General features: G+C 63.5%; 53 protein-coding genes (1 of these 53 only partly in view). 31 read left to right on the top strand and 22 right to left on the bottom strand.

Annotated features, from left to right (window positions below):
• The 3 genes in view from hemW to rph are tightly spaced (at most 11 nt apart) and all read right to left on the bottom strand, a layout consistent with a single transcriptional unit that may run on beyond the window.
• Positions 1–77, bottom strand: partial view of a radical SAM family heme chaperone HemW gene (hemW, locus tag WNZ15_RS12215; RefSeq protein ID WP_342893259.1) — the beginning only. The gene continues 1,087 nt to the left of window position 1, outside the view; the window shows 77 of its 1,164 coding nt (coding positions 1–77); the start codon lies at positions 75–77; its stop codon lies off the left edge, out of view.
• A 2-nt stretch (positions 78–79) separates the two neighbouring features.
• Positions 80–721, bottom strand: coding sequence for an RdgB/HAM1 family non-canonical purine NTP pyrophosphatase (rdgB, locus tag WNZ15_RS12210; RefSeq protein ID WP_342893258.1), 642 nt, complete (start codon positions 719–721; stop codon positions 80–82).
• A gap of 11 nt (positions 722–732) precedes the next feature.
• Entirely contained in the window at positions 733–1,446 is a 714-nt protein-coding gene (gene rph, locus WNZ15_RS12205) for a ribonuclease PH (protein WP_342893257.1), read from the bottom strand.
• 179 nt (positions 1,447–1,625) lie between these two features.
• Between rph and hrcA the strand changes: the two genes are divergently transcribed.
• From hrcA to gshB, 3 genes are all read left to right on the top strand, one after another.
• On the top strand, positions 1,626–2,708 hold the full coding sequence (gene hrcA / locus WNZ15_RS12200; protein ID WP_342893809.1) for a heat-inducible transcriptional repressor HrcA: 1,083 nt from the start codon (positions 1,626–1,628) through the stop codon (positions 2,706–2,708).
• Between the two features lie 43 nt (positions 2,709–2,751).
• Entirely contained in the window at positions 2,752–3,555 is an 804-nt protein-coding gene (moeB, locus tag WNZ15_RS12195) for a molybdopterin-synthase adenylyltransferase MoeB (protein WP_342893256.1), read from the top strand.
• A gap of 162 nt (positions 3,556–3,717) precedes the next feature.
• The gene (gene gshB, locus WNZ15_RS12190) at positions 3,718–4,662 is read left to right on the top strand and encodes a glutathione synthase (RefSeq protein WP_342893255.1); all 945 of its coding nucleotides are present in this window, start codon (positions 3,718–3,720) and stop codon (positions 4,660–4,662) included.
• Between the two features lie 359 nt (positions 4,663–5,021).
• On the opposite strand, the gene hppD is transcribed toward gshB, so the two are convergent.
• Complete coding sequence (gene hppD, locus WNZ15_RS12185; RefSeq protein WP_342893254.1) at positions 5,022–6,134, bottom strand: 4-hydroxyphenylpyruvate dioxygenase; 1,113 nt, start codon at positions 6,132–6,134, stop codon at positions 5,022–5,024.
• Between the two features lie 127 nt (positions 6,135–6,261).
• Here hppD and WNZ15_RS12180 point away from each other — a divergent pair, with 127 nt between their 5' ends.
• Positions 6,262–6,729: an Lrp/AsnC family transcriptional regulator gene (locus WNZ15_RS12180; RefSeq protein ID WP_342893253.1), complete on the top strand. Its 468-nt coding sequence runs from the start codon at positions 6,262–6,264 to the stop codon at positions 6,727–6,729.
• 136 nt (positions 6,730–6,865) lie between these two features.
• Positions 6,866–7,618, top strand: a complete 753-nt coding sequence (locus WNZ15_RS12175; protein WP_342893252.1) for a tellurite resistance TerB family protein — start codon at positions 6,866–6,868, stop codon at positions 7,616–7,618.
• Between the two features lie 58 nt (positions 7,619–7,676).
• Here the strand turns inward: WNZ15_RS12175 and WNZ15_RS12170 are convergent, their stop codons facing one another.
• Positions 7,677–8,729: a TRAP transporter substrate-binding protein gene (locus tag WNZ15_RS12170; RefSeq protein WP_342893251.1), complete on the bottom strand. Its 1,053-nt coding sequence runs from the start codon at positions 8,727–8,729 to the stop codon at positions 7,677–7,679.
• A gap of 66 nt (positions 8,730–8,795) precedes the next feature.
• Positions 8,796–9,971: a cytochrome P450 gene (locus tag WNZ15_RS12165; RefSeq protein WP_342893250.1), complete on the bottom strand. Its 1,176-nt coding sequence runs from the start codon at positions 9,969–9,971 to the stop codon at positions 8,796–8,798.
• A 145-nt stretch (positions 9,972–10,116) separates the two neighbouring features.
• Between WNZ15_RS12165 and WNZ15_RS12160 the strand changes: the two genes are divergently transcribed.
• Positions 10,117–11,052 (top strand): LysR family transcriptional regulator, encoded by a 936-nt coding sequence (locus WNZ15_RS12160; RefSeq protein WP_342893249.1) that lies wholly within the window; start codon positions 10,117–10,119, stop codon positions 11,050–11,052.
• 24 nt (positions 11,053–11,076) lie between these two features.
• Here the strand turns inward: WNZ15_RS12160 and WNZ15_RS12155 are convergent, their stop codons facing one another.
• Positions 11,077–12,180, bottom strand: a complete 1,104-nt coding sequence (locus WNZ15_RS12155) for a citrate synthase/methylcitrate synthase (protein ID WP_342893248.1) — start codon at positions 12,178–12,180, stop codon at positions 11,077–11,079.
• 76 nt (positions 12,181–12,256) lie between these two features.
• On the opposite strand from WNZ15_RS12155, the gene WNZ15_RS12150 reads away from it, so the two are divergent.
• The gene (locus WNZ15_RS12150; protein ID WP_342893247.1) at positions 12,257–13,426 is read left to right on the top strand and encodes a citrate synthase family protein; all 1,170 of its coding nucleotides are present in this window, start codon (positions 12,257–12,259) and stop codon (positions 13,424–13,426) included.
• A gap of 231 nt (positions 13,427–13,657) precedes the next feature.
• Positions 13,658–14,752: a ribosome small subunit-dependent GTPase A gene (gene rsgA / locus WNZ15_RS12145; RefSeq protein WP_342893246.1), complete on the top strand. Its 1,095-nt coding sequence runs from the start codon at positions 13,658–13,660 to the stop codon at positions 14,750–14,752.
• A gap of 170 nt (positions 14,753–14,922) precedes the next feature.
• On the opposite strand, the gene WNZ15_RS12140 is transcribed toward rsgA, so the two are convergent.
• Together WNZ15_RS12140 and WNZ15_RS12135 are read right to left on the bottom strand one after the other, a co-directional pair.
• Positions 14,923–15,756 (bottom strand): isocitrate lyase/phosphoenolpyruvate mutase family protein, encoded by an 834-nt coding sequence (locus WNZ15_RS12140; RefSeq protein WP_342893245.1) that lies wholly within the window; start codon positions 15,754–15,756, stop codon positions 14,923–14,925.
• A 161-nt stretch (positions 15,757–15,917) separates the two neighbouring features.
• Entirely contained in the window at positions 15,918–16,373 is a 456-nt protein-coding gene (locus WNZ15_RS12135) for a DUF1203 domain-containing protein (protein WP_342893244.1), read from the bottom strand.
• Positions 16,374–16,528: 155 nt separating this feature from the next.
• Between WNZ15_RS12135 and WNZ15_RS12130 the strand changes: the two genes are divergently transcribed.
• The 12 genes from WNZ15_RS12130 to WNZ15_RS12075 all read left to right on the top strand — a co-directional run bounded on the left by WNZ15_RS12130 (position 16,529) and on the right by WNZ15_RS12075 (position 30,119).
• Entirely contained in the window at positions 16,529–18,127 is a 1,599-nt protein-coding gene (locus tag WNZ15_RS12130; protein WP_342893808.1) for a GMC family oxidoreductase N-terminal domain-containing protein, read from the top strand.
• A 7-nt stretch (positions 18,128–18,134) separates the two neighbouring features.
• Positions 18,135–18,953 carry a carbon-nitrogen hydrolase family protein gene (locus tag WNZ15_RS12125; protein ID WP_342893243.1) on the top strand — a complete coding sequence of 273 codons (819 nt, stop codon included), beginning with the start codon at positions 18,135–18,137 and terminating at the stop codon, positions 18,951–18,953.
• A gap of 49 nt (positions 18,954–19,002) precedes the next feature.
• A complete protein-coding gene (modA, locus tag WNZ15_RS12120) occupies positions 19,003–19,818 on the top strand; it encodes a molybdate ABC transporter substrate-binding protein (protein WP_342893242.1) in 816 nt (271 codons plus the stop codon).
• Positions 19,819–19,824: 6 nt separating this feature from the next.
• Complete coding sequence (modB, locus tag WNZ15_RS12115; protein ID WP_342893241.1) at positions 19,825–20,532, top strand: molybdate ABC transporter permease subunit; 708 nt, start codon at positions 19,825–19,827, stop codon at positions 20,530–20,532.
• Positions 20,519–21,631 carry a molybdenum ABC transporter ATP-binding protein gene (modC, locus tag WNZ15_RS12110; RefSeq protein WP_342893240.1) on the top strand — a complete coding sequence of 371 codons (1,113 nt, stop codon included), beginning with the start codon at positions 20,519–20,521 and terminating at the stop codon, positions 21,629–21,631. The genes modB and modC overlap by 14 nt, the downstream gene beginning before the upstream one ends.
• A 199-nt stretch (positions 21,632–21,830) precedes the next feature.
• Positions 21,831–23,615 carry an ATP-binding protein gene (locus WNZ15_RS12105; RefSeq protein WP_342893239.1) on the top strand — a complete coding sequence of 595 codons (1,785 nt, stop codon included), beginning with the start codon at positions 21,831–21,833 and terminating at the stop codon, positions 23,613–23,615.
• A 14-nt stretch (positions 23,616–23,629) separates the two neighbouring features.
• Positions 23,630–24,964, top strand: a complete 1,335-nt coding sequence (locus tag WNZ15_RS12100; protein ID WP_342893238.1) for a sigma-54 dependent transcriptional regulator — start codon at positions 23,630–23,632, stop codon at positions 24,962–24,964.
• 124 nt (positions 24,965–25,088) lie between these two features.
• Positions 25,089–25,520 (top strand): carboxymuconolactone decarboxylase family protein, encoded by a 432-nt coding sequence (locus tag WNZ15_RS12095; protein ID WP_342893237.1) that lies wholly within the window; start codon positions 25,089–25,091, stop codon positions 25,518–25,520.
• A gap of 14 nt (positions 25,521–25,534) precedes the next feature.
• Positions 25,535–26,446 carry an RNA polymerase sigma factor SigJ gene (gene sigJ / locus WNZ15_RS12090; RefSeq protein WP_342893236.1) on the top strand — a complete coding sequence of 304 codons (912 nt, stop codon included), beginning with the start codon at positions 25,535–25,537 and terminating at the stop codon, positions 26,444–26,446.
• A gap of 243 nt (positions 26,447–26,689) precedes the next feature.
• Positions 26,690–27,694 carry a DctP family TRAP transporter solute-binding subunit gene (locus tag WNZ15_RS12085; RefSeq protein WP_342893235.1) on the top strand — a complete coding sequence of 335 codons (1,005 nt, stop codon included), beginning with the start codon at positions 26,690–26,692 and terminating at the stop codon, positions 27,692–27,694.
• A 110-nt stretch (positions 27,695–27,804) separates the two neighbouring features.
• Entirely contained in the window at positions 27,805–28,512 is a 708-nt protein-coding gene (locus WNZ15_RS12080; RefSeq protein ID WP_342893234.1) for a TRAP transporter small permease, read from the top strand.
• Positions 28,513–28,517: 5 nt separating this feature from the next.
• Positions 28,518–30,119 carry a TRAP transporter large permease subunit gene (locus tag WNZ15_RS12075; RefSeq protein WP_342893233.1) on the top strand — a complete coding sequence of 534 codons (1,602 nt, stop codon included), beginning with the start codon at positions 28,518–28,520 and terminating at the stop codon, positions 30,117–30,119.
• 212 nt (positions 30,120–30,331) lie between these two features.
• Here the strand turns inward: WNZ15_RS12075 and WNZ15_RS12070 are convergent, their stop codons facing one another.
• The 9 genes from WNZ15_RS12070 to WNZ15_RS12030 form a co-directional block, all read right to left on the bottom strand.
• Positions 30,332–30,613 carry an SCP2 sterol-binding domain-containing protein gene (locus WNZ15_RS12070; protein WP_342893232.1) on the bottom strand — a complete coding sequence of 94 codons (282 nt, stop codon included), beginning with the start codon at positions 30,611–30,613 and terminating at the stop codon, positions 30,332–30,334.
• A gap of 123 nt (positions 30,614–30,736) precedes the next feature.
• A complete protein-coding gene (locus WNZ15_RS12065) occupies positions 30,737–32,536 on the bottom strand; it encodes an IlvD/Edd family dehydratase (RefSeq protein ID WP_342893231.1) in 1,800 nt (599 codons plus the stop codon).
• A gap of 279 nt (positions 32,537–32,815) precedes the next feature.
• Complete coding sequence (locus WNZ15_RS12060; RefSeq protein ID WP_342893230.1) at positions 32,816–34,399, bottom strand: HAD family hydrolase; 1,584 nt, start codon at positions 34,397–34,399, stop codon at positions 32,816–32,818.
• 637 nt (positions 34,400–35,036) lie between these two features.
• The gene (locus WNZ15_RS12055; RefSeq protein WP_342893229.1) at positions 35,037–36,758 is read right to left on the bottom strand and encodes an ABC transporter ATP-binding protein; all 1,722 of its coding nucleotides are present in this window, start codon (positions 36,756–36,758) and stop codon (positions 35,037–35,039) included.
• Positions 36,759–36,765: 7 nt separating this feature from the next.
• Positions 36,766–37,743 carry an ABC transporter permease gene (locus WNZ15_RS12050; RefSeq protein ID WP_342893228.1) on the bottom strand — a complete coding sequence of 326 codons (978 nt, stop codon included), beginning with the start codon at positions 37,741–37,743 and terminating at the stop codon, positions 36,766–36,768.
• A 14-nt stretch (positions 37,744–37,757) separates the two neighbouring features.
• On the bottom strand, positions 37,758–38,732 hold the full coding sequence (locus WNZ15_RS12045; protein WP_342893227.1) for an ABC transporter permease: 975 nt from the start codon (positions 38,730–38,732) through the stop codon (positions 37,758–37,760).
• 77 nt (positions 38,733–38,809) lie between these two features.
• Positions 38,810–40,393 carry an ABC transporter substrate-binding protein gene (locus WNZ15_RS12040; protein ID WP_342893226.1) on the bottom strand — a complete coding sequence of 528 codons (1,584 nt, stop codon included), beginning with the start codon at positions 40,391–40,393 and terminating at the stop codon, positions 38,810–38,812.
• A gap of 119 nt (positions 40,394–40,512) precedes the next feature.
• Positions 40,513–41,682, bottom strand: a complete 1,170-nt coding sequence (gene argE, locus WNZ15_RS12035) for an acetylornithine deacetylase (protein ID WP_342893225.1) — start codon at positions 41,680–41,682, stop codon at positions 40,513–40,515.
• Between the two features lie 66 nt (positions 41,683–41,748).
• Positions 41,749–43,539, bottom strand: a complete 1,791-nt coding sequence (locus WNZ15_RS12030; protein ID WP_342893224.1) for an adenylate/guanylate cyclase domain-containing protein — start codon at positions 43,537–43,539, stop codon at positions 41,749–41,751.
• On the opposite strand from WNZ15_RS12030, the gene WNZ15_RS12025 reads away from it, so the two are divergent.
• On the top strand, positions 43,538–44,098 hold the full coding sequence (locus tag WNZ15_RS12025) for an ArsC family reductase (RefSeq protein ID WP_342893223.1): 561 nt from the start codon (positions 43,538–43,540) through the stop codon (positions 44,096–44,098). The two genes, WNZ15_RS12030 and WNZ15_RS12025, sit on opposite strands and share 2 nt — an antisense overlap.
• 4 nt (positions 44,099–44,102) lie before the next feature.
• Here WNZ15_RS12025 and WNZ15_RS12020 read toward each other — a convergent pair whose 3' ends face one another.
• Positions 44,103–44,519 carry a D-Ala-D-Ala carboxypeptidase family metallohydrolase gene (locus WNZ15_RS12020; RefSeq protein ID WP_342893222.1) on the bottom strand — a complete coding sequence of 139 codons (417 nt, stop codon included), beginning with the start codon at positions 44,517–44,519 and terminating at the stop codon, positions 44,103–44,105.
• A gap of 194 nt (positions 44,520–44,713) precedes the next feature.
• Between WNZ15_RS12020 and WNZ15_RS12015 the strand changes: the two genes are divergently transcribed.
• The 3 genes from WNZ15_RS12015 (at position 44,714) to purU (ending at position 47,778) form a co-directional block, all read left to right on the top strand.
• Positions 44,714–46,030, top strand: coding sequence for an aspartate aminotransferase family protein (locus tag WNZ15_RS12015; protein WP_342893807.1), 1,317 nt, complete (start codon positions 44,714–44,716; stop codon positions 46,028–46,030).
• A gap of 3 nt (positions 46,031–46,033) precedes the next feature.
• Positions 46,034–46,843, top strand: a complete 810-nt coding sequence (locus WNZ15_RS12010) for a 3-keto-5-aminohexanoate cleavage protein (RefSeq protein ID WP_342893221.1) — start codon at positions 46,034–46,036, stop codon at positions 46,841–46,843.
• A 77-nt stretch (positions 46,844–46,920) separates the two neighbouring features.
• Positions 46,921–47,778 carry a formyltetrahydrofolate deformylase gene (gene purU / locus WNZ15_RS12005; RefSeq protein ID WP_342893220.1) on the top strand — a complete coding sequence of 286 codons (858 nt, stop codon included), beginning with the start codon at positions 46,921–46,923 and terminating at the stop codon, positions 47,776–47,778.
• A gap of 3 nt (positions 47,779–47,781) precedes the next feature.
• Here purU and WNZ15_RS12000 read toward each other — a convergent pair whose 3' ends face one another.
• Positions 47,782–48,717: a LysR family transcriptional regulator gene (locus WNZ15_RS12000; protein ID WP_342893219.1), complete on the bottom strand. Its 936-nt coding sequence runs from the start codon at positions 48,715–48,717 to the stop codon at positions 47,782–47,784.
• A 96-nt stretch (positions 48,718–48,813) separates the two neighbouring features.
• On the opposite strand from WNZ15_RS12000, the gene WNZ15_RS11995 reads away from it, so the two are divergent.
• Positions 48,814–49,059, top strand: a complete 246-nt coding sequence (locus WNZ15_RS11995) for a hypothetical protein (RefSeq protein WP_342893218.1) — start codon at positions 48,814–48,816, stop codon at positions 49,057–49,059.
• 3 nt (positions 49,060–49,062) lie between these two features.
• On the opposite strand, the gene WNZ15_RS11990 is transcribed toward WNZ15_RS11995, so the two are convergent.
• Positions 49,063–49,659, bottom strand: a complete 597-nt coding sequence (locus WNZ15_RS11990; RefSeq protein WP_342893217.1) for a LysE family translocator — start codon at positions 49,657–49,659, stop codon at positions 49,063–49,065.
• 104 nt (positions 49,660–49,763) lie between these two features.
• Here WNZ15_RS11990 and WNZ15_RS11985 point away from each other — a divergent pair, with 104 nt between their 5' ends.
• The 6 genes from WNZ15_RS11985 (at position 49,764) to WNZ15_RS11960 (ending at position 56,017) form a co-directional block, all read left to right on the top strand.
• Positions 49,764–51,173, top strand: coding sequence for a PLP-dependent aminotransferase family protein (locus WNZ15_RS11985; RefSeq protein ID WP_342893216.1), 1,410 nt, complete (start codon positions 49,764–49,766; stop codon positions 51,171–51,173).
• Positions 51,174–51,247: 74 nt separating this feature from the next.
• Positions 51,248–52,048, top strand: coding sequence for an ABC transporter ATP-binding protein (locus WNZ15_RS11980; protein ID WP_342893215.1), 801 nt, complete (start codon positions 51,248–51,250; stop codon positions 52,046–52,048).
• Complete coding sequence (locus tag WNZ15_RS11975) at positions 52,045–52,680, top strand: energy-coupling factor transporter transmembrane protein EcfT (protein WP_342893214.1); 636 nt, start codon at positions 52,045–52,047, stop codon at positions 52,678–52,680. The genes WNZ15_RS11980 and WNZ15_RS11975 overlap by 4 nt, the downstream gene beginning before the upstream one ends.
• Positions 52,681–52,823: 143 nt before the next feature.
• Positions 52,824–53,378: a biotin transporter BioY gene (locus WNZ15_RS11970; protein ID WP_342893213.1), complete on the top strand. Its 555-nt coding sequence runs from the start codon at positions 52,824–52,826 to the stop codon at positions 53,376–53,378.
• Positions 53,379–53,405: 27 nt separating this feature from the next.
• Positions 53,406–54,845 carry an AMP-binding protein gene (locus WNZ15_RS11965; protein ID WP_342893212.1) on the top strand — a complete coding sequence of 480 codons (1,440 nt, stop codon included), beginning with the start codon at positions 53,406–53,408 and terminating at the stop codon, positions 54,843–54,845.
• Positions 54,842–56,017, top strand: a complete 1,176-nt coding sequence (locus WNZ15_RS11960; RefSeq protein WP_342893211.1) for a thiolase family protein — start codon at positions 54,842–54,844, stop codon at positions 56,015–56,017. Before WNZ15_RS11965 ends, WNZ15_RS11960 begins: the two co-directional genes overlap by 4 nt.
• Before the next feature lie 69 nt (positions 56,018–56,086).
• On the opposite strand, the gene WNZ15_RS11955 is transcribed toward WNZ15_RS11960, so the two are convergent.
• Positions 56,087–56,352: hypothetical protein (locus WNZ15_RS11955; RefSeq protein WP_342893210.1), on the bottom strand; the 266-nt coding region annotated here is incomplete at its 5' end.

Genomic DNA, 56,352 nt, shown 5'->3' with positions numbered 1-56,352 from the left:
TAAGGACATTTGGCCGCGCAGAAGGGCCAGTGCACATAGATGCCGAAGCCGCCTTCCACTGTCTCCCGCGTGATCACGCCTATCGTCCCTTCAGGCAGCCGGCCGCGAACAGTTCGAACGCGCGGGCGCGATGGGACAGGGCCGGCGTGTCCTTCGACCAGCCATGCTTGTCGGCAGAATCCATTTCGCCGAAGGTGCGCTCATGGCCGTCCGGCCGGAACATCGGATCGTAGCCGAACCCTTGCGTGCCGCGCGGCGGCCAGACCACGGTGCCTTCGATCTCGCCGCGGAAATATTCTTCGTGCCCGTCCGGCCAGGCCAGGCACAGAACGGCGACGAACGAACCGCGCCGGCGGTCCTCCGCCGTTTCGCCGGCGGATTGCAGCTTTTCCTCGATGGTGCGCATCGCCATGGCGAAATCCTTGTCCGGACCCGCCCAGCGTGCGGAATAGATGCCGGGATCGCCGTTCAGCGCCTCGACACAGAAGCCGCTGTCGTCTGCCAGGGCCGGAAATCCGGACGCCTGCGCGGACGCCCGCGCCTTCAGCGCGGCGTTGGCCTCGAAGGTCAGCCCGGTTTCTTCCGGCTCGGGCAGACCCAGATCGCCCGCCGAGACCACATCGAACCCGAAAGGTTGCAGCAGTTCGTTGATCTCGCGGATCTTGCCCTTGTTGTGACTGGCAACAACGAGTTTTCCGGGTTCCAGGATGCGATGGCTCATGGATGCACTCCTCAGAGAATGGCCATCTTCTGCAGATCGACCAGCCGGCCGATGCCGGACTTGGCGAGGCCCAGAAGCTGGCCGAATTCCTCTTCGGAGAACGGCGCGCCTTCGGCCGTGCCCTGGATTTCGACAATGCCGCCGGTGCCGGTCAGGACGAAATTGGCGTCTGTTTCGGCATTGCTGTCCTCAGCGTAGTCGAGGTCCAGAACCGGAGTGCCTTCGTAGATGCCACAGGAGATCGCCGCGATATGGTCCTTCAGGACGGGCCTGGACACCATTTCGCGGGCCTTCATCCACTCGACGCAATCGCGCAGAGCGACCCAGGCGCCGGTGATCGCGGCCGTGCGGGTGCCGCCGTCGGCCTGGATGACATCGCAGTCGACGGAGATCTGGGCTTCGCCCAAAGCTTCGAGATCGACCACGGCGCGCAGGGACCGGCCGATCAGCCGCTGGATTTCCTGGGTCCGGCCCGATTGCTTGCCGGCGCTGGCCTCCCGGCGCATGCGGTCGCCGGTCGCGCGTGGCAACATGCCGTATTCCGCCGTTACCCAGCCCCGGTTCTGGCCGCGCAGCCAGGGCGGAACCCGCTCTTCGAGGCTGGCGGTGCACAGAACGTGCGTGTCGCCGAACTTGACCAGGCAGGAGCCTTCCGCATGTTTGGAGACGCTGCGTTCCAGCGTGACGGCACGCAGTTCGTCGGCGGCGCGTTTGGACGGACGCATGAATTTCCCTTTCAACCTTGGAGCCGGTGGAAACCGCTGGTTCCCGGCGTATTCGTTGAGGCCTTGTAGACCCCAATTTTGTCCGCCGTAAAGGGCCTGCTTCACGCGAAGACCATTTTGCGCCTATATCTTTGACAGGAAGGCTTCCGGCGGCCGCGAAAAGCACGCCCGGAACAGCGATCCCGAACCCTGGTGCTACCGGAGAACACACCTTGAGCCTGAGCGACCTCGACAAGAGATCCCGAGAAATCTTCCGCGCGATCGTCGAGACCTATCTGGAAACCGGTGAGCCGGTCGGGTCCCGCAACGTGTCCAGGAACCTGAGCGTGTCCCTGTCGCCGGCTTCCGTCCGCAACGTGATGTCGGACCTGGAACATCTGGGTCTGCTGCATGCCCCGCACACCAGTGCCGGGCGCCTGCCGACCGAAATCGGTCTGCGCTTTTTCGTCGACGCGCTTCTGGAGGTCGGCGACCTGACCCAGGAGGAGCGGCGCCAGATCGACGTGCAGGTTCGGGCCTCCCAGCAGGCCAATTCGGCGGAGCAGGTTCTGACCGAGGCCAGCCAGATGCTCTCGGGCCTGTCCATGGGGGCCGGTGTCGTGCTGACCCACAAGACCGACATGCGCCTGAAGCATATCGAATTCGTGCGCATCGAGCCCGGCAAGGCTCTGGCGGTGCTGGTCAGTGACGACGGCTCGGTGGAAAACCGGGTGGTCGAACTGCCGCCCAACCTGCCGTCCTCGGCGCTTGTGGAAGCGACCAACTATCTGAATGCCCAGATCCAGGGCAGGACCCTGTCGGAGATCCGCGCCGGACTTGAAAAGGTCCGCGATGCGGATCAGGCGGAACTCGACCAGCTCAGCCAGAAGGTGATCGACGCCGGGCTGGCGGTGTGGGGCGGGGAAAGCGCCAACGATCCCGGCACGCTGATCGTCAGGGGCCGGTCCAATCTGCTCACCGATCTGGACGCGGTCGAGGACCTGGAACGCATTCGCCTGCTGTTCGACGACCTGGAAAGCAAGAAAGACCTGATCCATTTGCTCGGCCTTGCGGAAAAGGGCGATGGCGTGCGCATCTTCATCGGTTCGGAAAACAATCTGTTCTCGCTGTCGGGCTCTTCCCTGGTGCTCTCGCCCTACCGGGACACCAGCCAGCGCATTGTCGGCGTCCTGGGCATCATCGGACCGACCCGGCTGAACTACGCCAGGGTGATCCCGATGGTGGACTACACCGCCCGGCTGGTCAGCCGGATCCTGAAATGACCGGGCCGAACCCGGCACGCGACTGATGACACGGAAAATCTGAATGCTCTCTCCCGCCGAACTGGAACGCTATGCACGCCACATCGTCATGCAGGAGATCGGCGGCGCCGGGCAGCAGAAGCTGAAGGCAGCCCGCGTGCTGGTGATCGGGGCGGGCGGTCTGGGCGCGCCCGTGCTGCAGTATCTTGCGGCTGCCGGCGTCGGCACGCTGGGTGTTGTCGATGACGACACCGTCACGCTGTCCAACCTGCAACGGCAGGTGATCCACGACACCGATCAGCTCGGCGAACCCAAGGTCGCCAGCGCGGCGGAGGCAATCGCGCGGCTCAATCCGAACGTGAAAGTGAATCCGTATCCGGTCCGCATCACCGGCCAGAATGCCATGGCGCTGGTTTCGGATTATGATCTTGTGATCGATGGAACGGACAATTTCGACACGCGGTACCTGATGTCGGATGTCTGCTTTTTTGCCGGGAAACCGCTGGTGACGGCCGCCGTCGGCCAGTTCGACGGCTCGATCACCACCCTGAAGCCGTATGAGAGCGATGCGGACGGCAATCCGAACCCCACCTACCGCTGCCTGTTCCCGCAAAAGCCGCGCGACGGCCTGTTGCCGACCTGCGCCCAGGCCGGCGTTCTGGGGGCGCTCACGGGCATCATCGGTGCCATGCAGGCCATGGAGGTGATCAAGGAACTGACCGGAACGGGCGAGGGACTGGTCGGCCGCATGATCCTGTTCGACGCGCGCGCCTTTCGCATGGAAACCATCCGGTACAGGCATTCGCCGAAGAACCCGCTCAGCGGCGATCATCCGAAGACCTGGGCGGAGATGCTGGAAGAGGGATAGAGGTCGGGACCTCACGCGCCCTGGGCCTGCCTGCACGGGTCGGGGCGTGGGCGCCCCTGGGTCGCCCCTCTGGACAATCGGCCACGCGCACCGCATATCTGCACCAATCGTTCCGAAAATCCCAATGGCGCCTGACAGGCGCCGCCCGCCGGGAGTTGCCTCATGGCTTTGAAAGTTGCGGTCCAGATGGACCATATCGCGTCCATCAACATTGCCGGAGACAGTGCCTTCGCGCTGATGCTGGAAGCGCAGGCGCGCGGCCATGAGCTCCATCACTACACGCCCGACCGGCTGGCCATGCGCGGCGACGACATCTTCTGTGCGCTCGAGCCGGTGGAGGTGCGCGACGAAAAGGGCAATCACTTCACTCTTGGCGATCCGCACCGGACGAACATGCGCGAGATGGACGTGGTGCTGATGCGCCAGGATCCGCCCTTCGATCTGGCCTATATCGCCGCGACCCATCTGCTTCAGAAAATTCATCCGGACACGCTGGTGGTCAACAACCCGGTGGAAGTCCGCAACGCACCGGAAAAACTGTTCGTCACCGAATTCGCCGACCTGATGCCGCCGACCCTGATCACCCGGGACAAGGCGGAGATCGACCTGTTCCGCAAGGAATTCGGCGACATCGTGATGAAGCCGCTGTTCGGCCATGGCGGCGCGGCCGTCTTCCGGATCACGCAGGACGATCTCAACTACGGCTCCCTGTATGATTTCTTCGCTGCCACCTTCCGCGAACCCTGGGTGATCCAGCAGTTCCTGCCCAACGTCAAACACGGCGACAAGCGCATCCTGCTGGTCGACGGCGCATTCGCCGGTGCCGTCAATCGCGTGCCGGCCGCGGGCGATCTCAGATCCAATATGGTGCGCGGCGGAGCCCCGACGGACAGCGACCTGACCGAACGCGAACGCGAGATCTGCGCCCGTCTCGGCCCTTCCTTGCGCGAAAAAGGCCTCATCCTGGTGGGCATCGACGTGATCGACGGCTACCTGACCGAAATCAACGTCACCGCCCCCACCGGCATCCGCGCCGTCCGCAACCTCGGCGGCCCGGATGTGGCGGCGCAGGTCTGGGGTGTGCTGGAGGCGAAGGTGAAGGGCTGAGCGATTTCCATGGTTCGACCGGTTTGCCGCTGATTTTCGGTCCGGTTTGGTTTGGTTCGCAGTCGCCCCGGACAAGCGCAGCGCAGCTCCGGGGCCTGTTCGCACCCGAGCTTGTAGAAGAGAAACCCCTTCGCTCGCCCGGAGTCCGGTTGTGAGATGAGCGAGCCATGCCGCTTGCGCCTGTCTCCCCCCTTGCGGGGGAGATGTCCGCGTCGCGGACAGAGGGGGGCGAAGCGCTTCCTCAAATTGCAGAAACCCTGAGTGCTCCGAGAGGGTGGTACCCCCCTCTGTCTCCTTGCGGAGACATCTCCCTCGCAAGGGGGGAGAGGGCAACAAGCGGCCTGGCCGCTACTCCGCCTTTATTCGGCGGCCTCCGGCTTGATCACTCCGCGGCGGACCTGGTCTTCCTCGATGGATTCGAACAACGCGCGGAAATTGCCTTCGCCGAAACCCTCGTCGCCCTTGCGCTGGATGAATTCGAAGAAGATCGGCCCGATCACGGTTCTGGAGAAGATCTGCAACAGGATCTTGGTCATGCCGCCATCGATCACGCCTTCGCCGTCGATCAGGATGCCGTGGCGCTTCATGCGCTCGATCGGTTCGCTGTGGCCTTTGACGCGCTCACCGGACATCTCGTAATAGGTGTCCGGCGGGCCCGGCATGAATTTCAGCTCGTTCGCTGCCAGCCGGTCGGTGCCGGTGTAGATGTCGTCCGTTCCGACGGCGATGTGCTGGATGCCTTCGCCCTTGTATTTCCGCAAGTATTCCTCGATCTGGCTGGTGTCGTCCTTGGACTCGTTCAGCGGAATGCGGATCTTGCCGCAGGGGCTGGTGATGGCCCGGCTGACGAGGCCCGTGATGCGGCCGTCAATGTCGAAGAAGTGGATCTGCTTGAAGCCGAACAGGTCGCGGTAGAAATCCCACCACTTGTCCATGTTGCCGCGAAAGACGTTGTGAGTCAGGTGGTCGAGATAATAGAAGCCGACGCCTTCCGGCTTCGGATCGACCTCGCCCAGCCACTCGAAATCCTTCGAATAGGCCGACCCCTTGCCGCCGTAGGTATCGACGAAATAGAGCAGCGACCCGCCGATGCCGACGATCGCCGGGACGTCCAGGGTCTTGTCGGTGCCTTCATAGGGCGTGGCGCCCTTCGAGACCGCATGGTCGAAGGCCTGTTGCGCATCGACCACCCGCCAGGCCATGGCCGGGGCGCAGGGGCCATGGGTGTCGACGAAGGTCATGCCGAAACTGCCGGGTTCGGCGTTCAGCACATAGGTGATGTCACCCTGCCGGTAGAGCGTGATGTTTTTGCTCTTGTGCTTCGCGACCGGCTGATAGCCCATCTTGCGGAACAGGATGTCCAGCTTTTCCGTTTCCGGATGGGAGAATTCGACAAATTCGAAGCCGTCGGTCCCGGCCGGGTTTTCCGGCGTGATCCGGGCAGGCGGTGCATCGTGTGGAAACGGTCCCATGGTCGGTCCTTCTCTGGAAGCTCGAGTGTTGCCCCAGAATGAAAGAAAATCCGCGCAGAGTGTGTGCAAACCACGTGTTTGCCCGTAAGGTGACGCACAGTATGTGCGTAAAAAATGGATAAGTCGCATGAATATCGCATTGGATGGCTTTGATGTGAAACTGCTGGCGGCTTTGCAAAGCAATGCGGCTCTGACCAACGCCGAGCTCGGCGACGTGATCGGCCTGTCTGCCAGCCAGGTGTCGCGGCGGCGGGCAAAGCTGGAAGAAACCGGCGTCATCCGCGGCTACCGGGCCGCGCTCGATCCCGAAGCGCTGGGCCTGACGGTCACCGCCTTCGTCGGCGTCTCCCTGGGCGCGCATTCCAGGGAGAACGCACGCAGGTTCCGCGCCATGGTGAAGGCCATGCCGGAAGTGCAGGAAGCGCACACGCTGACCGGAGACCTCGACTACATGCTGAAGATCGTGGTGCCGGATCTGAAGGCGCTGAGCCGGATCGTCAATGACGAGCTGCTGCCCCAGGAGGCGGTCCAGCACGTGCGCTCCTCGATCGCCATGGACACGCTCAAGGACGACAACCTGTTGCCGCTCGGGTAGGCGCGTTTGTTCCCTGGTGCGGATCCGTCCTTCCAGCCCGCGCAAATGTATGGAAATGTCACATGGTCTTGTCAGTCTTGCGGCAAACGCCCATGTGAAGGGACAACCGCGACTTGACCTTATGACGGAGCCTATGATGTTTGACGCAAAATCCCTGCTGGATCAGTTTCTCGGTGGCCAGGGAGGCAGTCAGGGCGGTGGCCAGCGCGACGGCCGCTCCGATGGGCGCGGAAGCTCCGGTGACCTGTTGTCCCAGGGCAAGGATTTCCTGTCGTCACAGGGTGGCGGCCTGGCGCTGGGCGGCCTGGCCGGCCTGATGCTCGGCTCGAAGTCAGGCCGCAAGATCGGCAAGAAGGCGGTCACCTATGGCGGGCTCGCCCTGGTGGCCGGTCTTGCCTACAAGGCCTATCAGGGTCACAAGGCCAATCAGAGCAATGCGCCGCGCCCGCAATACCCGGCCGACGAGCCGGTCCCGCTGGACGCTCCGCGCGGCACTGCCTTCGACCCGCATGAACATCCCGGCGGTGAAAACCAGATGGCAGTCGCCCTGCTGACTGCGATGATCTCCGCCGCCAAGGCGGACGGGCATGTCGATCGCGACGAACAGGACCGGATCTTCGCCAAGATCGACGAGGCCGGTCTCGACAGCGAGGCCAAGGCCTTCCTTATGGACGAACTGCGCTCGCCGCTCGATCTCGACAAGGTCGTCGCCAGCGCCACCTGTCCGGAAACGGCCGCGGAAATCTACGCCGCCTCCCGTCTTGCCATCGACCCGGATCATCCGGCGGAAAAGGCCTATCTGCAGATGCTGGCAGCGCGTCTGGGTCTGGAGGACGGACTGGTCGACGAGATCGAGCTTGCCGTGCGCGAAGCGGAAATGGCGCAGTAAGCCTGTTCCCCCGGAAACCGGGACAGACGGTCCCGGGGGAAGGCGCGCGCAGGAGCCGTTACCTTTCGGTGTTGGCCTCGATCAGCTCCATCGCGCGCTGGTAGAGGCCGCTGCCGTCGAGGCCGTTTTCATCCATTTCGGCAATCCATTTGTCTTTTGTAGGGCTTGTCGCCTCCTTCCAGCGGGCGACTTCCTCGGGTGCGAGATCGATGATCACCGCCCCTTTCGCGATGGCCGCGTCCCGCGGTCCCGCGTCATCCAGCTGCATCTGCCTGCCGGCGAAACCTGAGAGTTCCAGCCCGGAGTTGGTGTCGATCACCGCCTTCAGGTCATCGGGGAGCGCGTCATAAGTTGCCCGGTTCATCGCCAGCACGAAGGTCGCGGTATAAAGGGCGTCTTCTCCGAAGTCCGTGTGGTAGTCGACGAGTTCATTGATCTTCAGGGCGCCGGTGACTTCCCACGGCACCACCGTGGCATCGATCACGCCCTTGGAAAGGGCTTCGGGCACCGCCGGAATCGGCATGCCGACCGGGGTCGCTCCAAGTTCGCTGAACATGCCGTTGGTCACCCGGGTCGGCGCGCGCAGCTTGACGCCGTTCAGGTCGCCCAACTGTTCGATCGGTTGCTTTGAGTGGATCAGGCCGGGTCCATGGACCCAAAGACCCAGAACCTTCATGTCCTTGAAGTCCTGATCCAGCATGGTCTCCTCGGCCAGCTGCCAGAAGGCACGCGACACGGCTTCGGCATCGGTCATGACAAAGGGCAGTTCGAAGACTTCGGTCCGGGGGAACCGTCCGGGCGTGTAGCCCGGCAGGGTCCAGACGATGTCGGCAACGCCGTCGATGGCCTGGTCGATCAGTTCCGGCGGCTTGCCGCCAAGCTGCATGGCCGGGTAGTGCTGAACCTCGATCCGCCCGCCGGATTCCTCCTTGAGGCGGGCCATCCACGGTTCGAGAATGTTCTTCGGCACGCTCGCCTGAGGCGGCAGCATCTGGTGGAGCCGCAATGTGACGTCAGCGGCCAGGGCGGGGGCTGATGCGCCCGCCAGGAAAAGGCCGGTTGCCACGACCGCTCCGGCGGTGGCCGATATCAGGTTCCGGTAGTTCGACATGATGTCCTCCCTTGTCGTGTATGCGCTTCTGCTGTTCTATTCGGCGCGGGTGGTGACCCCGTTCGCTCACGTCAGTCTGACGGGCAGGTTCAAAGGCCCCCGAAATCCGAAGCCGCTCCAGACCACGTCCTCCGGCCTGTCCAGTGTCATGCCGGGAAAGCGCTCGAACAGCATCGGCAGCATGATGTCTCCGACGGTGCGCCGTGAAACATGGGCGCCCGCGCAATGATGCGGGCCGCTGCCGAAGGCCTGATGCGGCGCTTTCGCGCGAAAGACATTGAACACCTCACCGTCTTCAAAGAGGGCTTCGTCGCGGTTGGCCGACGCCTGGATGGTCATCAGGGTCACGCCTTCGGGAATGTCGATGCCGTCGATAACGAGATCCCGGGTGGCACGCCGGGATGATGCCTGAATCGGCGCGACCCATCGGATCCCCTCCTCGAAAGCATCCGCCCAGGCCTCCTGTCTTTTGACTTCCTCAAGCTGGTCGGGGTTGGTCAGCAGCCCGTAGATGATGGTTGCCAGGGCATCGCGCGGCTCGTTGATGCCGCCGCCGATGGCAATCTTGATATTCGCAAACATCTGGCCCTTCGAGATCGGATCCCGCGCGTTCAGCATCACCGACAGGGCGGAATTGTTGGGTTCGGCCAGATGCCGCGGAATGCACTGCTCGAACACGGCATCCATCTCCGCATTGGCCGCGTCGGAAAGCCGGAACGGTTCCTCGGCGAAGCCAAAATTTCCGGCGCCGTCGATCAGCACCTGGGACCAGCGCTGCATGTCCGCATCGCTGACGTCGTCGAGGCCGAGGACATGCGCCAGGATCCGGGCCGCGACAGGCCCGCAAAGATCCGTGAAGACGTCGACCGTTTCGCCGCGCGGCAGACGGTCGAGATAGTCGGCGGTGATTTTCCGGTAGAGATCGGCCCAGTCCGTGTCGATGACCTTCGGGGAATAGGCCCGCTGCATTGCCATGCGTTCGCGGCGGTGCTCGTCGCCGTCCTTGCGCATCAGGGTGTGGGCGAGGAACGCCCTGCGCATGGGCGTCACCGGGTCGTCCGAGCTGAACAGCTCCGGATCGTCCTTCACCATTCTGGTGTGTTTCGCCCTGGTCAGAAAGATCCGGTTCGCCGCCGGCACCCGCACGATCGGCGTCTCCGCCCGCATCCTTCGATAGATCGGATAAGGGTCCCGTGTCAGTTGCTCGAGGGTCAGGCTCTCGTCGACCGGTGCTGTCGCCATCTGCCATCTCCTCCCAAATCCGGCACTGGCGGACAGTAGAACGACCCTCATTAAATCAGGCAATACGATTGACTTTATGAATAGCATCGAATTTTTTGATTTAACGCACCCTGCGCGGCTTGGAACCATCGGGAAGGAAAGTCTGATGACGATACCGGTTGATCCAATGGCGGTCGATTTTCGCGCCCTTCAGGTTTTGATCAGCGTTCACCGGCTGCGCTCATTCACGCGGGCGGCCGAAGAAATGGGTGTCAACCAGTCGGCCGTCAGCTACACGATCAACAAGCTGCGGGACGTGTTTCAGGATCCGTTGTTTGTCCGTCAGGCCCGCCGCCTCGACGCCACGGCCCGCTGTGAGGACATCGTTCGTCAGGCCCGGCGCCTGACCTCGGAATTCCGGCAACTGGCCGCACCGCCCGGCTTCGACCCGAGGACGGCCAGGCAGAAATTCACCATCGCCTGCAATTTTTACGAACGCGTGCTGATCATTCCGGAAATCGTGCACACCCTGACCAGGGAGGCACCGAACCTCGAGCTGGAAATCATCGATGCGTCCGGCATCGGCCATGAACGCCTGATGCGCAACGAGGCGGACCTCCTGATCGGGCCCTTCGAACGGTCCGATCCGCATTTTTACAAGCGTGACCTTTACCGGGACCGCTATGTCTGCCTGCTGGATCCGGCGCATCCCAATGCCGGCGCGCCGCTCAGCCTTGAGGACTATCTCGGCCTTGACCACGTGCTCGTCACCTATGGCGGACAATGGCGTTCGCGCTATCTGATCGAGCTCGAGCGTATGGGCAAGGACCTGAGGGTGGCCCTTCGGGTGCCGAGCCCGGCCGGACTGGAGCGTCTGGTGGCGGGATCGACCCTGGTCGCCACCGTTCCTGAACGCTTGTCGAACGCCGTCAGCGCGGGGCTTCGGGTGATGACCTGTCCGGTCAGGACATCGGTTACGATCGGCCTTGTCTGGACCAGCCTCAATCACCGGTCTCCCATTCATGTGTGGGTGCGCGACATGGTCTACCGGCTGAACAGCCGAAACCGGAAGGAAGGCCAGGTCCAGGCATGGGAACCTTGACGCCAGCCTCCCCGGAAAAAGGCCTCAGGCGGCCGGCGGCCCCACATAGCGTGACGACGGCCGGATCAATTTGCCGGTCCGCTGCTGTTCCAGCGCGTGGGCGCACCAGCCGGCTGTGCGCCCTGCGGCGAACAGCGGTGTGAACAGGCTCCGGTCGATGCCGATGGCATCCAGCAGCACCGCCGTATAGAACTCCACATTCGTCTCCAGCGGCCGGTCAGGCTTGGCTGTCCGCAGCGCGGCAAGGGCCGCCGTTTCGATCCGCTCGGCCAACTGTACCTTCGGGTTGTCCGCGCCAAGGGCCTTCAGACCGGCTTTGAGCACATCCGCGCGCGGATCCCGGGTGCGGTAGATCCGGTGGCCGAACCCCATCAGGCGCTCCTTCCGGGCCAGGGCGCCACCGATCCAGCCGGTTGCGTTGTCCGGGTGCCCGATGGCATCGATCATGTCCAGCACCGGACCCGGGGCCCCGCCATGGAGCGGCCCGCTCAAGGCGCCCATGGCCCCCAGAACCGCCTGTTTCAGGTCCGCCTGTGTGGAGGCGATCACCCGCGCCGTGAAGGTGGAGGCGTTCAGTCCGTGATCGAGAATGGTCACCAGATAGCGGTTTAGCGCCTCCACATGGCTTTGCGGCGGCCGCACTCCAGTCAGCATCCGCAGAAGATCGGTTGCCGTGTCCAGCGTGCTGTCCGGGGCGAGCGGAGGCAATCCGGCCGCACACCTGTGAGCGGCCGCCAGCAACACCGGCAGGGCGCCCGTGATGGTGGCCGCATCGCCGGGCCGGTTCGTCTCCGGCAGGGCGGCAAGTCCGAGCTGCATGCGCTCGAACACCGCCAGTCCGGGCGGGGCCTGTTCCAGCAGCGGCACCACCTGAAAAGCGGCGATGCGGGCCTGGCCGAACCCTGCGGACAGACTGTCGCTGCCGGCGATTTCCAGATCCTGCCAGAGATGCCGGACCGCCCCTTCGAACGATATTGTCCCGGCAAGATCCTCCAGGCGCTTTCCTCGCAGGATCAGGACACCGTTCTGGCCGTCGACATGGCTGAGCCGTGTGGTTGCGGCGACGATGCCTTCCAGTCCGGCGGTCGGGTCCGGTGTCATGCGGGCGGGGTTCGGCGCTTCGGTCATGATCATCTCCTTGTTTGTTCGCGCCAGATAGGAAGAAGTCATTGCATTGATCAATGTTGATAAATACAATCAATGAATGAGCAAGCCGATTTATCTTTCCGCCCGCGAGGCGGCCGCCGAACTCGGCGTTCAGCCGGCAACCCTTTACGCCTATGTCAGCCGGGGGCAGATCTCGTCGGTTGCGGGACACGGCAAGCAGCGCCGTTACGATGCGTCGGATGTGCGCCGTCTGAAGGGCCGCAAGGCGGCGGAGGACCAGACCGGCAAGCGGCCCCTGACGGGCGATCCGGTTCTGGAAACCGAACTGACGCTCATCTCCGAAGACGGGCCGGTCTACCGGGGCCGGCGCGCGCGCGATCTTGCCCAGAACTCCACGCTGGAATCGGTCGCGACCCTGCTTTGGGCGTCGGAACACGACCCCTTCGCGGAGGCAGCGCCCCTGCCGCCGCCGGCGCTGCCCGCGGGCCTGGCGGCCCTTGACAGGCTGATGATGGCGCTTGCCGCATGGCCGTTGCAGGACCGGGCCGCCTACACCCAGGCGCCGCAACTGCTGCAGTTGAAGGGCGCCGCGCTGCTGCGGTATTCGGTGGCGGCGCTGCTGGACGCGAAGCCGGTGGCCATTCCGGTCCACACACAGATTGCCACTGCGTTCGGCGCGGGCGCTGCGGCGAAAAACGTGATCCGGGCTGCCCTCGTCCTGTGCGCGGATCATGAGCTCAACACCAGCGCTTTCGCGGCCCGTTGCGCGGCCTCGACGCGGGCCCCTCTTCACGCGGCTCTGATATCCGGACTTGGCGCCTTTGCCGGTCCGCGCCACGGCGCCGCGTCCGATCGGGCGACGGCCTGGCTCTCAGACATAACTCCGGAAACCGATATCGAGTCCGTTCTTGCAGACCGCCTCAGCCGCGGGGAAACCCTGCCCGGTTTCGGTCATGTCATTTATGGTGAAAAGGATCCGCGCGCCGAGTGCCTTCTGGACGTGCTTTACCGCGGTGAACCGGACCATCCGTTCGTGCGGCGCCTGCCCGGACTGATCGGTGTTGCCCGGGATCTTTTCGGCGTGGCGCCGAACATCGATCTGGTGCTGGCTGCGCTTCAAAAGACCTACGACCTGCCGAAGGACGCCGGCAAGATCATTTTCTGTGCCGCGCGCATGACCGGCTGGATCGCCCATGCGCTCGAGCAATATGCCGCCCCGGAGCAGATCCGCCCGAGGGCGGCCTATGTGGGCGAACGGCCGGAATAGTGCCGGCAAAGACTTTCCGGAAATGGCGGAAAACGGCGGGCAAAGGCAGGCAACGCTTGAAAACCTGGCGATCAGGAGCTATTTCAAGTCAGCGCATGTGATGCGCGAACATGGAGATTGGATGTCAGAGCTTGTGTGATCCGGCTCTCTGAAGACCGGAGAGCCGTAAATGCATGAACCGGTGCCCCGACAGGGCGCTCGAAGACGTGTGTTTAAATCAAGAGACATCCAATGCCACGTAAATACTCCGGTTTCTTTCCTTCGGCGGACAAGCCCGAGGGACCCGGCCAGCTGTCATCTCCACTGCAGATGCTCGGCTGGCAATCGTTTTTTGCTCAACAGATCAGCTCTGACGAACTCGCGGCCACGCCCCCGGTCCGGGTTGTTGAAGTGCACCGCAACGCGCTGCATGTGATCGGCGCCGACATCGACGAAGCCATTCCGCCGCGCCTGGATGCGACGGTGGGCGACTGGATTCTGCTGGACCGCGAGCACCCCGCCGCGAGCCGCGTTCTGGAGCGCAAGTCCCTGCTCAAGCGGCGCGCGCCGGGAACGGACCGGAAGGTCCAGCTCATTGCCGCCAACATCGAAACGGCCTTTGTCGTCTCGTCCTGCAACCAGGACTTCAATATTGCCCGTCTGGAACGCTACATCGCGGCCGCCATGGAAGCGGAAATCAGTCCCGTGATCGTGCTGACGAAATCCGACCTGGTCGACGATGCCCGGAGCTATGCCGATCAGGCGCGCGCGATCTCGGACCTGGTTCCGGTTGTCACGCTTGACGCCCGCGGCGAAGAGCCGGGAGAGGTCCTGGCCGAGTGGTGCAAAACCGGACAGACGGTCGCGTTTCTCGGCTCGTCCGGGGTCGGTAAGTCGACATTGACCAACGCTCTTGCAGGCACGCAGTCGATCGAAACACAAGGCATCCGGGAAGACGACGCCAAGGGACGCCACACGACCACCCGCCGTCAGCTGCATCGGGTTCCCGGGGGCTGCCTTGTTCTGGACACGCCCGGCATGCGCGAATTGCAGCTCACCGACGCGGCCTCCGGCATCGAGGATCTGTTTGCGGATTTGACCGAGCTGGCGGCCGCGTGCCGGTTCAGGGACTGTCAGCACGAAACGGAACCGGGCTGTGCCGTTCAGGAAGCGATCCGGGCCGGACATCTTGAGCCGTCCAGGCACCGGCGGTGGCGCAAGCTCAAGGCGGAGGAAGCATTCAACTCCGCCAGCCTCTCCGAGCGGCGGTCCAGGGACAAGGCCTTCGGTAAAATGGTCCGCGGCATCATGAAACAGAAGAAGCAGACCAAAGGGATTCCCGACTAGCGGATCGGATCTGACACTAGTCTGCGGTTTGTCCCCCGCTCAAGTGTCAAGGTCATGAGATCCACCGGAACCGAATCTCCGGCATGCACGCATCGTCCCGTGACCTGGCATGTCACGGGACGGTTGCGCCTTTGCGGGGCTGCCGGCGATCGCGCCGGCATTCGTGTCGCTCAGGGTTTCGCCTTCATGAAGGATTCGAAATCGACGGTGTCGTTCATCCTGTCGAAACTGCCGAAGGCACCGCCATCCTTGATGTCCACCGCCGCTTCGGTAAAGGCCTTGTAGGCGACCCGGGCAAGGCCGGCCCCGATGGAAACGCGGGTCACGCCCATGTCCCCCAGTTCCTTGCGGGTCAGATGGAAGTTCCTGCGGCCCGCAAGGATGTTCAGGGGCGCATTCACCGCCTTCAGTATGGCGGCAATCTGGTCCTTGTCCTTCAGTTGCGGTGCGTAGACACAGTCGGCACCGGCCTCGACGAAGGCATTCAGACGCCGGATTGTTTCTTCCAGCTCATAAGGGGTCTGGACCGGCCCCTCGCTGCGCGCGGTCAGGACGAAATCCGGTGCCAGGGCGTTCTTCGCCTCGGCGGCCGCTCTGATCCGGTCCACTGCCAGGTCGTGGGCATAATAGGGATGCGCGGGGTCGGTGGTGTAATCCTCGATCGAACAGCCCGCGAGACCTGTCTCGATGGCCGCCCTGATCGTGTCGGCGACGTCCTCGGGAGCGTCACCGAAACCGTTTTCCAGGTCGCCGTTCACCGGCAGGTTCGTGGCGCCGAGGATCTCGGCGGCGTGCGCAAGCGCAAGGTCCCTGCTGATCAGACCTTCCGCGTCCCTGACGCCGCGCGTCCAGGCATAACCCGCACTGGACGTTGCCAGGGCATCGAACCGCAACCCGTCCAGGATACGTGCGGTCCCGGTGTCGAACGGATTCGGCATCAGGAAGGCCCGTCCTGTTTCGTGAAGCGCTTTGAAGGCGGCACGGCGTTCGGCAACGGTCTGCATGGCCATCTCTCCTTATGGTGGTGAAGTCGTATAATGCACCCTTAAAGATTAAAGACACAATGCGGTTCCATTATGTGCGACCTGCGGTCACCGCGCCAAGGTCCGGTCAGACCGGTTTTCAGGAACCGGTTGACCGGGAAAAAGCCCGCGCTTCACACCGTTTACCGGGTGACCTTCGCTGCAAAGCAGCCGCGCCGGGCAAAATGCAGATGGATATAGGCCACTTGCGGGTTGTCGAAGAAGGTCGAGATCTGGCGACCGGCGTCGGTGCCTTCGACAACTTCGGCGTCGATCATGTCATCGTTCTTGTCGAAGGCCCGCACCGAAAGCAGGCGGCAGGTGATGGCCTCGGGCACGGCACCGGGTGCCGGACGGGTTTCGACGGCTCCTTCCTTCACGAAGATCGCGTGCCGGGAACGGTACGGCGTGTCGCCCGGCTGATGCTCGAAATTGAGCAGGAACACCCGCTCGCCCGCGGCGGCATCGGCCAGGGAAACACGGCAGGGGAAAGCGCCGTCGGAAATGTGAACCTGCACGTTGCGTGCCGCGAGATCCGGGTCCGAAAGACCGTTGAGGTGCGCGAATTCGGCGGCGGGCAGGGGATGGATCTGAAACATCGGTAGGTCTCCTGGAATGGTGAGACGCGACCTTAGGCGGCGGCAAACGCAGCAGCGACCCGATTTGCGAGGCCCGTCTGAACGGGTGACTTGACCGCGTCCGCTGCGCCGTGTCTGTTTTCACGAAACAGAACCTCGGAGGAAACATGCGCGATCTGGGTGCGTGGGATTATGTGATTGTCGGCGCGGGAACGGCGGGCTGCGTATTGGCCAACCGGCTGTCCGAGGATCCGGGTGTCAGGGTTCTGCTGCTGGAGGCCGGCAAGAGCGACAACTATATCTGGATCCACATTCCCGTCGGATACCTGCATTGCATGGGCAATCCGCGCGTGGACTGGGGGTTCAAAACGGCGGCGGACCCGGGACTGAACGGGCGTTCGCTGGTCTACCCGCGCGGCAAGGTCCTGGGCGGGTCCTCGTCGATCAACGGCATGATCTACATGCGCGGCCAGGCCCGCGACTACAATCACTGGCGCCAGCTTGGCCTGAGCGGCTGGAGCTGGGACGATGTCCTGCCCTATTTCCGCAAGTCCGAGGATCATTACGCCTGGGACAACGACGTGCACGCCCAGGGCGGCAACCTGAGGGTCGAGGAGCAGCGCATCTCCTGGGAGCTTCTCGACGCCTTCCGCGATGCCTGTGAACAGAACGGCATCCCCAAGACCGCGGATTTCAACGGTGGCGACAATTTCGGCTCCGCCTATTTCCAGGTGACCCAGAAGTCCGGCTTGCGCTGGAACGGCACCAAGGCGTTTCTGCGGCCCGCGAGAAACAGGCCCAATCTTCAGGTTCTGACGGAAGCGCATGTCGACCGGATCCAGTTTGAAAACGGCGTGGCGAGTGGACTGGACATGAGCGTTGGCGGAGAACCCGCAAGCCTTGCGGTCACGGGAGAACTGATCCTTGCCGCAGGCGCGATCGGCTCGCCCCAGCTTCTGGAATTGTCCGGCATCGGCAATCCGGACGTCCTGGGCAAGGCCGGGGTCGAGACGCGCCACGCCCTGCCCTCCGTCGGAGAGAACCTTCAGGACCATCTTCAGCTCAGACCGGTCTTCAAGGTCCGCAACGCGCTGACCATGAACGAGATGGCCAGATCCTGGGTCGGCAAGGCGAAAATCGGCCTGGAATATCTGCTCAAGAGGTCCGGGCCGATGGCCATGGCCCCGAGCCAGCTCGGCGTTTTCGCCAGAACCGACCCGTCCTTCGAGACCGCCAACGTGCAATATCACGTGCAGCCGTTGTCGTTGTCGAAATTCGGTGAGCCGCTGCACCCGTTTCCCGCCATGACCGCGAGCGTCTGCAACCTGCGTCCGGAAAGCCGCGGCCATGTCCATATCACCTCGCCGGATCGTGGCGACCAGCCGGAAATCCTGCCGAAATACCTGTCCGCCGAGGCCGACCGGCGTGTTGCGGCCGACGCCATTCGCCTGACCCGCAGGATCATGGCGGCGCCCGCCATGCAACCGTATCAGCCGGAGGAATATCTGCCCGGTCCGGACTACACCGACGAGGACGACCTGGTGCGGGCGGCGGGCGATATCGGCACGACGATCTTTCATCCCGTCAGCACCTGCCGGATGGGCACGGACGAAGGCTCCGTCGTCGACGGCCGGTTGCGTCTGCGCGGTTTCGACAACATCCGCGTCGTCGATGCCTCCGTCATGCCGACGATCACCTCTGGCAACACCAATGCCCCGACCGTGATGATCGCCGAGAAGGGGGCCGACATGATCCGGCAGGACCGGCGGGCTTGAACAGGAAATGAAGGTCGCCGCAGCCCAAACCTTCGTCTCCGCAGACGTCGCCGAAAACGGCAGAACCATCCGCGAGAGCATCCGGCAGGCGGCGGAGCGGCAGGTTCGTCTCGTCCTGTTTTGCGAAGGCGCCCTGTCCGGCTACTCCAAGGTTCAGGTGGCCGCGCCGTCCGACTGGCTGAGATACGACTGGGCGCAGCTGGATCGCGAATTGGCCGAGATTGCCGCCACCTGCAAGACTTGCGGTATCCATGCCGTTGTCGGTTCCGCACATCCGGTTTCGGAACGAAAACACCCGACCAACAGCCTCGTTGTCATTTCGGATCAGGGCCTGATTACCGGCCGCTACGACAAGCGGTTCCTGTCCAATTCCGAGGTCAACGACTGGTACATGCCGGGAACCGATCCACTCGTGGTGACGATCGACGGCTTCCGCTTCGGCTGTGCCATCTGCATTGAAGCCGCCTTTCCGGAACTGTTTGCCGAGTATGAACGGCTCGGTGCGGACGCAGTCCTCTTCGCGAGTTATGGGATTACGCAGCAATTCAAGACGGCACTTCAGGCACATGCATATTCGAACTGTTGCTGGATCATTGCATCGCCGCCAGCGCAAAAGGCCCACAAGTATCCGGCCTTCATATGCGGACCCGAGGGAGACCCGATCACCCAGGCGGTTCAGAAAAACGATGACGCTTTCGCCGTCGCGGATCTGGACAGGGAGGATCCGGCCTATGAAGTGGCGCTTGCCAGGGCCCGGCCCTGGCGCGCCAAAGCGCGAGAGGGAGGTATCTATCGTGACAAGCGAAAAAGGTCTTCCGACTATTGAGTCCTTTCGGAATGCGGAGATCGCGCCGAAGGATGCCAGGATTAGCGGCATGGGCAGATACCTTCTGGGCTTCTTGACGGCCTTGATCCTTTCGACGCTTGCGGGCTTGCCTGCGCATGCGGACCGGCCTCTTACCGTTTTTGCGGCCGCCAGCACGCGCGAGGTTCTGGAAAAGATTGGCACGGCGTTCATGGCGGAAACCGGAACACCGCTGGTGTTCTCCTTCGCCGGCACGGGCACGCTCGCCCGGCAGGTGGAAGCCGGTGCCCCGGCGGATGTCTTCGTGTCTGCGGACGCCGCCTGGATGGACTACGTCCGGCAGGCCGGGTCGGTCAGGGCCGAAACGGTCGTGGAGTTCGCCTCCAATGCCCTCGTCCTGATCGGACCGAAAGGCAGCGTGCCGCTGACGCCGGTGGCCGGGGATCTTGCAGAACGGCTTGACGGCCACCGCCTGGCGATGGCCGACCCGGATACCGTGCCGGCCGGCCGCTACGGCAAGGCCGCTCTTGAGGTTTCGGGCCTGTGGCAATCGGTGTCAGGCGCGCTCGCGCCGATGGAAAACGTCCGGGTCGCCCTGGCATCGGTCGCCCGTGGCGACACGCCGCTCGGGCTGGTCTACCGGACGGATGCCCTGGTCGAACCGGATGTCGCCATCGTCTATGAGTTTCCACGGGACAGTCATCCGCCGATCCGTTATCTGGCGGCACTGACCGCCACCGGCCGGCATCCGGCCGCGCAGGCCTATCTGGAATTTCTCTCAGGACCCGCCGCAAAGGAAATCTTGCGTTCCTTCGGCTTTGTGGCCGATAACGAAGCGACACCCGGGCAATCCATCACCGGCCCGGGACCGGAAACAGCAGACTGACCGCACGTGGATTTCTTCAATCTTCAGCCCGCTGAATGGCAGGCACTTGTCCTGACGCTCAAGGTTGCCGCCGCCGCCCTTCTGGTCGCGCTGCCGCTTGCCGTTCTGGTCGCCTTTCTGCTGGCGAGGACCCGTTTCGCGGGTCATGGCATCGTCAATGCGCTGGTGCATCTACCGCTGGTTCTGCCACCTGTTGTCACGGGGTATGTCCTGTTGCTCGCCTTCGGCCGCAAGGGCTTTGCGGGCGCGTTCCTGGAAAACACCCTCGGCATCAGCTTCGCCTTCAACTGGACCGGGGCGGCGCTGGCCGCCGGTGTCATGGCCTTCCCGTTGATGGTCAGGCCGATCCGCATTTCCTTCGAGGCGGTGGATCCGAAACTGGAAGAGGCGGCCAGGTCACTCGGGGCGCACCGCCTGATCGCGTTTGTGACGGTCACCTTGCCGCTTGCCCTGCCCGGCATTCTCGGCGGCGCCATCCTGGGTTTCGCCAAGGCGATGGGTGAATTCGGCGCCACCATCACCTTCGTGTCGAACATTCCCGGCGAGACCCGCACTCTGGCGCTGGCGCTCTATACGGCGACCCAGACCCCCAGTGGCGATCTGGCCGCCTTCCGGCTCACCCTGATCGCTGTGGTCGTGGCGTTTGCCGCCCTGATCGCGTCCGAGGTGCTGGCCCGCCGGTTGCGGGCGCGCGTTGGGGGTGGGCATGCTTGAGGTCGACATCACGGGCCGGATCGGTCAACTGGACCTTGAAGCCTGTTTCCGCAGCAGCGGCGGCGTCACCTCGCTGTTCGGCCAGTCCGGCGCCGGCAAGACCACCTTGACCAACATGATCGCGGGGCTGATCAGGCCCCGCAGTGGACGGATTTCCGTCAACGGCACCACGCTGTTCGATGCGGACAGGGGCATCGACCTGCCGGTCCGGGCGCGCCATGTCGGTCATGTCTTTCAGGATGCCCGGCTGTTTCCGCATCTGAGCGTGAAGGCCAACCTGACCTATGCGCGCTGGGCCGGCCGGCGCCGGGGAACACGGGACATGGGTGAGGTCACGGACCTGCTTGGCCTTGGCGGCCTGCTCGACCGGATGCCGCGGACCCTGTCGGGGGGCGAGAAACAACGCGTGGCCATCGGCCGCGCACTCCTGTCCGACCCAAGGCTGTTGATCATGGACGAGCCGCTGGCCAATCTCGACCAGGGCCGGCGCAACGACATTCTGCCCTACCTCGATCGCCTCTGCGGGGAAGCCGGCATTCCGATCCTCTATGTCAGCCACTCCATCGAGGAGGTTGCGCGCCTGTCCAACACGCTGGTGATCTTGTCGGAAGGCCGCACACCGGCCTTCGGTCCGGTGGCCGACATGCTGGCGCGCACCGATCTCGGCCGCGCGACCGGGCGCCACGAGGCCGGCGCGCTGCTGGAAGGGACCGTGGCCGGCTTCGATCCCGAATGGGGCCTGACCGACGTCGACATCGGCGGCGCGGTCCTGCAGATCCCGGACTGGGTGGCCGGCGTCGGCGAGGCGGTGCGCCTGCGCATCCGGGCAAGGGACGTCGCCCTGGCCGTCAAGCCGCCCGAGGGCCTGTCGATCCGCAATGCGTTTGCCGCGACGATCAGCAGCATCTCCAGCGAGACTGGACCCTATGCCGAAATTCTGTGTACGGTCAGCGGCCAGACCCTCCGCGCCCGGATCACGAGAGCTTCCGTCGCGGACCTCGGCCTTCACACGGGCAAGACCGTCACGGTGCTGATCAAGAGCGTGGCCATCGACCGGCGGCAGCGGGTGCCGGCGCCGGTCTTCTCTCCTGCCGGCTAGAACCCTTCCCGATCATGCTGAAACACCTGTCCGGCCCATCCGCGGCGGTTCATCGCCTGCAAGATGCCCCGCAGCGCGCGTTGCCGGGCGAGCCGAACCGGGCAATCGCAACGTCACCATGACCGGAAAGTGTTCTTTTGATGCAGGCAATGCCTTTGACTTTGTTCCACCAGGGGATCAGCCAGGGTATACTGGGGCCATGTTGAGCAGACCCCAGCGCAGAACCTGGCGCAAGCTGAAGATCGGAATCGGTTCGGTGCTGGTCGCGGCGACGCTTCTGATCCTGTGGCTGACGGGGCACGCGAGCCTGCGGATCACGCTCGCGGAGCTGGAGACCGGCGCCAAAGCCAATCTTGCGGTGCAGACGGCGGTGCTCGAACAGCTACTCGACAAGTTTCGCCTGCTGTCACCGCTGCTTGCACGGGAAAGCAACACCGTCAAATTGCTGTCCCGACACGGCACGGCGCCGGACCCGGGCATCACCGCGATTGCCGCTGGCATGTCGGGTGCGGAGGAAGTCTGGCTGATGGATGCCGGCGGCAATGTGGTGGTCTCCAGCCGGGACGGCGTTGCCGCCGGGTCGATCGGCGGCGCGGAGAAAATCCGGCAGGCCTTCGATCAGGCCATGCAGGGGCAGCTCGGCCGTCAATTGATAATCGGAACCCCGGAAACCTCCTCGAACTACGTGTTCGCCTCGCCGTTGCGCCGGGGTCACACGATTGTCGGGGTGCTGGCGGTCAGGGTCAGCCTGGACGATGTCGAGCAGGCCTGGGCGCTCAGCAAGGATACCATCTTCGCTCTGGATACCAGCGGCCGGGTGGTGGTCACCAACGTGCCCGAGTGGCGCGGCAAGCAGGTTGATGCGCTCGATACGGGGCGCAACATCGCCGGGATGTCCGCGACCGGGCGACTGAAGCTGCTGCTGCCGCCGGCGATCGCACCGGATTACCACCTGCGCCTCAGCAAGAATGTCGCAGCGCTGGGCTGGCAGGTCCGCTCGCAAGTCGCCATCGAGGATGCGCGTCACAGATCCGGCTGGGCGCTTCTGGTGGCGCTGCTGGTCTGTGTGATCGCTGCGGGCGGGATTGCGACCCTGATCGCCCGCCGCGCCGAATTCGTCCGCCAGGAACGGCGGGCCAGGGCCGAGGCCCTGCGGCTGGAGCGCCGTGTGCAGAGCCGGACCGCAGATCTGCGCAAGGCGAATGTCCGCCTGGAGCAGGAAGTGCGCGAACGCGAGCAGGCCGAGGCCAGTCTGCGCCTGACCCAGGCCGAACTGGTACAGGCTGCCAAACTGGCAACGCTGGGAAGGATGTCGGCAGCGTTGAGCCACGAATACAGCCAGCCTCTCGCCGCCATCCGGTCGGATGCGGAAATCGCCGGCATGCTGATCGAACGCGGCCGCGCGCCCGAGGCCAAGGTGAATCTCGCCCGGATCGAGGGCATGGTGACCCGCATGGCCGAGATCGCGAAGACCCTGAAGGGGTTCACCCGCAAGTCGGGCACGGACATCAGGCCGGTGTCCCTGCGCCAGGTCATCGACGAAACGGCACTGCTGCTTCAACCGCAAATCAAGCGCAGCAATGTGCGGCTGGACATCGCCGTGCCCGGGGAGGACATCATCGTCAAGGGCGGGCGCATCCGTCTGGAGCAGGTGGTCATCAATCTCCTGTCCAACGCCCTCGACGCGGTCGGCGGAGTGCCGTCTCCGCAGGTCCGGCTGGCATTGCACCGGGAAGGGGACGTGGCCGTGCTGACGGTAAGCGACAACGGCCCGGGCATCCACGCCGAAGACATGCCGCAGATTTTCGATCCCTTTTTCACGACCAAGGATGTCGGCGCGGGGCTCGGCCTCGGTCTGTCCATTGCCTACAAGATCGTCCATGACTTTTCCGGGTCGCTGAAAGCGGCGAATCGGGATAGTGGCGGTGCGGAATTCGCCATGCGCCTGCCGGTCGCGGACCGGGGCGTTCTGGCGGCGGAATAACAAGAAAGAGGCTCATGGATCAGGCCACAGTCCTGCTGATCGACGATGAAGAGGACCTGCGCGGCTCCCTGAGCCAGGGGCTGGAGCTGTCCGGTCACGAAGTGTTCGCGACCGGGTCTCCGGCGGACGCGCTGGAGCGGATCAACCGGGGCTTCTACGGTGTCCTGGTGACCGACATCCGCATGCCCGGAACAGACGGTTTCCAGGTGATGCGAAAGGCTTTCGAGATCGATCCGGCCTTGCCCGTCGTGCTGATAACGGGCCACGGCGACGTGCCGCTGGCCGTTGAGGCCATGCGCGCCGGTGCCTATGATTTCATGGAGAAACCGTTTTCGGTAGCACGTCTTGCCTCCGTGGCCGAGCGCGCGCTGGACAAGCGGCGGCTTGTCCTGGAAAACCGCAAGCTGCGCGAGGAACTGGCGGACCGCACCGGTCTGGAAAGCCGGCTGGTCGGGCGGACCTCCGCCATGGACCTGCTCCGGCGCAATGTCACCGCGCTGGCATCGACCGACGCGGATGTTCTCATCCTGGGCGAGACCGGGTCGGGCAAGGAGGTGGTCGCGCGGGCTCTGCATGACGAGGGGCCGCGCCGCCGCAAGCCGTTTGTTGCGCTCAATTGCGGCGCGCTGCCCGCCGAGATCATCGAATCGGAACTGTTCGGCCACGAGAAAGGTGCCTTCACGGGCGCCAGCGGCCGGCGTATCGGCAAGCTGGAACATGCCCATGGCGGAACGGTTTTTCTCGACGAGATCGAATCCATGCCGCAGGAACTTCAGGTCAAGCTCCTCAGGGTGATCGAGTCCCGTACCATCGAGCGGCTCGGCTCCAACACGGCGATCGAACTCGACGTGCGCTTCATCGCGGCCACCAAGGAGGACCTTGAAACGGCGGGAAACGAGGGCCGCTTCCGTCTCGACCTGTTCTACCGGCTCAATGTGGTCAATGTCGTCATCCCGCCGCTGCGCGACCGGCTGCAGGACATTCCGCTTCTGTTCCAGCATCTCGCGGTGGAGGCCCGGGCGCGCTACCGGCGGGAAATCCCGGATATCAGCGAGGAATACCTGGCTGGTCTGATGACCCGGGACTGGCCCGGCAACGTGCGCGAATTGCGCAATGTCGCCGACCGGTTCGTGCTCGGGGTGGAGCAGGTCACCGAACCTGCCGGGGGTGCCGGCGCGACCCTGTTCGGGCAGGTTGCCGCCTATGAGCGGGCCCTGATCACCGCCGAACTCAAACGCAACGACGGCGCCATCAAGCCGACCTACGAAAATCTTGGCCTGTCCCGCAAGACGCTCTACGAGAAGATGCGGAAATACGGGCTCGGCAAGGACGACGGTCCGCCGGTTTGAGCGCGGGGCGGTAAGTTTCCTGCTGCCGGTTCCAGACTATTTTTCTGGCCGCGTGTCACAAACCAGTCCGTCCATTCGTCAATCAGGTGTGACCCTGTCAATGACCCACAATGGAAAGACACCCATGACACACCCTGCCGCCATCAATCATCATGAAAACGTGCCGGAGATCGTGAAGCGCCTTGCCGCTGCGAGCATGGAGATCGGCAAGTCCGGTCTGGAGCCGAAACTGCGTCACCTGATCGACCTGCGGGCGTCCCAGATCAACCAGTGCGCCTATTGCGTCAAGATGCACATCAGCGAGGCCCTGGCTGACGGCGAGAGCCAGGAGCGGCTGCAGCGCGTGATCGTCTGGCGCCACGTGGACGATTTCACGCCTGCGGAAAAGGCCGCGTTCGCCTGGACCGAGGCCTTGACGGAGCTGGACCCGCGCACCGACTACGAAAGCCTGCGCAATGAGTTGCGGACGCACTATCAGGATGCTCAGATCAGCGCGATCACCTCGGCCGTTGCCATGATCAATCTCTGGAACCGCATACAGGTCTCCAATCACTGACAGGCGTCCCGCACATGGATCGTTCGGACACGGATATTTTCGCTGCGCAGCGTCCGCGCCTGCTCGGTCTTGCCTACCGCATGCTCGGGTCCATGGCGGACGCGGAAGACGCCGTTCAGGACACTTTCGTGAAATGGCGCCAGGCGGACAGGGCACCGGTCGCCAATGCGGAAGGTTTCCTGACCTCCGTTTGCACCAACTGCTGCCTGGACCATCTGAAGGCCGCGCACCGGCAACGGGTCGATTATGTCGGCCCCTGGATCCCCGAACCGCTGCAGATCGAGGCCGGGTCCGATCCGGAACGCGATCTGGGCCGGGCCCAGTCGCTGACCACGGCCTTTCTGCTGCTGCTCGAGCGGCTCAGTCCCAGGGAACGCGCGGCCTATCTGTTGCGCGAGGTCTTCGGCAAATCCTATCCGGAGGTGGCGGCCGTGCTGGGCGTGAGCGAGCAGGCCTGCCGCCAGCTCGTGTCGCGGGCAGGCAGACACCTCCAGGATCCGGCCTCGAGATACGTTCCCGCACCCGATCACCAGGACCGTATGCTGGGCGCCTTCCTGGCGGCGCTCGAAAGCGGTTCGACGGACCAGCTCATGGGGCTGCTGTCCGAAACGGTGCAATTCAGCTCCGATGGCGGCGGCAAGACGGCAGCTCTCAGGCGCGTTCTGGAAGGACGCGCGGCCGTTGCCAAATATGTCGCCCGTATCATCGGCCGCCTGTGGTCAAGCGGCCGCCCGGAGCTGCTCGACATCAACGGGCTGCGCGGCGTTGCCGTCTTTGACGGATCGCGGGTCGTGACGGCGATGACACTGGGCTATGACGCCGACGCCCGGATCGACCGGATCTACAGCATCCGCAATCCGGACAAGCTGGTCAGGCTGACCCGCCCCTTGCGGCACGACCCGGAAAGCGGCGCCCTCTGGCAGTGAATGCGGCCCGCACAGTATGTGTCGGAATCGACACATACTGTGCGGGCCATGTGTCGGATTCCACCCATTTTTGGGGCATGCTCCGGATTGATGAGGGCGCAAGCCCTCTGTCAAGCTGCAGCATCGGGCGGTTTTGAACGCCTCGGAGGCACTTGGCACGGGGATTGCGTCTGAGGAGCCGATCAGCCGCCGCGCTGTCCGGCCGCAATGGCCGTCATTCTTCAATGTCTGGGAGGACATCCGATGAAAAAACTAGTAATTGCCGCTGCAGCCGCAGCGTCCTTCGCCTTTGCGCCGTCTGCGTTCGCAGATGATTGCGGTGACGGCGAAATCGTCATCAAGTTCAGCCATGTTGTTGCCGCGCAGGGCCATCCCAAAGGGGAAATGGCGTCCGCTCTTGCCGACCGCATCAACTCCGAAATGGACGGCAAGGCCTGCATGCAGGTGTTCCCGTCGTCGCAGCTCTTCGACGACAACAAGGTGATGGAAGCCCTGCTGCTCGGCGACGTCCAGCTTGCGGCCCCGTCCCTGTCCAAATTCGAATCCTACACGCTGAAATACCGTGTTTTCGATCTGCCGTTCCTGTTTTCCAGCATGGATGCCGTCACCACCTTCACCAAGGGTGACAAGGGTCAGGAACTTCTGGGCGCAATGTCCGACTACGGCTTTGTCGGTCTGGGCTATGTCTTCAACGGCCTGAAGCAGTTCTCTGCCAACAAGCCGCTGCTGGTGCCGAGCGACGCCAAGGGCCTCAAGTTCCGCGTACAGACCTCCGACGTCGCCGTGGCGATGATCGAAGCCATGGGCGCCAACGCGCAGAAGCTGGCCTTCAAGGAAGTCTACGGCGCGCTGCAGACCGGTGTTGTCGATGGTCAGGAAAACACCTGGTCCAACATCTACACCCAGAAGTTCTTCGAGGTTCAGGACGGCACGACCGAAACCAACCATCAGCTGCTGACCTACCTGGCCGTGACCTCCGACGAGTGGCTCAACAGCCTGGAGCCGGACGTCCGCGACCAGTTCCTGACGATCTTCAACGAAGTCACGGACGAGTACAACGCGCGCTCGACCTCGATCAACGAAGACAACAAGAAAAAGATCATGGAAAACGGCGGTGAAGTCCGCGTTCTGACGCCGGAACAGCGCAACGAATGGGTCGAGACCATGAAGCCGGTCTGGGATCAGTTCCGTGAAGACATCGGCCAGGATGTGATCGACGCCGCGGTTGCGTCCAACAAGGCCAGCTGATCTCCTGCCTGAAACAGGACTGCAACAAGACTGGAAGAAGGCCGCCCGGCCTTCTTCCTCATAACCACAAACAAGCTCGCCAATGAGCGCCCGAATTGGGGGATGGGAAAATGGGTTCGGAGTTTCTGGCCTTTTACTGGCCGCTCTTGTTAACCGCCGCGTTCTTTTGCCTGTATGTCATTCTCGATCAGATCGCGCCGAAATTCATTGCATCCCTCGATGAAAACATCGTTGCCGCAATCCTGGCGCTGATGACCCTCGTCACGTTTTCCCAGGTTGTGGCCCGCTACGGCTTCAATTCCGGCTGGGGTGCCGCGCTGGAATTCACCCGCGTGCTGTTTGCCTGGCTGATCCTGTTCGGCATGAGCTACGGCATCAAGATCGGCGCCCATCTGGGGGTCGACGCGGTGATCAACCTGCTACCCAGACCCCTGTTCCGCCTCGCTGCCCTGCTCGGCGCGGCCCTCACCATGCTCTATGCCCTGCTCCTGATCGATGCCGCCTGGTTCGGCAGCCTCTTGTCGCTGGAAAACAAGGGGGCTACGGGCGGTGCCTATGAATACGTGCACAAGTTCTACCGGTTGCCGATCGGCATGGAAGATCTGAAATGGCCCGGTTTCGTCCAGGAATGGTTCGGGGTCCGGGAACGGGTGCCGCGCTGGATGCCCTATATCATCCTGCCCATCGGTCTGGCCCTTCTGGCCTATCGTGCCGCCCAGGCCTTCGTCCTGATCCTCACAGGCAAGAAAGACGCCATCATCGCCGCCCACGAGGCGGAGGAACTGGTGGCTGAAAACAAAGACATCTTGAAGGATTAAGGTCGATGGAAACCGCATTCCTGTTCATGTTCCTGTTCGGCTTTCTGTTCCTCGGTGTTCCGATTGCCGTTTCGCTTGGCCTGTCGGCCGTGCTCTACATCGTCCTGTTCAGTCACGATTCGATGAGTTCGGTGGCGGTGCAGCTCTTCAACGCGTCGCAGAACTTCACCCTGCTGGCGATCCCGTTTTTCATTCTCGCCTCCAGCTTCATGTCGACCGGTGGCGTCGCCCGGCGCATCATCCGCTTTTCCATCGACGCGGTCGGCTGGATCCGTGGCGGTCTGGCGATTGCCGGTGTCTTTGCCTGCATGCTGTTCGCAGCACTGTCCGGATCCTCGCCGGCAACCGTGGTTGCCATCGGCACCATCGCCATCGCCGGCATGCGTCAGGCGGGCTACACCAAGGAATTCGCCGCCGGCGTCATCGCCAATGCGGGCACGCTCGGCATCCTGATCCCGCCCTCCATCGTGATGGTGGTCTATGCGGCCGCGACCAACGTCTCCGTCGGGCGCATGTTCCTGGCCGGGGTCATTCCGGGGATCATCGCCGGTCTCATGCTGATGACCGCGATCTATGTCATGGCGCGCGTCAAGAACCTGCCGGCGCAACCCTGGGCCGGGTTCAAGGAGCTCTGGGCGGGACTGTCGGAAGCGGCTGTCGGCCTGTTCCTGATGGTGATCATTCTGGGCGGCATTTACGGCGGCATCTTCACACCGACCGAAGCCGCGGCGGTGGCTGCCGTCTATGCCGGGTTGATCGCCCTGTTCGTCTATCGCGACATGGGCCCGCTTGTGGGCATCGGCTGGATCAAGGAGGATGACGGCGAACTGGGTCTTACCGGTTTCAAGACGATCACCTATGCGGTCATCGCCATGTTCGTCTGGTCGGCCCTCGCCCACGTCTTCACGGACCGAGCCGGGTTTTTCGGCATTGACAGCGCGGCGGTGCTGCTGGCCGCCCTGATCGGCTATCCGATGCTGCGCCACGGTCTTTCGCCGGCGGCGCTGCCGGCTACCTATGCGGTCGGCGGCAGGATCTGGGGCCGCAATCTGGGCTACATCGGCTGGAAGTTTTTCCCGGCCCTGGTCCACAAGGACACTAAGAAGGTCCTGACGGATTCGTCGAAGACGACCATCATGCTGATGTTCATCATCGTCAACGCCCTGCTGTTCGCCCATACGCTGACCGCCGAACAGATCCCTCAGGTGATCACCGACTGGATGGTCGAGGCCGGTTTCAACTGGTTCACGTTCCTGATCGCAGTCAACATATTGCTCCTGATCGGCGGCCAGTTCATGGAACCCTCCGGCCTTCTGCTGATCGTGGCGCCCGTGGTGTTCCCGATCGGCATGGAGCTCGGTGTCGACCCGATCCATCTCGGCATCCTGATGGTGGTCAACATGGAGATCGGCATGATCACGCCGCCGATCGGGCTCAACCTGTTCGTGACGTCGGGGATCACCGGCATGAGCCTGGTCCAGGTGGTCAAGGCGGCAGCGCCGTTCGTGCTTGTCCTGCTGCTGTTCCTGGTGATGATCACCTATCTCCCGGCCCTGTCCACCTGGCTGCCCTACAGTCTGATGGGACCGGAAATCATCACGCGGTAGAAAAGCTCCCGACACGTGTCTTCGCGGCGGCCTTCGGGCCGCCGCTTTTGTTTGTCAGTCCGGACTTCATCAAATCAGCGGCCCGGATTCGAGACCGGCTTTCGAGACCGGCTTTCGCACGTCCTCGGGCAGAGGTCGCGGACGTGGTTGCCGCAACAAAAAAGGCCGGCTCCCGAAGGCGCCGGCCGGCAGAATCTCTCGACAGAGAGCGGTCAGACGATGTTGCCAAGCTTCATGGCAACGCTCATGTCGCCCTCCACCTGCATCTTGCCGCCCATGAAGGCTGCCGTCGGATTCAGATCCCCGGACAGCAGGTCGGCCAGATCCTCGGCGGACATCTTGATCGTACAGTCGGCGTCCTGGTCCTCGTTGGACACCTCGGAGCCTTGCAGATAGATGATGCCGGTCTCGCCGAGATCGAATTTCACGGAGTCTTCTATGCCTCCGTCGGCGACTTTCTTGCGCACAGCCTCAGTCAGTTGTTCCAAGGACATCGTCTTTCTCCCGTTTGAAGTGGGCGTCCGCCCGTCATGGCCCCGTTGAAGCATGCCGTTTACGTAATCGTCAAGTCTGAAATACGGACACACGGTGTCAGGATCGATGCCTGGCGCAAGGGCCTAGTGATTGTCTCTGGGCAAGCCTTTGGTATGCGCCACATCCTGGTACTTCACGGCGGGTTCCAGAACCATGCCCTTGTCGAACTGGCCGATCATGGCACGCTGGATTTCCTGCCAGGGTGTCTGGCTCTCGGCTATCGGAAATCCACCGGCAGCTTCCAGATCCGACCTGCGCTTCACAAGCTCCTCATCGGAAACAAGAATATTGGCTGTGCCCTTCCTGAGGTCGATACGGACCTGGTCCCCGGTCTTCAGCAGAGCCAGTCCCCCCATCGCGGCGGCTTCGGGAGAGGCGTTCAGGATCGACGGCGACCCGGATGTGCCCGACTGCCGGCCGTCGCCGATGCAGGGCAGAGCCGTGATGCCGCGTTTGATGAGCGCCGCCGGCGGCTGCATGTTGACCACTTCCGCGCCGCCCGGATAGCCGATGGGGCCGGTGCCGCGGATGAACAGCATGCAATGCTCGTCGATATTGAGATCCGGATCGTCGATCCGGTGGTGGTAGTCCTCCGGCCCTTCGAACACGATCGCCCGGCCCTCGAAGGCCTCCGGATCGTCCGGATCGGACAGGTAACGGTTGCGGAACTCTTCCGAGATCACGCTGGTCTTCATGATGGCGCTGTCGAAGAGGTTGCCTCTCAGGTTCAGGAACCCGGCCTTCTCCTTCATCGGCTTGTCGTAGGGCTTGATCACGTCGGGCAGGTCCGTGGTGATGCCGGCGCAGTTGTCGCCCATCGACCTGCCATTGGCCGTGATCGCGTCCGGATGCGGCAGCCGTTTGTGGCGCATCAGTTCGGCGACGACGGCCGGCACGCCGCCGGCATGGAAATAGTCCTCACCGAGATAGTCTCCGGCGGGCTGCAGGTTGACCAGCAGCGGCACGTCCTGGCCGATCGCCTGCCAGTCGTCATTGTCGAGTTCGACGCCGAGATGGCGGGCAATGCCGTTCAGATGGATTGGTGCGTTGGTCGATCCGCCGATGGCCGAGTTGACGACGATGGCATTCTCGAAGGCTTCGCGGGTCATGATGTCGGAGGGCTTGATGTCCTCGCGGACCATGTCGACGATGCGCTTGCCGGTCTTGTAGGAGATGGCGCCGCGCTCCCGGTAAGGCGCCGGGATCGCCGCTGCGCCGGGAAGCTGCATGCCGAGCGCCTCGGCAAGGGAATTCATCGTGGTGGCCGTGCCCATGGTGTTGCAATAGCCGACGGACGGCGCCGAGGAGGCAACGAGATCCATGAAGCCCTGGTAGTCGATTTCGCCGGCGGCGAGCATTTCCCGGGCTTTCCAGACAATGGTCCCCGATCCGGTGCGCTCACCCTTGTGCCACCCGTTCAGCATGGGGCCGACGGAAAGCGCGATCGCCGGAATGTTGACGGTTGCCGCCGCCATCAGGCAGGCCGGCGTGGTCTTGTCGCAGCCGATTGTCAGGACGACGCCGTCGATCGGGTAGCCGTAGAGCAGCTCGACAAGGCCGAGATAGGCAAGGTTCCGGTCGAGGGTCGCAGTCGGCCGTTTGCCGGTTTCCTGGATCGGGTGCACCGGGAATTCGAACGCGATGCCTCCGGCCTCGCGGATCCCTTCACGCACGCGTTTGGCCAGTTCGAGATGGTGCCGGTTGCACGGCGACAGGTCCGAGCCGGTCTGGGCGATGCCGATGATCGGCTTTCCGGATTGCAGTTCCTCGCGGGTGATGCCGAAATTCAGATAGCGCTCGATGTAAAGCGCCGTCATTCCCGGATTGTCCGGGTTGTTGAACCAGGCGGCGGACCGCAGTTCCGGTTTTTTGATATCGTTCATGGCGCCTCATCCCTCAACGCGTTCGATGGCGGCCTGATTTCATGAATCGCATTCCCGCGCCGAGACCACGACTGCAAATGTTGAAATCCTCAAAGCCACACAACTGGTTTTTGTTTCTGATGAATTTCCGGAATTTGACAAAGAACAGGGGTCCAGCCGTGACCGGGTATCAGATGCCAAATTCGATCCACTGGTATTGCGAACCGATAAACACCAGCTCTCCTGCGCTGTAAAGGCAATGGCTTGTGAAATCGGTTCCGGGAGGGAAGGCAGCGCGGGTCAGGGCGCTCCTTTCAGGGTGTCGGCGACAGAGAACCGCGCGAACACCCATAGGATGGCCAGGCAGGCGAGGAACAGCACCGGGGCTGACGCGAGCGGCAGCAGCGCGCAGGCACCGCCGATCCCCGCCGCTGCCCAAAGGCAGCGCAGCAGCCGCCGGGCATGCACGGCCAGCAGGTTGCGGCGCATGGCAAGTGCCTTGAGGGCGGGAAAGGCGCCGATGTCGTCCGTATCGCTCACGGCCAGGGGAGGCGGTGTGTCGGTGCCGGGGGTGTCGTCGCCGGACGAGCTGCCCCGCAGCTCCAGGCGCGTCCGGTCCCCGGACAGGGTCAGGACCAGCGGCGCGGAGGCAGCGGGAAACCTGGCGGCCGCCTCGTGGACGGTGTCGCCCGGCTGCGGGTCCGCCGGAAGCTCAAGTCCCAGCATCCCGGCAAGGGCTTCCCGGGTTTTCGGGCTGTCACCGCAGGCCAGCCACGGCACCAGTCCCTCCTGGCGAAGGGCCTGCCCGGTCACACCCGCGTCCTGCCGAAGGGTTCCTTCCAGGCCGAGCACGCCGACGACCCGGCCGCCGACGGCCACGCGCAGCACGGTCTTGCCGTCCGCTTCCAGCGAACGGGCGATGGCATCGGCGGTGAAACTGTCGATCCTGAGGGTCTTCAGCAGGTCCGGGGTGCCGATCACCACGGTCTGTCCACCCAGGAGGGCGACGACCCCGAGACCGGGCGCGGGTTCGAACCGGTCCGGCAGCCTGAGGTCGACGCGCCACTGCGCGGCCAGCTGGCGCAGGGCATGGGCAACCGGGTGGGTGGATTGCGCCTCCGCGGAGGCGGCCACGGCAAGCAGTGTTTTCGGCTCGTTGTTGAATGCCATCACGTTGGTGACCATCAGGTCGGGGCCCGACATGACGGCGGCCTTGTCGATCAGGATGTCCCGGGCCCGTGCAATTCTGGTAAAGGCGCCGGGTGCCAGCTCCCGGGCACCGGACCCGAGCGCCGCCGTGTGAAAGACCTTGTCGGCGAAGGCGTTGATGCCGTCGATCAGGTTCGGCCAGGCCAGCAGCAGTGTCGCTGCCAGCGTGGCCGGTACGGCGGCGGGACCGGCGAATAACCACGACGCAGCCGCCGCCGAAAACGCCAGTGCAACTGACCAGCCGGCCTCCGCGACGCCGCTGCGGTCGCCACGGGGCGGCAGAATGGCGACGCCGAAGGCACGCAGCAGCATCAGGAACGCGGCTGCGACGGCCGGCGCGTTGGCGGCGCCCGCGCCGACGCCGTCCAGGCTGGCGAAGGGACCCGCGGCGTGATGCAGGACGAGCGTGGTGCCCAGCAGGGACGCGCCGGCGAGTGCGGTGATGATCGTCAGCGGTCGGCCTGTCACGGAATTGAGCGAGAACGACAGGGCGAGAAGTGAGAAGATCGAAGAAAACATGCTGTAGATCAGTGCGCTGTGCGCACCGAACAGGAACACCGTGCCGGCCGGTGGCCAGGACCCCGGCACCGCAACCAGGTTCGCCAGCACCAGACATGCGGTGGCCAGGATCATGGAAAAATACCAGATTGCGGAATTCAGGGCTGTTTTCGGCATGGCCGGTGGGCTCTCGTGACTATGTGGCTGTGGTTGCTGGTCAGGACGCCGGACCCTGTCGGCAGGGCGCCCGGAAACGACAGGCAAAAAATGCGGGAGGGACCTTGCGCAGGCAATGCCACAGGGTCGGCGTGGCGGTCGGTCTTGCCTTGAAGCGCGCAGTGCCTTGGAAGAATTACCAGGCACTGGCCACAGGTGGTTTCGACGGCAGATTGGCGCCGTCTCATGTATTGTTCAGAAAATAACCGGAGGGTGGCCGTTCGTTCCGGAGCCGGGCGCCGAAGTGTGAGCTGCCGGGATCGAATAAGCCGGGATTTATATTTGAGAGCCGACTGGAAATGCGTGCCAATTGTCGAAAAATATTGCCGGCAGGATCCGGAGGCCTGATTTTCTAGCCGGATATGTTTGGTTGGCAGCGTAGATGTGAGGTGATCTGTTTGCGTCCGATTTCAGCGGTACCGCGGGCTCCCCGCCGGACGGCAAAAACTGCCGGGTCCGGAGAGGATTGTGGTTATCGGAGGGCGCATGCCGGGGAATCGGTGCGGGGAAAGAGTCAAGGGCGCGACTCGCCCCGATCTGAAAAAAGACTCCCTGTCAGAGACTTGCCGGCCCGCGTGACACGTTTCGGCGCGGGTTTTCAGACAGTCTCCAGGTTTGCGCGTGACAGCAGGTCCAGCGAGGGCATGAGCGAGAGCAGTTCGCGCGTGTAGGCATGCTGCGGGGCCTCGAAGAGCCTGTCGCAATCTGCGACCTCGCACAGGTCTCCGTTGCGCATCACGCCGACCCGGTTGCACATCTGCCGGATGACGGCGAGGTCGTGGCTGATGAACAGCATGGTCAGTCCGAGTTCTTCCTGAAGATCCTTCAGCAGGTTGAGGATCTGCGCCTGGATCGACACATCGAGCGCGGACGTCGGCTCGTCGCAGATGAGAAATCGGGGGCGGGTGGCCAGCGCGCGGGCAATCGAGATGCGCTGCCGCTGGCCGCCGGAGAATTCATGCGGAAACTTCTTGCCCGCCTGGGCACCGAGGCCGACGTGATCCAGAAGATCGTCGACGATTTGCCGGACCTCTGCGTTGCCGGAGGCCAGACGGTGGAACCGGATCGGCTCTGCAATGATCTCCCGGACACGCATGCGCGCGTTGAGGGAGGAAAAGGGGTCCTGAAAGATCATCTGCATCTGGCGGCGCATCGCCAGGACTTCCTTGCGGTTCTTGAGCGAGGTCAGTTCGGTCGTGCCGAACTGGACCGAGCCTCCGCTGGGCTGGTAGAGGCCGGTAATCAGGCGGGCGATGGTCGATTTGCCGGACCCGCTTTCCCCGACGAGCCCGAAGGTCTCGCCTTCCTGAATGTCGAAGCTGACTTTCCTGACGGCCTGAAAGTATTTCCGGCGCGAAGGGAACACCGAGCCGCGGGTCTCGAAGCGCATGTCGAGATCGCGGACCTGGACAAGCGGACCGGTGACCTTTTCATAGTCGCGCACCTTCCCCAGCCAGTGTGTGGAAATGTCGATCTGTTTCTGCGGTGTGCCGGCTTTCTCGATGTAGTTCACCACCGGAAAGCGTTCGACCCGGACATCGTGGCGCGGCACCGCGGAAATCAGGCTCTGTGTATAGGCATGGTTCGGGGTTCCCAGCACCTGTCTGGTCTCGCCGTATTCGACCAGTCTGCCCTGATACATCACGGCGACATGGTCGGTGATGTCCGCGATCACGCCCATGTCGTGGGTGATCACCATCATGGCGACGTTGCGCTCCTCGCAGAGCCGTTTCATCAGGTCCAGGATCTGTGCCTGGATGGAGACATCCAGCGCGGTGGTCGGTTCGTCGGCAATCACCAGTTCCGGCTCCGCGCACAGGGCCAGGGCGATGACGACGCGTTGGCGCATGCCACCGGAAAACTGATGCGGATACTGCTTGACGCGTTCACCCGGGTTGGGAATGCCGACGGCGTCGATCAGTTCCACGGCGCGCTTGCGGGCTGCGCGGGAGGACAGCGGCAGGTGGGTCCGGATGGTCTCCACGAGCTGGCTCTCGACGGTCTGCAGCGGATCGAGCGAAGTCAGCGGATCCTGGAAGATCATGCCGATCTTGCGGCCCCGCAAACGGCGCTTCTCACTGTAGGGCAACTGGTCGATGCGAGCCCCGTGCAGGTAGATTTCGCCCTGGGCGATGTGTCCGGGTTCCTGAAGAAGACCGATCACGGCATTGCCGACCGTCGATTTACCGGCGCCCGATTCACCGACGACACCCAGCACCTTGCCGGCCTCCACGCTCAGCGTCACGTCGTCGACCGCGACGAAGACGGATTTCCGGCTCGGGAACTCGACCGTCAGATCCTTGATGTCAAGAACACTCATGAACGTCTCACCGCAGTTTCGGATTGAGGGCGTCGCGCAGCCAGTCGCCCAGAAGATTGACGTTCAGAACCAGCAAGGCCAGCGCCAGCCCCGGGAAAATCGCGATCCACCATTCGCCCGAATAAAGAAAGTCGTTGCCGATCGCGATCAGGGTGCCAAGAGACGGCTGTGTCGGCGGCATGCCCACACCGAGAAAAGACAGCGTGGCTTCAGTCACGATGGCGAGTGCCAGATTGATGGTGGCGATCACCAGCACCGGACCCATCACGTTCGGCAGAATGTGGCGGGCCATGATGATGGCCGGCGGAATGCCGATCACACGGGCGGCCTGAACATATTCCTTGTTTTTCTCCACCATGGTCGAACCGCGCACGGTGCGGGCGTATTGCACCCAGAAGGACAGCGCCAGCGACACGATCAGGATGTAGAAGGCGAACACCTCCCGGTCGAGATTGCCGACGATGCCGTTCGCGATGCCGTCGATCAGAAGCGCGATCAGGATTGCCGGAAAGGTCAGCTGGACATCGGCGATCCGCATGATGATCGCATCGACGCGCCCGCCCGCATATCCCGCGATCAGCCCCAGTGTAATGCCGATCACCGCCGCTGCGATGACGGAACAGAAGCCGACGATCAGGGAGATTCGCATGCCGTAGAAAATGCCGGACAGGAGATCGCGGCCCTGATCATCCGTGCCGAGCGGAAAGCGCGGGTCGGAATAGTCCATCCAGACCGGCGGCACACGGGCATCCATGATCGAGATCGACGCCAGATCGAAGGGATCATGCGGCGCGATCCAGGGCGCCAGGGCTGCGAGCGCGAACAGGATCAGCGTGCCGATGGCGGCGACGACCGTGATCCGGGATTTCAGGAAGGCGTGAAACAGGTCACTGTCGAGGGCACGCGCCATGCGGCCCTGGGGAGCGACGGCTTCCGAACGGTCCTGGACGGCTGCCTTGGCTTCTTCGTTGGAGACGGTGGGCATGGGGGCTGTCTCCCTTATGGCCGGCCGACCCGCAGACGCGGATCGATGAAGAAATAGAGAATGTCGACGATGAAGTTGATCATCACGAACAGGAAGGCGGTCAGCAGCAGATAGGCCGACATGATCGGAATATCCACGTTCTGGACCGCCTGCAGGAACATCAGGCCCATGCCCGGCCACTGGAACACCGTTTCGGTGATGGTGGCGAAGGCGATGATCGCGCCGAGTTGAAGGCCGGTTATGGTGATCACCGGCACCATCGTGTTCTTGAGCGCATGGCGGAAATTGACCAGCCGGTCCGGCAGGCCGCGGGCGCGGGCGAACTTGATGTAGTCGGTGCGGATCACTTCCAGCATCTCGGCGCGGATCAGGCGCATGATCAGGGTCATCTGGTACAGACCGAGCGTGATTGACGGCAGGATCAGCGCTTTCAGGCCGGACACGGTCAGGAAACCGGTGGTCCACCAGGATCCTATCTGGACGGTCTCGCCCCGCCCGAAGCTCGGCAGCCATTGCAGCGTGACGGAAAACAGGAAAATCAGCAGGATGCCGATAAAGAAGGTCGGCAGCGATATGCCGATCAGCGACACGGAAAGAAACAGTTTCGAAAGGGCCGACTCCCGGTTGAGGCCGGCGAAGATTCCCATCGGCACACCAACGGCCAGCGCGAAAATCGCCGACGCGAAACTCAGCTCGAGTGTCGCTGGAATGCGTTTGGCGAAGAGGTCGGAAACAGGCTGGTGAAACTGGTAGGACGTGCCGAAGTCGAAGCGCACGGCCTTGCTGAGGAAGTGATAGAACTGCACGGCGATCGGATCGTTCAGCCCCAGCCGCTCACGCAGGGCCTCGCGTTCCTCGATGGAGGTCTCGACACCAACCATCTGATTGATCGGATCTCCGACGAAGCGGAACATGGTGAAGGCGAGCAGGCTGACCACCAGCATGACAATCATCGCCTGCAGCAAGCGGCGTGTTGCAAATCCAATCATTTAAGCTCTTCAATGTTCGAATGTGTGTCTGACATCCACATGGTCCCCCGGCGAGGCCGGGGGACCATGCAGCAGGATCAGTTCTTGGTCACGAAACGGAACTTGAACTGGTTGTCAGCACGCTGGACCAGGTCGATGTTGTCAGCAACGCCCCATGCCAGACCCTGCTGGTGCAGCGGGATGTAATAGACGTTGTCATGACTGATCTTGTAGGTCTCGGCAATCAGCGTGTTCCGCTTTTCCGGATCGATTTCCACGAGGATCTCGTCCGAGAGCCGGTCGATTGTCTCGTCGCAGAAGCCGCCGATATTGAAGGGCGAGCCCTTGCCGGCTTCGTCGCGGCAGTTCATCAGGTTGTCGAGAATGCTCCAGCTGTCGAGCGAACCGGGAGTCCAGCCGAGCAGATAGAAGGATGTGTCGAACCCGCCGGAAGCCAGGATCTTGGCGAAGTATTTTGCCTTCGGCTGGGCGTTGAGATCCACCGTCACGCCAATCTTTGCCAGCATGGAGGCAACGGCCTGGCAGATGGCCTCATCGTTGACATAGCGGTCGTTGGGGCAATCCATGCCGGTGGAAAAGCCGTCCGGATACCCGGCCTCCGCCAGAAGCGCCTTGGCTGCTTCCGGATCGTAGGGGTAGCGCTCGAAGTCGCCGGCCTTGTCGAACAGGAACGGCGAGATCATGATGGCGGACGGCGTTGCCAGGTCACGCATCACTTTCCGTTTGATGCCTTCGATGTCGATCGCCTGGTAGAAGGCCTTGCGGACCCTGGCGTCCTTGAACGGGTTCTTGCCCTTCACATCCGAATAGAGCAGTTCGTCACGAGTCTGGTCCATGCCAAGGAAGATCGTGCGCAGCTCGGGTCCGGTCAGGGCCACGGTGCCGGCATTGTCGTTGACGCGTTTGATGTCCTGAACTGGGATCGGATAGACCATATCCAGTTCGCCTGACAAGAGCGCGGCGACGCGGGTCGCGTCCGACCCGATCGGCGTGAACTCGACCGTGTCGAGATTGTGGGTCGCCGTGTCCCACCAGGTGTCGTTCTTCTCGTAGACGGTCTTCACACCGGCTTCATGACTTGCGACTTTGAACGGGCCGGTGCCGTTGGCATGCAGCGCGGCATGGTTCGGCGTGGTGTCCGAGGCGGAGGTGACTTGTACCGCGTCGTTTTCGGTCGTCCACTCCTTGTCCATGATGTAGAACGTGTCCCACTCGTAATGCAGGATCGGGTTCGGGCCCTCGAGAACGAAATCGACGGTGTAGTCATCGACGATCTCCACCTTGGCGCCCGCCGGCACGCGGGTGCTCAGATCGGACCCTTCGGAGCGCACGCGCTCGGCCGAGAAAGCCACGTCCTCGGCGGTAAAGTCGCTGCCATTGTGGAATTTCACGCCCTTGCGCAAATGGAAACGCCAGCGATTCGGATCGACGACCTCCCAGCGCTCCGCCAGGCCCGGTTCGATGGCGAGATCGGCGCCGCGCCGGACCAGACCTTCATAGGTATTGCCGAGCGAGGACAGGGTGAAAGTCTCGTTGAGACTGTAGGGATCCAGTGCGTTCAGCGTGCCCTGGAAGGCGAATTTGAGTGTCTCTGCCTGCACAGCCGACACTGTTCCCGTCGCCACAAGTGCAGCGGTTACCAAAATTCTTGTGTTTTTCATCGTCCCCTCGTTTTCCGGTTTCCGGAAGCAACCCATGGTTCTGCAGACCCTGTCCGGGGCCATGGCGCCATGATGTCGAATTGAACTATGACACCGTAACCGTTTGGGTTCAAACCCGTTCAACCGGCAATTCGCGACATTCCCTTGAGCAGTCTGTCCAGAAATGCGGCACACCGGTCCAACTGGTCGAGGGCGATGAATTCGTCCGGCTGGTGGGCCTGGTCGATGGATCCCGGACCGCAGACGACGGTCGACAGGCCGTGCGACTGAAAAAGGCCGCCTTCCGTGGCATAGACAACGACATGGCGCCCGTTGTCGCCGGTCAGGCGCCGCGCGATCGGTTCGGCCAGGCCCTCGGCTTCCTCCCCCAGCCCCGGAACGTTCGCCAGTTCGCTGATGTCTATCCTGCAATTCTCGGAGACGGCCTTGAGGCCAGGCAGGACATTGTCCTCGATGAACGCCCGATATGCGGCGACCCAGTCCGAGGCGCTGTCTCCGGGCAACAGGCGAATGTCGGTGACGAATTCGCAGTGCTGCGCGGTGATGTTGTGGGCCTGTCCTCCGGAAATGGTTCCGCAATGCAGCGTGGTGTAAGGCGGCTCGAAGGGACAGTCCGGATCGGCCTTTGCCCTGTTCTCGGCGGTCCTGGCATCCAGCCAGCCGATCAGCTTCGCCGCGACTGAGATCGCCGAAACACCCCGATGCAGCTGGCTGGAATGGACCGGATGGCCGGTGATGCTGGTCCTGAGAACGACGATGCCCTTGTGTCCGGTGACCACTTTCATGAGCGTCGGCTCGCCCACGATCACGGTTGCGGGCCGTGGCCCCTGCTTCAGCATTTCAGGGATGAGGCGCCGGGCGCCGTCACAACCGGTTTCCTCGTCATAGGAGAGCGCGATATGGACCGGCACCTGGAGGTCGGCGCTGAGAAAATCCGGCACCTTGGCCAGAACCGTTGCGGCAAACCCTTTCATGTCGGCGGCCCCGCGGCCGTAGAGCCGGCCGTTGTCCGCCCACGCGGTGAACGGATCGTGCGACCAGTTCTGGCCGGCCACCGGCACGACATCGGTATGCGCCGACAGGACGGTGCCGCCGTCGGCATCGGGACCGATCCGCGCATGCAGGGCGGCTTTCTGGCCCGTCGGATCCGGCACCCGCCGCGACGGCACACCCCAACCGGCAAGATAGTCTTCGACAAAGGCGATCAGAGCGAGGTTGCTTTGGTCGGACACGGTGTTGAAGGAGATCAGTTTCTCCAGCATTTCACGGGGGGAATAGGTGCGGCTCACAGGTCCTCCGGCGGTTTCACGTTGGATTTGCCCCCGGGCGGTGCAACGCCTCCCGGGGGGATCGGTTCAAGGTGTCAGGGAAGCGGCGGATCCGGCGGCGTTCGATGCTGCGGGAAGAACGAGCCCGTCCAGGCTGTTCACCGCGAGTATCCGCAAGGGCCTGGCCTTGCCGCGAACCTTGATCTCGGCGGCCTTTGCGTCGTCGATCACCGCCTGTGCGGCGTCAACCACATCGCTGGAAACCACCAGAAAACTGTCATGGGACTTGTTCTCCGTTTCAAGCCGGCTGGCGGTATTGACCACATCGCCGAGCGCGGTCAGGCCGCTGCGGCCGCCTTCCGTGCCCGCGGCGCCGATCCGCCCGAGAATGGCGGGGCCGAGATGCAGTCCGATACCCAGCCGGATCGGATCCTTGAACTGCGGTCCTTTTTCCGCGTCGAGTGCCTTCATGACGGCCTCGATACGGCGGCAGGCAGCCAGGGCTTGCCGCGCGCCGGTCGTCACGTTGCTGTCCATGCCGAAGATGGCCATGATGCCGTCACCGATAAACTTGTCGACATAGCCACCTTCGGCGCGGATGGCGTTCGAAGCCTGGTCCAGATAGCTGTTCAGAAGATGGACGACGTCATAGGCAAGCTGGGACTCGGTGATGCCGGTGAAATTGCGCAGGTCCACGAACATCACCACCACATCCTGCTCGACACCCCAATAATAGGCGTCTTTCAGGTGCTCGCCGGCGGCGCTGCTGGCCTTGACCGGCACCAAGGGTTGCACGGTGAGACTGTGTTCCGGCCGAAGCTGGCAGGCCAGGCGCACATCGTTGCCGGCACCGATCCGGGCCAGCACAGCGGCCTCGGCCGCGCCGGGGGCAGCAAGCGATCCGCCATCTTCGAGCACCTTGACCCTGCAGGTGGAACAACGGGCGCGCCCGCCGCACACGGAAGCGACGGGCACCTCGTTCATGCGGCTGATTTCCAGAAGCGTGGGGCCTGGCTGGGCCTTGACGGCAAGTCCACCCGGGTAGGTAATGGTCAGGCTCCGGGCGCGCAGGCCGAGCAGATACCGGATCAGGATCGCCAGCAGAGTGACCGCGATCAGGCCAAATACGACGGCGCGGGCCTGAAGCACCACGTCACCGGACCAGAGCATCTGTTCCGGCGTGATCCTGACGGCGATGTCCCGGGTCAGGGCGAGCCGCCGGGCCGCCTCGATCCAGCCCCAGAGTGCGAGCACGGGAACCGCCAGAGCGAAGGCCGCCGCCGCCGTTTTCAGGCGGTGGTAGAGAGGATAGAGCCGCAGCCAGAAATGCAGGCCGATCATGGCGTGGATCCAGACCACCAGCAAAAGCACGGACTGGTTGACCCCCAGGTTCGGCCAGAGAATCGTCAGCATCTGCTCGTAGGTGGGAGAGAAGCCGAACTCCTTCGCCAGACCCATTGTGGCGGTCACATGCGGGATCAGCAGCCACGGAATATAAAGCCCGAGCGCCAGCTGGCCGAATTCCCAGCGGGACATTCTGAGGGTCCGCCGCCGGCCCGTGCGCCATAGGGCCAGCCCCGCATGTGTGAGCGCCGCGGCGATGAGAATGACTTCTCCCGGCAGGCTGCGCCATATGGCGTAGTGCCAGATCGAGGCGCGATCCATCGCTTCGAAGGAAATGACGCCGAGGGCATGGTTGGAAAAATGGCTGAGACAGAAGACAAACAGGATCAGACCGCTCACCAGGCGCAGGCGCTGGCGCCAGTTGCCCTGTCCGATCGTGCCTTTGCGCACCTTGTTTCTTCCGGCTTCGCCTGACGTTGGTCCGCCAGACCCGGTCTTGTCAGACCCGGTTTTCCCCGGAACGTTTTCAGCCATGTGTTCACCAACCTCCGGTGCGGCCGCCGGCCAGTTGGCCGTCCGGGACATCCTGCACCACTTCAAACGCGGCATGTCGCGGAGGTCAAGCCGCTTCAGCGCCCGGTTTTCCCCAAATCCGTTTTTTGCCGCAAACGGCCTTGAAACCGGAGCGCGGATCGGCACAGTCCCGCTTGGCACCAAACAGATGGAGGACCCCATGAAAGTCTACGGGATACGAAATTGCGACACGGTCAAAAAAGCCCGGAAATTCCTCGAGGAAGCCGGCATTCCCTATGAGTTTCACGATTACAAGAAAGATGGCGTCGACGGCGACAGGCTTGCCGCGATTGTCGATGAATTTGGCTGGGATGCGGTCCTGAACAAGCGCGGCACCACCTGGCGGCGCCTCGACGAAGCCACGCAGGACGGCGTCACGGATGCCAGCAGCGCGCTCGACGTGATGATCGACAATCCCTCCGTCATCAGGCGCCCCATCGTCGAGGGCGCCGTCAAGAACTTCATCGGCTTCGACCCGGTCGCCTGGGAAATGGCGCTGGAACTGGGCGAACTGAAATAGCCGGTTACCAGGTTCGCCGCGGACCGGTGTCGATGTGGTAATGGCCGGAGGAATAGTGCTTGTAGCCGCCGACGGCCTTTTGGGACTTCAGGTAGGCGAGCACGGAGGACGGGTTGCCGCGCACGGAAAAATCCACTGCCTGGCAGTTGAGGTGGTAGGAATCCTTGGCGCCGCCCTTCCACCAGTTCTCGAGCCACCATCGCTTGGTCGAGTGCACGGTCACCTTGCCGTACCGCTTGGCGACCCGGTTGAGCACCTTCTTCAGTTTGCGCGGCACACACCAGGCCGTGTCGTCGTAATCGACCGAATTATGCGATGCGGTCACCCAGCCCATGCCGGTGACGCCGGCCACCGTGCCGCAGCCGGCAAGTGCGGCGGTCAGTCCGAGAAACAGGATCCAGGCGATGAGGCGCTGACGCATGACGGGCAAGCCTTGGTGGTAACGGAGTGCGGTGGTGTTCCCCCAGTCCAAGGCTCCGGCAATTTGATTAAAATTGTAATGAAAAACGTGGTTAACGCGCTTCGGAAACAAATGTTTCAGGAGCGAGTTATTTCTGTTACAAATGATGCAGGCCAGTGCGGATCGCAAGCGCCACCAATCGGGTTGTCATCGTCATGTCTCACGTTTTCCCGCGCCACACCAAAGCATCGCTTCCTGCCGCCGTTTCGGGTGATGGATGTTATATTATTGATAAATCAGGGAAAAAATACTTCGATGGATCTGGCGGGGCAGCGGTCTCCTGCCTGGGCCACTCCGACCCGGACGTGATCCGGGCCATCAAGGACCAGGTCGACAGGATCGCCTTCGCCCATACCGGCTTTTTCACGTCCGATCCGGCGGAGGAACTGGCGGGTCTGTTGATCGGGCAGGCGCCCGGAGCGCTTGACCGGGTTTATTTCGTGTCCGGCGGTTCGGAAGCGATGGAAGCCGCCCTGAAACTGGCGCGTCAGTATTTCCTTGAAAAGGGGGAGGCTTCCCGGCACCGGGTCATCGCCCGGCGGCAGAGCTATCACGGCAACACGCTTGGCGCGCTTGCGGCCGGCGGCAACCAGTGGCGGCGCGAGCCGTTCTCGCCGCTGATGATCGAAACCTCCCATATAGCGCCTTGCTACGAATACCGCGGCCGTCGTGCGGACGAGTCGGCCTTTGACTACGGCCAGCGGGTCGCGAACGAACTGGAAACGGAAATCGAGCGTCTCGGCGCGGAAAACGTCATGGCGTTCATCGCGGAGCCTGTCGTCGGCGCGACATCGGGTGCGGTTCCTCCCGTCGAAGGGTATTTCAAGCGGATCAGGCAGATCTGCGACCGGTACGGTGTGCTGTTGATTCTGGACGAGGTGATGTGCGGCATGGGGCGCACGGGCACCCTGTTTGCCTGCGATCAGGACGGTGTCGCCCCGGACATCCTGTGCATCGCCAAGGGTCTGGGTGCCGGTTATCAGCCGATCGGAGCCATGTTGTGCACCTCCGGCATCTATCAGGCCATCGAATCCGGCTCCGGCTTTTTCCAGCATGGCCACACCTATATCGGTCACCCGACCGCCTGCGCGGCGGCGCTCGCCGTGTTCAAGAAACTGACAAGTGGGGTCGTGGATCGGGTTGCCCCCATGGGCGCCGCGCTGCAGGCCGCACTCACCGATGCCTTCGGCCAGCATGCCCATGTGGGAGATATCCGCGGCCGCGGACTGTTCCGGGGCATCGAGATCGTCGAAGACCGGGAAAGCCGGGCGCCCTTCGACCCGGCCCGGGGCATCGGCAAGGCGCTCAAGAAGGCCGCTTTCGAGGCCGGCCTGATCTGCTATCCGATGTCCGGCACCATCGATGGCGTGCACGGCGACCATGTTCTGCTGGCACCGCCCTTCATTCTGGAGGACGCCCATATCGGCGAAATCACGGACAAGCTGGACGTGGCCTTCCGGAAGGTGCTCTGAACCATGGCGGATCGAGACGATCTTCCGCTGCTGCCCCTGATCATGACGGCGCCCAACGGCGCCCGCCGGACCAAGGCGGATCATCCTGCCTTGCCGATGACCATTCGCGAAACCGTCGAGGACGCGCGCGCCTGTTTCGCCGCAGGAGCGGGCGCGCTGCATGCCCATGTGCGCGACACCGCCGGTGCCCATGTCCTGGATGCCGGGCTCTACCGTGAGCTCTTGTCGCAAATGCGGGCCGCGGTGCCGCAAATGCAGGTTCAGGTCACCACGGAAGCTGTTGGAAGATACAGCCCGGAACAACAGCGTGCTCTGGTTCGTGCGCTTGATCCCGAGGCGGTCTCGGTTGCGGTCCGCGAAATGGTCCCGGACGGGGAAACGCAAGCCGCCCGGGGTTTCTACGAGGAGTGTTTGAACCGGAAATGCGCGGTCCAGCACATCGTCTACAGCGATGCGGATCTGGAGCGGTTTTTCGATCTCGCCGAAACGGGGATCATTCCGGGACAGCGGCACCAGTTGTTGTTCGTCCTTGGAAGGCACGCGGCGGACCAGCAGAGCGCGCCCGGGGATCTGGAGCCGTTTCTGGAGACGCTGGCCGGGCGCCGCGGCGCTCTGGCGGTCGACTGGGCCGTCTGCGCCTTTGGAAACCGGGAAACGGACTGCCTGGTCGAAGCGGTCCGTCGGGGCGGCAAGGCCCGGATCGGATTTGAAAACGGCCTTCGCAACAGGGACGGCCGGATTGCAGAAGACAATGCCTGCCGGGTCCGTGATCTGGTATTGGCATTGAAAGCGGAAAACCTGATACCTGCCTGAGCTGCCCGGGCCGGTCTCGGCATGACAACAGGGCCAGCACGGGGCGAATGCCCCACAGGTTTGGAGACGGGAAGATCATGCCGGAAAGCCAATTTGTTCTGACGCTGTCCTGTGCGGACAGACCGGGGATCGTCGCGGCCGTGACGACGGAACTGGCCGATTTCGGCGCCAATATTGCTGAGAGCGACCAGTTCTGGGACCGGGTCACCAACCAGTTTTTCCTGCGGATCGCGATCCTCGCCCCGGAGGGCGTCACCCTGGAGAGCGTTCAAAAGGCGCTCGACCCGGTGATCACGCGCTTCGACATGAAGGCGAAGCTGGTCGACACCGCCCGGCGGCCGAAGGTGGTCGTCATGGTGTCGAAGTTCGACCACGCGATGCTGCACCTGCTCTATCAGATCCGCGTCGGCTGGATGGATGCCGAGGTCGTGGCCATCGTCTCCAACCATCCCGAATGCCGGCGTACCGCCGAGCATGAAGGCATCGCCTACTACCATTGGCCGGTCACGCGCGAGACAAAGGCCGAGCAGGAGGACAAGCTCCTCAAGCTGGTCAAGGAAACCGGCGCCGATCTCGTCGTGCTCGCCCGCTACATGCAGGTCCTGTCCGACAATCTTTCAAAGCGCCTGTTCGGCAAGGTGATCAACATTCACCACTCCTTCCTGCCCAGCTTCAAGGGCGCCAAGCCCTATCACCAGGCCCATGCGCGCGGAGTCAAGATGATCGGTGCGACGGCGCATTACGTGACCCCGGATCTCGATGAAGGACCGATCATCGAACAGGACGCCGAACGGGTCAGCCATGCGCTCTCCGCCGACGATTTCGTCGCCCGCGGCCGCGACATTGAATCGCGCGTTCTGGCGCGGGCGGTGAAATATCATCTGGAGAACCGGGTGATGATCGTCGGCAACAAGACCATCGTGTTCACGCCCTGACCGTCAGGCCTCTCGGGCTGCGGCTGTTTTCGGCGCGTGGACGGGCATTCCGTCCCGCTTCAGTTCGCTGTGGACCCAGTCGCGGAACAGCCTGACCTTGCGGCTGGTCCGGTTCGCGGGCGGATAGCTCAGGTACCAGCTTTCGTCCGCGACCGTGCACGTCAGCTCGAAGGGCTGGACGAGCTGTCCCGTTTCCAGGGCGGTCTTGCAGAAATACGGCGTCAGGATTGCGACCCCCTGACCGGCGATCGCTCTGTTGGCTTCCAGCGCCTGGGCGCCCAGGCGCGAATTCGGATAGCAGCTCAGATCCACATCCGGCATGCCGGCGGCCCGGAACCACAGGTCCCACCACGGGTCCAGCGGATCGACGAGCGGCAGCTTCAGGAGGTCTTCCGGCGCGCGGATTCCGCCGACGGTCTCCAGCAGGGACGGGCTGAGCATCGGCGAGAAATCCGCCCGGACGATTTCATAGGAGATCCAGGTCTTCGGGGGCGCCTTGCAAGCCGAAACCGCAATATCGCAGGCGTCGAATTCCGGTGTGGCGTTCTGACCGTAGGGCAGAATGCGAACCGCGAGGTCCGGGTTCTGCATCTGGAAATGCACCAGACGGTTCGCCAGCCAGTTGACCGCGAAGGTGGTGTTGCTGGAGACGACCAGCTGGCCCGCGTTCTTCTCGGCAACATCCTCGAAGACGCTGCGCAGATCGGAAAACGCCTCGATGACCCGGGCCGCAAGATGTGCGCCGTGATCCGTCAACTCGATCCTGCGTGCCTTGCGAATGAACAGCGGAAAACCGAGCCGCTCTTCCAGCAGCTTGATCTGGTAGCTGACGGCGGCCTGGGTCAGGCCGAGCTCCTCACCCGCCTGGGTAAAACTCAGATGACGGCTCGCGGCCTCGAAGGCGCGCACGGCGGAAAGTGGCGGCAGATTGGATGACATGCATAAGCCTCGCTTATGCATTGCTAGCCAGCTTTTGTTGGTAAGGCAAGCGGTCCCGATCGATATGTATCTCCTGAAACCTGAGGAGACAGACCAATGTCCGATTCCGAACTGAGCGCGTCAGGAAAGCGCATTGAAACCGCAAGATCTCGCTCTTTCCTGAAAGAGTTTATCCGGATCCTCTCCGCGGTCTGGAATGCGCGCGGACGCAGGCGCCTGGCTGTGGCCGAGCTGCCCCCGGAATTGCTGCGCGACATCGGCTTGGAGCAGGGCTCCCGCCATATTCTATCACTGGAACAGAAATGGCACCGGGAACTGCAACGGCAATCGGACCGGCGCTGAGCATCAGATCAACAGCGACCAGGCCGTCGCGCCGAGCATGGCGGCGGCCATTGCCACCGTGATGGCCCGCATCAGGGGGCCGTCGCCCACCAGCGCGAGGATCGAGACGCCGGCCAGGGCCCACAGCGAGTGGAACACCAGTCCTCCGAGGGTAAATCCGGCGATCAGGATCAGGGCATTTTCGTGGATGCCGAGGCCGTTGCCGGCCAGAAAGGTCGAAAAGGCCACCAGGTTCATGGCCCATGTCTTGGGGCTGAGCGGGTGGATCAGCAGACCTTCCCGGAAACTCGGCAGGGCGACCGTCCCCTTCGGCTTCACGCTCAGCGACACGATCCGCCAGGCGAGATAGGTCATGTAGGCCATGCTCAGTATCTTGAAACCGGTAACGACCGGTCCGCCCGCAGACAGGACATGTCCAAGGCCATAGGCGACGCAGAGCTTGAGCGGCAAGGACCCGAGCTGCGATGCCAGGATCACCGGCAAGGCGGTGCGGTATCCGGCCGATGCGCCTATGGCCAGAAAGGTCAGGTTCCCGGGGCCGGGCGTGCCGGTCATGATGACCACGAACACCGCGAAGGCGAATAGGGTAGCGGCGTCCATGTGCGGTCTCCGGGCGGTCGGGAAGATAGATACAATCGGTACAAACTGCGTGCTATCAGGCAATGTCTTGAAATATTGTATCAGTCAATGATAACATTGTTCTCATGACAATGTGGATCCCGACCATCGCGGCCGATGCCGGACCGATCTATCTGGCGATCGCCGACGCGCTGGAAGCGGATATCGGGTCCGGGACGCTGGCCCAGGGCGACAGGCTGCCGCCGCAGCGGGAACTCGCCTACCAGCTTGGCGTCACGCTGGGCACCGTCACGCGTGCCTATGGCGAGGCGGAACGGCGCCGGCTGGTCAGGGGAGAGACAGGCCGGGGCACCTATGTTGCCTCCCGCACGCGCATGGTCTCGCCGCTGATCCCGCAGGAAGACGCGCCCGAGGGCTGCGACCTTGCGCGCAATTTTGCCTATCCGCATCTCAATCCGAGCCTGGGCGAAGGGCTCACGCGCATGGCGGGGACCGCCGGCATCGACCGGCTCAACGGCTTCGTGCCGTCCGAGGGCCTGAGGGCCCACCGCGAGACCGGCGTCCTGGTCTTTAAGGACTACGGACTGGACGCGGATCCGGCCCGTGTGGCCGTCACCTGCGGCGCGCAGCACGGCATACAGGTCACCTGCCAGGCCCTGTTCTGCAGCGGTGACGCGATCGCGGTCGACCGGTTCACCTATCCGTCCATTTTCACGTCGCTGGCGGGCCTCGGGCTGAAAGCCGTGCCCGTGCCCGCCCTCACCCGCGAGGACGGCGGGTTTGGCGCTATGGATCCTGAGGCCCTTGCCCGTGCTGCCGGCAGCCATGGGATCAGGGGCGTGTTCCTGATGCCGAACATGCAGAACCCGACGACGCACACCATGTCGGTCGGCGAGCGTCTCGATCTGGTCGAGGTCGCGCGCCGGTTCGATCTCAGGATCGTCGAGGATGACCCCTACACCCCGTTCCTGCCCGAAACACTGCCGGCATTCGGGGCGCTCGCGCCTGAACGCACCGCATCCATCGCCAGCATTTCCAAGGTCTGTTCACCGGGCAGCCGGATCGGGTTTGTCCATGTGCCGGCACCGCTTGAGGACAGTATTCGCGACAAGATCGGCGAAAGCACGTGGATGGCCTCGCCGATCACCGCCGAACTGATCGCCGGCTGGGTGCGCGAGGGGCATCTGTTCAGGACCCTGCGTCTCAAGCGCAAGGCCAACCGCCAGCGCTTCCTGAGCGCGTGCGAGCTGCTCGCGCCGCATGGGCTTCAGGGCGACGTCAACAAGGTATTCGGCTGGCTGCGCCTGCCCGGCACCGTTGATCCCGATGCGCTTCAGACCGCGCTCGGGCATCAGGGCGTGTCCGTCCTGTCGTCGCGCTATTTCCAGGCCATGAACCAGGCCCCGGCGCCCTATCTGCGCCTGACCTTCGGCTCTGAACCGTCCGACGAGCGTTTCCGGTGGGCGCTTCAGCGCATCAGGGCGACCATTGGCCAATTGGCCGAGTTTCCCCAGCTCACGCGGCCGGTAGGCTAAGGCACTTTGACAACATCCGCGTTCCGGCCGATAAGCGGCGCGCGGCTCAAAGACCGGAGCACGGCGTTCGGGTCATGATCTACACTCTTTGGTACAAGATGGCATTCTGGCCCAAAAAGAACACTCAGGACAGGCCGCGTGTTTGCGATCCGGACGCCCGGCCCTATGCGGTCTTCGAGGCGACAGGCCTTGAAATCGGTGGCAAGCGGATCCTGCAGGACCTCACCGTGTCGCTGTCCGAGGACAGGATCGGCGTGATCGGCCTCAACGGGTCGGGGAAAAGCTCCTTCGTCCGGCTCCTGAACGGGTTGCGCTGCCCGAGCGAAGGCGCGCTCACCCTGTTCGGCGCGCCGGCCGCGGAGGCCGAGACGGAGCTGCCCCGTCATGTCGGCTTCGTGTTCCAGAATCCCGACCATCAGGTCATCTTTCCCACGGTCGAGGAGGAAATCGCCTTCGGCCTGACGCAGCTCGGTGCCGGCAAGGCTGAAAGCCGCGACCGGGCGCGCGCCTTTCTGGCCCGGCACGGCTGCGAGGCACTGGCCGGCAGACCGGTGACGGAACTCTCCGAGGGCCAGAAGCAGCTGATCTGCATCCTTGCGGTACTGGTGATGGAGCCGCGCCTTCTGGTTCTGGATGAGCCGATGACCAGCCTCGATGCGCTGGCGGCGCGCCGCATCCGCGACAAGATCCTGTCCCTGCCGCAGAAGATCGTCATGGTCAGCCATGACCTCGATCATTTCGACGGCTTCGACCGGCTGCTCTGGCTGGAACAGGGCAGGCTGCGCATGGCGGGCGATCCGCAGGAGGTCCTGGCGGCGTACCGGCGCGACATCGCCCTCAGGCTGGCCGGGGACACGGAGGTCGCCGCATTATGATGTCCGTCTATCTGCAGGGTGACAGCTGGGCCCACCGTCTTCCGGCCGGCGTGAAGCTGCTGGCCGTTGCCCTGGCCAGCCTGGCGCTGTTCCAGGTTGCGTCCCCCTGGGTGTTCCTGGCCTGTCTTTCCGCCGTTCTCCTGTGTTACGCTTCTCTCGGCCGCGCGGGGCTCGCGCAATTCGGACTGGTGCGCGCCCTGAGTTTTTTCATCGTTCTGCTGCTGCTCATGCACTGGTACTCCGGCACGCTGCAGGAGGGGCTGCTGGCCGTGTTGAGGTTGCTCACCATGGTCCTGGCAGCGAATTTCATATCGGTCACCACGCGCATGGATGACATGATGGCGGCTGTCGAGCCCCTGTTCCGCCCGCTCGCGCTCCTTGGTGTTTCACCGCGCAAACCCGCACTCGGTGTCACTCTGGTGCTGCGGTTCGCGCCTTACATGCTTGTGGTCTACGGCAAGCTGCGGGAAGCCTGGCAGGCACGCACGGGCTCCAGGAATTCCTGGCGTCTGCTGGCACCTTTCGCGATCCAGTCGCTGTGCATGTCCGATCACGTTGCGGAAGCGCTGAAGGCGCGGGGCGGGTCCGAAGGTCTCTCTGGCGGCCGGTCCGGCGGCCGTTCTGGCGAGTAGCGCGAAGGCATGCCGGGTCTGGAAATTGCCAGGAAAGTGGTCTAGGTCACGGAAACAGAAGATGCAGCTCCCTGGCACGGGACTGTGGTACACTCACGCAAAGCGGCAGCGCTCTTGCGAATGAAAACAAGGTAAAACAGAACATGGCTGACCGGTCACTTGTGCACATTGCATTCTATGCGGCGATTATCGCGGTTCTCGGACTTGTTCCGGCAATTTACCTGCCCTGGACAGGACCGGTGCCGATCACGGCGCAAACCCTGGGCATCATGCTGGCGGGCATCATGCTCGGGCCGGTGCGCGGCGCATTGGCCGTTCTTCTGTTCCTGTTCGTCGTTGCCCTCGGGGCGCCCTTCCTGGCCGGTGGGCGTGGCGGCATCGGCTGGTTCTATTCCACGACCGGCGGTTTCCTGATCGGCTTTCCGGTGGGAGCGTTTGTCGCCGGACTGGTGATGCAGGCCACCCGAGGACTGAGTGTGCTGATTTCGGCGGCGATGGCCGCGGCGATCGGCGGCATTCTCGTCATCTATGCCTTTGGCGTACCGGGCATGGCCTATTGGGGCAACATGTCTCTTGCGAAGGCCGCGACGATTGCCAGCGGCTTCATTCCCGGCGACCTGATCAAGGTCGTTCTGGCGGCACTGATCGCGCAGACCATCGCGCGGGGCCTGCCAAGCGCGATGGTCTCGCGGAACTGATCCCGAGGCCGGGAAGGCCGCCGTCCGATGGCATTCGTTGGCGACAGTCTCGATGTGTTCGCCGAAAGGCGTCCGGAACGGCAGGCCCTGAGCTGCGGCCCGGACACGCTGTCCTGGCGGGACCTCGTCGACCGGATCGAAGCGCTTGAACGCTGGCTCCGGCCCCTGACGCCACGCGGCGGGCGCGTCGCCCTGTGTCTGCGAAATCCCGCGTCGCTGCTCCTGTGTTTCCTCGCCTGTGCCCGGTCCAGCCGCATTGCAGTGGTCCTGGATCCGCAGTGGCCCGCCGATCAGGCCGCCGCCGTCCTGAAGGCGGTTGCCCCGGATGTCGTCATCGACGAGACGGTGTTTGCCAATATTCCGGACAACGCCCTGCGGCCGGAACCGGTCCCGAACCCTGACCGGGACACGCCGCCGCGGGAAGACGAGAGCTTCTATGCCGGCTTCACCTCCGGATCCAGCGGCCTGCCCAAGGGCTATCTGCGCAGCCACGGCTCCTGGCTTGAAAGTTTCCGCCTGTCGGAATCCGCCTTTGCCATTCCAGACGACAGCCGGATCGTCCTGCCGGGCCAGCTGACCCATTCCCTGCATCTCTACGGCGCCGTCTGCGGACTGGCGGCCGGGCAGGAAGTCGTCTTGATGCCGCGTTTTGATCCGCGTGCGGTGCTCGGGGAGCTTGGCCGGTCCGGATCCGTGCTCTATGCCACGCCCACCCAGCTGCATTATCTTGCCGCGGCCGCCCGGCGCGGCGGTCCCGTCACCACCGTTGCGCGGGTTTTCAGCAGCGGCGCCAAATGGGGCGATGCGGACCGGCGGGCGCTGGACGCGGTTTTCCCCGAGGCACAGCTGTATGAATTTTACGGCGCCTCCGAAACCAGCTTTGTCACCATTGCCGGGCCCGGCGACAGCGTGCCCGACGGGTCGGTCGGCCGGGCGGCGGAAGGCGTGGACATCGCCATCGGCGATCCGCGCCGACCGGCACCGCCAGGGCGGAGCGGGCCGGTCTGGGTGCGCAGTGGCCTGCTGTTTTCGGGCTATATCTGCGGCATGGCACCGGACACCCGCCGCCAGGACGGCTGGCTCACCGTCGGCGATCACGGGTTTCTCGATCAGGACGGATTTCTGTTTCTGACCGGGCGTGGAAGCCGGATGCTGGTCAGTTCAGGGGTCAATGTCTATCCCGAAGAGATCGAGAACGTGCTGTGCGGCCATCCCGCCGTCGCGGCCGCCGTCGTGGCAGGCCTGCCCGATCCGGTGCGCGGCGAACGGCTTGAGGCGGTTGTCGTTCTCAGCGCGCCCCTGGAGCGGGCGGACGAGGTGCTGATGCGGGCCTGCAAGGACACTCTGGCTCCGGGCAAACACCCCAGGCGGATCCATCTGCGCGCCTCCCTGACGATGACGGCGGGGGGCAAGCCGGATGTCCGCAGGATTGTCGAGGACCTCCTGGCAGGGGAAAAGACATCGTGACCGGAGACCAAAGGGCTGTGATCGTGGCCGCACGGCGGACGGCCGTTGCGCCGCGCGGTGGCGCGCTCGCCCGGTTGCAGGCGGACGAACTGGCCGCGCCGGTGCTGCGCCGGCTCCTGGACGATGCCGGCATCGCGGCGGACCGCATCGACAATGTCCTCCTGGGCAATGCGCTCTACGGCGGTGGCAATCCTGCGCGGCTCGCAGCATTGCGCGCCGGCCTTTCCCCCTCCATCCCGGCTCTGACCCTGGACACGCAATGTTGCTCGGGTCTGGATGCGATCGTCATGGCGGCCCGGCTGATCGGGGCCGGTGCCGCCGACTGCGTGCTTGCCGGGGGCATGGAGAGCTTCAGCCGCGCGCCGGTGCGCATGCATCGGTCGCAGGTGCCTGGCGAACCGCCGGTGGCCTATGACCGGCCCGCCTTTGCCCCGCCGCCCTTTGCAGATCCGGACCTGGCACAGGCGGCCGCGCTTCTGGCGGCCGACCGTGGTCTGTCGCGCCAGGCGCAGGTGGACTTCGCCGTCGCCTCCCACAGGAAGGCGGTCGCGGCCCGGGCCTTTCTGAAGACGCGGCTGATCACCGATGGCGGCCGTTTGCCGGACGCCGACAGTTTCACCCGCGATCTGTCCCGGGCAACGGCGCTGCGGGCGCCGATACTGGCGGGCCCGCAGGAGACGGGTCTCAGCGCGGCCACCATCGCATGCGAAGCGGACGGAGCCGCGGCGGTGCTTGTCGTGTCGCAAAGGGCATTTGCGGGCCTCGGCGGTCCGGGCCTGGAGATACTGGCGGCCGGCAGTGCCGGCGGAGACCCGGAAGCGCCGGCTCTCGCGCCGGTCGCGGCCGGGCGCAGGCTGATGAAGGCCGCGAACGTCGCACCGTCTGATCTGGCCGCGACCGAAATCATGGAAGCCTATGCGGTGCAGGCGATGGTGAACGCCGGGGATCTGGCAATCGAACCGTCCGGTCTCAACTGGATGGGCGGCGGCCTGGCACGGGGACATCCGATCGGGGCGTCGGGCGCCATTCTGGCGGTAAACCTGTTCGACCGGATGCTAAGCCGGGAAAACGCTGCGGCAGCTGCCCGATCCCGAGGCATGGCGTTGATTGCGGCAGCCGGCGGACTGGCCTCCGGAATGGTGGTCGAGGCTGTCTTCAAGCAAGCTGGGTAAGATTTAGCGGACTGAATTCATTCAGAAAAACCGGCCGTTTGAATCTTTTTTCGCCTTTTTCGATTTTTTTCAAAATCCACTGTTGACGGTGATGATGGTGCTGCGTATAACGCGTTCATCGACGGCGGCAACGTCGCTGGCGGCAGGGTTTTGTGACCTTAATTCCTGACAATTGGTCGATTTGGCTGGATCTTGATGGTTCGGTTTGGCTGGTTTTTGTTTGGGTGTGGTTGCGGTCTCGAGAGGTTTTTGGCCTCTGTTCTTTGACAATTTGTTATTGAAGGAAGGGAAGCGTAGGCGGCGTTGGCCTTGCGGAACGGGTGATATTTCTTTCG

Source organism: Roseibium sp. AS2 (assembly GCF_038900065.1).
GTDB lineage: Bacteria > Pseudomonadota > Alphaproteobacteria > Rhizobiales > Stappiaceae > Roseibium.
This window is presented reverse-complemented; position numbering and strand designations above follow the sequence as displayed.

Excerpts from the sequence above, each read along its gene's own strand:
- rdgB (WP_342893258.1), bottom strand. The coding sequence starts at position 721 with ATGAGCCATCGCATCCTGGAACCCGGAAAACTCGTTGTTGCCAGTCAC.
- rph (WP_342893257.1), bottom strand. The coding sequence starts at position 1,446 with ATGCGTCCGTCCAAACGCGCCGCCGACGAACTGCGTGCCGTCACGCTG.
- moeB (WP_342893256.1), top strand. The coding sequence starts at position 2,752 with ATGCTCTCTCCCGCCGAACTGGAACGCTATGCACGCCACATCGTCATG.
- gshB (WP_342893255.1), top strand. The coding sequence starts at position 3,718 with ATGGCTTTGAAAGTTGCGGTCCAGATGGACCATATCGCGTCCATCAAC.
- hppD (WP_342893254.1), bottom strand. The coding sequence starts at position 6,134 with ATGGGACCGTTTCCACACGATGCACCGCCTGCCCGGATCACGCCGGAA.
- WNZ15_RS12180 (WP_342893253.1), top strand. The coding sequence starts at position 6,262 with ATGAATATCGCATTGGATGGCTTTGATGTGAAACTGCTGGCGGCTTTG.
- WNZ15_RS12175 (WP_342893252.1), top strand. The coding sequence starts at position 6,866 with ATGTTTGACGCAAAATCCCTGCTGGATCAGTTTCTCGGTGGCCAGGGA.
- WNZ15_RS12170 (WP_342893251.1), bottom strand. The coding sequence starts at position 8,729 with ATGTCGAACTACCGGAACCTGATATCGGCCACCGCCGGAGCGGTCGTG.
- WNZ15_RS12165 (WP_342893250.1), bottom strand. The coding sequence starts at position 9,971 with ATGGCGACAGCACCGGTCGACGAGAGCCTGACCCTCGAGCAACTGACA.
- WNZ15_RS12160 (WP_342893249.1), top strand. The coding sequence starts at position 10,117 with ATGACGATACCGGTTGATCCAATGGCGGTCGATTTTCGCGCCCTTCAG.
- WNZ15_RS12155 (WP_342893248.1), bottom strand. The coding sequence starts at position 12,180 with ATGACCGAAGCGCCGAACCCCGCCCGCATGACACCGGACCCGACCGCC.
- WNZ15_RS12150 (WP_342893247.1), top strand. The coding sequence starts at position 12,257 with ATGAGCAAGCCGATTTATCTTTCCGCCCGCGAGGCGGCCGCCGAACTC.
- rsgA (WP_342893246.1), top strand. The coding sequence starts at position 13,658 with ATGCCACGTAAATACTCCGGTTTCTTTCCTTCGGCGGACAAGCCCGAG.
- WNZ15_RS12140 (WP_342893245.1), bottom strand. The coding sequence starts at position 15,756 with ATGCAGACCGTTGCCGAACGCCGTGCCGCCTTCAAAGCGCTTCACGAA.
- WNZ15_RS12135 (WP_342893244.1), bottom strand. The coding sequence starts at position 16,373 with ATGTTTCAGATCCATCCCCTGCCCGCCGCCGAATTCGCGCACCTCAAC.
- WNZ15_RS12125 (WP_342893243.1), top strand. The coding sequence starts at position 18,135 with ATGAAGGTCGCCGCAGCCCAAACCTTCGTCTCCGCAGACGTCGCCGAA.
- modA (WP_342893242.1), top strand. The coding sequence starts at position 19,003 with ATGGGCAGATACCTTCTGGGCTTCTTGACGGCCTTGATCCTTTCGACG.
- WNZ15_RS12105 (WP_342893239.1), top strand. The coding sequence starts at position 21,831 with ATGTTGAGCAGACCCCAGCGCAGAACCTGGCGCAAGCTGAAGATCGGA.
- WNZ15_RS12100 (WP_342893238.1), top strand. The coding sequence starts at position 23,630 with ATGGATCAGGCCACAGTCCTGCTGATCGACGATGAAGAGGACCTGCGC.
- WNZ15_RS12095 (WP_342893237.1), top strand. The coding sequence starts at position 25,089 with ATGACACACCCTGCCGCCATCAATCATCATGAAAACGTGCCGGAGATC.
- sigJ (WP_342893236.1), top strand. The coding sequence starts at position 25,535 with ATGGATCGTTCGGACACGGATATTTTCGCTGCGCAGCGTCCGCGCCTG.
- WNZ15_RS12085 (WP_342893235.1), top strand. The coding sequence starts at position 26,690 with ATGAAAAAACTAGTAATTGCCGCTGCAGCCGCAGCGTCCTTCGCCTTT.
- WNZ15_RS12080 (WP_342893234.1), top strand. The coding sequence starts at position 27,805 with ATGGGTTCGGAGTTTCTGGCCTTTTACTGGCCGCTCTTGTTAACCGCC.
- WNZ15_RS12075 (WP_342893233.1), top strand. The coding sequence starts at position 28,518 with ATGGAAACCGCATTCCTGTTCATGTTCCTGTTCGGCTTTCTGTTCCTC.
- WNZ15_RS12070 (WP_342893232.1), bottom strand. The coding sequence starts at position 30,613 with ATGTCCTTGGAACAACTGACTGAGGCTGTGCGCAAGAAAGTCGCCGAC.
- WNZ15_RS12065 (WP_342893231.1), bottom strand. The coding sequence starts at position 32,536 with ATGAACGATATCAAAAAACCGGAACTGCGGTCCGCCGCCTGGTTCAAC.
- WNZ15_RS12060 (WP_342893230.1), bottom strand. The coding sequence starts at position 34,399 with ATGCCGAAAACAGCCCTGAATTCCGCAATCTGGTATTTTTCCATGATC.
- WNZ15_RS12055 (WP_342893229.1), bottom strand. The coding sequence starts at position 36,758 with ATGAGTGTTCTTGACATCAAGGATCTGACGGTCGAGTTCCCGAGCCGG.
- WNZ15_RS12050 (WP_342893228.1), bottom strand. The coding sequence starts at position 37,743 with ATGCCCACCGTCTCCAACGAAGAAGCCAAGGCAGCCGTCCAGGACCGT.
- WNZ15_RS12045 (WP_342893227.1), bottom strand. The coding sequence starts at position 38,732 with ATGATTGGATTTGCAACACGCCGCTTGCTGCAGGCGATGATTGTCATG.
- WNZ15_RS12040 (WP_342893226.1), bottom strand. The coding sequence starts at position 40,393 with ATGAAAAACACAAGAATTTTGGTAACCGCTGCACTTGTGGCGACGGGA.
- WNZ15_RS12025 (WP_342893223.1), top strand. The coding sequence starts at position 43,538 with ATGTGTTCACCAACCTCCGGTGCGGCCGCCGGCCAGTTGGCCGTCCGG.
- WNZ15_RS12030 (WP_342893224.1), bottom strand. The coding sequence starts at position 43,539 with ATGGCTGAAAACGTTCCGGGGAAAACCGGGTCTGACAAGACCGGGTCT.
- WNZ15_RS12020 (WP_342893222.1), bottom strand. The coding sequence starts at position 44,519 with ATGCGTCAGCGCCTCATCGCCTGGATCCTGTTTCTCGGACTGACCGCC.
- WNZ15_RS12015 (WP_342893807.1), top strand. The coding sequence starts at position 44,714 with ATGTCTCACGTTTTCCCGCGCCACACCAAAGCATCGCTTCCTGCCGCC.
- WNZ15_RS12010 (WP_342893221.1), top strand. The coding sequence starts at position 46,034 with ATGGCGGATCGAGACGATCTTCCGCTGCTGCCCCTGATCATGACGGCG.
- purU (WP_342893220.1), top strand. The coding sequence starts at position 46,921 with ATGCCGGAAAGCCAATTTGTTCTGACGCTGTCCTGTGCGGACAGACCG.
- WNZ15_RS12000 (WP_342893219.1), bottom strand. The coding sequence starts at position 48,717 with ATGTCATCCAATCTGCCGCCACTTTCCGCCGTGCGCGCCTTCGAGGCC.
- WNZ15_RS11995 (WP_342893218.1), top strand. The coding sequence starts at position 48,814 with ATGTCCGATTCCGAACTGAGCGCGTCAGGAAAGCGCATTGAAACCGCA.
- WNZ15_RS11990 (WP_342893217.1), bottom strand. The coding sequence starts at position 49,659 with ATGGACGCCGCTACCCTATTCGCCTTCGCGGTGTTCGTGGTCATCATG.
- WNZ15_RS11985 (WP_342893216.1), top strand. The coding sequence starts at position 49,764 with ATGACAATGTGGATCCCGACCATCGCGGCCGATGCCGGACCGATCTAT.
- WNZ15_RS11980 (WP_342893215.1), top strand. The coding sequence starts at position 51,248 with ATGATCTACACTCTTTGGTACAAGATGGCATTCTGGCCCAAAAAGAAC.
- WNZ15_RS11975 (WP_342893214.1), top strand. The coding sequence starts at position 52,045 with ATGATGTCCGTCTATCTGCAGGGTGACAGCTGGGCCCACCGTCTTCCG.
- WNZ15_RS11970 (WP_342893213.1), top strand. The coding sequence starts at position 52,824 with ATGGCTGACCGGTCACTTGTGCACATTGCATTCTATGCGGCGATTATC.
- WNZ15_RS11965 (WP_342893212.1), top strand. The coding sequence starts at position 53,406 with ATGGCATTCGTTGGCGACAGTCTCGATGTGTTCGCCGAAAGGCGTCCG.